Genomic DNA, 56,429 nt, shown 5'->3' with positions numbered 1-56,429 from the left:
CAACCACCACGACGCCATGATCCACTACGGAGCAAGCGAGTGCCGTTGCAGTACTAGCAGAGTGCCACAACCACCACGGACGCCAACGTCGACCTGCGATCTTATCCCCACCCAACCGGAAAATCCTCCAGGCGATCACCGACGCCACAGGCAACACGAAGGCCACCTACGGCTACACCGCCTACGGCAAGGACGACAGCAGTCAGGACACCGGGGTCGACAAGAACACCGGCAACGGGGCGTCGGGGTCGACCCCGGCGCCAACCGGTTCCTCACCCGGGATATGTACGAGGGTGCCTTCGCCGACACCCGCATGACCACCGACCCCTATACGGGCAACCGCTACGCCTTCGCCGGGGGTAACCCGCTGTCCAACATCGAACTCGACGCTCGGTGGCCGACTGTTTCTCGAGTTCCGTTCTTTCCCTGTGCGGCGGCGATCTCGACGAGATGTTCGGTCGCCGCAAAGCGGTGCTGCGCCGGGGTGGCACGTTTCGCAACGAGCGCGCTCGTGCCCGGTTCGCGTCGCGACCGGGGACGAGGTACGTCAGTGAGGACATCTTCGGCTGGGGAGACGCGCGCCCGTTGTCCACTTTGGTCACGGCGGCGGAGGACGCCGGATTCTCCATCATCTCCGTGGACGACCTCACCGGGCTTCGCGTGCTGGCTCGCTACCAAGAGGAGTCCGGCATCGCCGATGCCGACAAGTTCCGGGAGCTTGCCGCGGAGGGTCAGAAGGCGATCCGCGAGGTGGTCGCGCTCCCGCGCAGGCAGCTTGGCTAAGGCGGGTGGCGGTTTCGTGTTGTTAACCTCTCCGGGTGGGAAGGTCGGCCCCTGACGGACAGCGCGCCGCGCATTGGCGGGACATCGCCGCCCGCGCCCACCTCACCTTGGACTCGTTGGATCGCGTCGTCGGCGGGGTGGGCACCGCGGTGCTCGCCGCGAGCGTGGTGTTGTATCTGCTGGTCGTCGTGGCACTGTGTGTCGTCGGTGTCGGGGTCCTGCTGGCGCCAGGCGCGTTGCGGATAGTGCGGACCCTTGCCGACCGGGAGCGCGCGCGCCTGTCCCGGTGGAAGCCGGAAATCCTCACCCCGGAGCCGGTACCGGCCCACATCGGTGCCGCGTTGCGGGATTCGCCCGTCCGGCGGGAACTTTCCTGGGTGGTCTGGCACGGGACCGGAGGGCTGCTGATCGGTCTGATCGCCTTGACCTTACCGCTCGACGTGGTACACGACGTTTCGCTTCCGTTGTGGTGGAAGGTGGTACCCGCCAACCTCGCCGGTCCGTCGCTCGGATTCTGGATGGTGCACGACTGGGCGGGTGCCCTGACCGTCTGTCTGTCGGGTCTGGCGGCGGCCGTGGTCGCCGTGCTCATCCTGCCTGGCATGGCTTGGTTGCAGGCGTGGCCGGGAACCGCGTTGTTGCCACCGGCCCGCGGCACGGATCTCGCGCTGCGCGTCGCGGAGTTGACCGCGACTCGTGCGGCCGCGCTCGACGCGCACGCCACGGAACTGCGGCGGATCGAGCGGTCGTTGCACGACGGAACGCAGAACCGGCTCGTCGCCGTCACTATCCTGCTCGGCGCGGCGCAACGCGCGCTGGAGCGGAATCCGGTCGGCGTCGGGGAATTCCTCGGGCATGCCCAGGAAGCGGCCGAGGAGGCGCTGATCGAACTGCGCCGGGTCGTGCGGAGTATCCTGCCGCCGGTGTTGACTGAGCGCAGCCTTCCCGATGCGCTCGCCGCGCTGGCCGTGTCCTGTCCGGTGAGTTGCCGCATTGATGCCAACCTGTCCGACCGGTACGCTGCCTCCCTCGAAGCGGTCGCCTATTTCGTGGTGGCCGAAGCGCTTACCAACGTCGCCAAACACAGCAACGCCGATGAGGTCACCGTGCGGCTCCGCAATCGTGGCGACAGGTTGTTCGTCGACATCACCGACAACGGGGACGGCGGAGCGAACGAGCACGGCGGGTCCGGGATCACCGGTATCCGTCAGCGTATCGAAGCGCACGACGGGACGTTCACTATGTCCAGCCCCGTTGGTGGACCGACCGTTTTGAGTGTGAGCCTGCCATGCGGATTGTGATCGCCGAGGACGACTCACTGCTGCGCGTGGGTCTCACGCTGCTGCTGCGCGCCGAATCCCTTGACGTGGTGGCCGCTGTGGGCAACGCCGACGATTTCCTCGCAGCGGTGAGCGACCACGCGCCTGATGTGGCCATCGTGGATGTTCGGATGCCGCCGACCCACACCGACGAAGGGATCGTGGCGGCCGTCGAGGCTCGGCGCCGTCGGCCCGAACTTGCCGTGCTCGTGCTGTCAGCCTACGTCGAGCAGGCGTTCGCCACCGAGTTGTTCATCCACGGCGGCACTCGGCTCGGCTACCTGCTCAAGGACCGCGTCGGGCAGGTCGAGGAATTCCTGGACGCGCTGCACCGGGTGGCGGCCGGTGGCACGGCCATCGACCCGGAAGTCGTTGCGCAGATGCTGGTCCATACCAGACCCGACACCTGCCTGGGACGGCTTAGCGCACGGGAACGCGAGGTGTTGACGCTGATGGCCGAAGGCCTGGGCAACGGCGCCATAGCCGAACGGCTCGTCGTCACCGACGGCGCCGTCCACAAGCACATCCGCAGTATCTTCGCCAAGCTCGACCTGCCACCGACCGATCGGACGGACCGACGCGTGGCCGCCGTCCTCCACTACCTCAAAAACGCGAACAACCTCGACCACTGACCGGTTTTCCCGTGAAGGAACACTGGTCAGGGGTCGAGACCCGGCACAGCGGGATGGTTCAGACCGTCGCGATGGTCTCGGTCGGTTGTCGGTCGACCGGCCGGTAGCCGAGGCGGCCACGGGTCATGATGAGCAGCACGCTCGCCACGATGCTAGCGCTGATCAGGAACACGTGCGTGGTGTCCCGGTCGGTCAGGGTCGGGAAAAGCCCGGAGAACGCGATCGAGAAGAAGTTGTTGACGCTGGTGTGCAGCAGGATCGCCACCGGCAGGCTCTCCCTCGTCCGGTTGAACACCCAGGTCATGACCAGGCTGAACGCGATGCAGACGGCGGTGAATTCGACGAAGGTCAACCAGTCCACCGCCGGGCCACCCCAGTCGCTGAAGAACAGCGGAAAGTGCCAGACCGCCCACAGCAGGCCCAGAATCGAACTGCCGACGACCGGGCCGAACCGACGCTGCATGCGCGGCAGGGCGAAGTCACGCCAGCCGGGCTCCTCCGAGAGTCCGGTCGTGAACATCTGCATGATCAACGCGGGAACGTAGGCAACCAGTGCCTCGGTCGGCAGGCTTCCGATATGGTCGTCGGACAACGGAATCGCGGTGAAGAACAGAGCTGCCGGAACACCGACCACAACCGCGACATACCAGCGCCAGTTGACCCGCCACTTGACCAACCGCCCGCCCCATACACGCAGCCCCGGCCTGCCGTCCGCCGCCGCGGTCACCAGGAGCGCCGACAGGATCGGCCCCACGAAAGCGCCTGGCAACACACCGGCCAGCTGCGAGGTACCGCCGACCATGGGAAACTTGAAGTGCAGAATCCCCAGACCGTTCTCAGACAGTACATACGGTGCCCACGCCGTCCAGCTCAGCACATACGCCAACACAAAGAACGACACCAGCGGATACCGGCCGATAACGCCGCGGATCCCGCCCGGAGTGGGGGGTGATCTGTACTCAACTTCCCTGACAGTGACATCACTTTGTCCTTTGAGACTGGTCCTGGCTTGCTGCTACAAGCACACCAGTGATGCCGGCTGAGATCATTCCCCTGGGCACCCGAACAGGGGGTACAGCAGGCTATACCCCGCCCTGGGAGCGTGCTCACCCTTGGGGTGTCGGAATCCCCGCGCGAAACCGACCGAGACGACCGCTTCTGCTTCTGCCAAGCGCTCGGTATAGCGGATGGCTCGATATTCCCCGGATTCAACCGGTCGTCGCGACAACCGGCTTAGAAACGCTGCCGCTCGTCACGTCGGCTGATCGGCGGTCGCCCTGGAGACAACGGCGGTCGACCAACCGCGATCGCAGCCCGCGCCCTTTCCTTGTGCCACGACACACTCCCAATTCCACAATGGAGGTGTTGCGACATCGCGAGTCCGGCAGCGGCCGATGCGCAGCACCCCTCGCCGCACTCACTGGCCTCGACAGCAGCCGTGCGGGGTGATGGCCGTCGAAGGTGATCCGCTCGTCAGCGAAAGACGAAGGTGACCTCTCGCGCCGCGATCATGCCAGTACAAAGACTCGCATCACCGCAGGCCAGAGGTCACCTCGCGCGCCTTCCCGACTTCAGAGACGCTCACAAACCTGAACATTCGCCTCACAGCGAGGCTCAATACTCCACCCACAGTTCGACACGGCGAGGGAAGGTATTGGCGTTAGGGATGTCGCGGCATTGAAAGTTGTGGCCAGAGTAGCTCTGCTGCGCCGTCACGGCGCAGCGCAAGTGCGCCGCACTGTTTTCCGTCGGCGTGGTTGCCGACCACCACTGGACGTATACCCAGCGTCCCTCCGCCTGTGCCGCTGCCGGGGCCAGCAAGGCGGCACCGGTGAAAGCCGACATCGCCAGACCGACGCTGGCAATGACTTTTCGCAACATTCGGATCCTTCGATAGATGGTTGACGTCAACGGATTTGGGGGAATTCTACCGGAATCGCGGCCCCCGAGGTCGCGGTCGGGCAACGTTGGTACATACGGTCGTCCTCGCTGCCCAAATGTCCGATCGAAGCTTCAGTGCCCGCGGCGAACTCGGCCAGCGGACCGCCGATGCCGTCCGTGGTCGCCGCCTCCACCGACGAAGTGCTCGAAGCCTGTGCCGCGGTCGACACATCCGGAGAACAGCCGAGCATGGGACCACGTATCAGCGCCGCCCCGCCACCACGGGTTCAACGCCATCCGGACCACCGCGACCGGATGAGCGACGGCTGAGCCCAATCCTTTGGCGCACCCTCAGACGAGGACGTGGGCCTGTTGGCGACGGCGTCGTGGAATCAGTGGACAGCGGCCGCCAACGATCGACGGTTGGTGCATCCCGCCCCTTGCCGATCCGGTGGCGTCGCTCGAACGAGCCGGTGGCAGGCCCGGTGTCGGCCGCCGGCTACGCCCGGTTCGATCCGCTCCCCGGACTGACCGTCCCCGCGCGGCTAAGCCTGGTCGAACGGCACAAGCTCGGGCACTGACGGCGCTCGGACTGCGACCGTTCTCGCGACGTCGAGGCCTTGTGCGTGCGGACCGGTCACTGGGGCCACCCGTCGCGGCACACACTGGTACGGATCCTTTCGAAGCGCCGTCAAGGTGCACAGCGGGGCGCTGGTCCCTGGTACCCCTTGCGGGAGGAGTCGTCGATCCCGACTTCGCAGCGGATGGACGGGTCGAGCTTGTTGTTCATAACGTGTGCGTTGGTGGAATGGTTCTGCAGGCCGATGGCGTGGTCCGGTCCGGCCGCCCAGGTGTTTCCGCTGAGGGTCACGTATTGCACGTCGTCGATCATCACCGTCTGCGACGCCTGTCGGGTCTGACAGTAGTTGTCGCGGAAGGTCCAGTCCCGAGAGACACCTCTGCCGCTGCCGTCACCCGCTTCGGAGTTCGGGCCTTCCGCCATCAGGCACATGTTGTCGATCCGCTCGCACCGGTTACCGTCGATCAGGATGTGCTGGCTGGCAACGTCCTCGTCGTCGGTGGCGAAGGTCTGCATGCAGTCGGCATGCGCGCCGGTGCTGTTATCGGTATCGGTGATGGTGTTGCGCAGGATCCTGATGTCATTACCGAAGAAGCGCAGCCCGTCGCCGTCTCCGCCCTGCGGCGCGGTGACCGTGCTGTTTTCGACGGTGACATTGTTTCCGTGGATCTCGATCCCGGGCGCCGCCGGCCGGTTCATCGTGTAGTCGTCCACGACGACGTTGTCGGCGTGGACATCGATGCCCGCGACCTGCTGCCCGTGGCCGGCGTAGATCAGTGGTCGGTCGGCCGTGCCCCCTTTGGTGATCTCCAACCGCCGGGTTCCCGCGACGGTTTCGATGCAGACGATGTCACCGGGTTCGACCGCCACCTGCCGGGTGCAGGCGGGACTGCCGTCTCGGCGAGGATTCGCCGACAAGGCCGCTGACGCCGCGGCCGGGGTGAGCAAGGCGGTGATCACCGCGATGCCAAGCAGTGTCCTGGTCATAATGCCCTTTCTCAGCACGCCGTTATTGCCGGATCCCGTTCCACGGACACCGGTCGCTCCGGCGCCAACGAGCTCACGATGGCATGCTCCTGCCGGGACCCCTCCCCGCACGGTTTCCGGAGCGCGACCGTGTCGGCGCGCGAACCGCCGCGGTCCCACGTCCGGGCTGCATGACGGAGTTTCAGCCGTAAATGTCCGGTCAAGGCTCTAGAGTGGTGCCGTGCGCCCGGGGGAGTTGGTTGCCGGCCGGTACCGGCTGGACGAGGAGGTCGATGCCGGCGGGAACGGTGTGGTGTGGCGCGCTCATGACCAGGATCTGGATCGGGTGGTGGCGCTCAAGCACGCGCTCTTGCCTGGGAGCGGCGGCGCCGACCGGATGCGGTTGCTCCGCCGTGAGGCCAGGATCCTGGCGAAGCTCAACCACCCGAACGTCGTCACCGTGTTCGACACGGTGTCCGAGAACGGCGAGTGGTGGCTGGTGATGGAGTACACGTCGGCGCCGAACCTCGCCCGGCACGGAAAGCTGCCGCCCGACCGCGTCGCGCGCTACGGCGCCCAACTGGCCGGTGCGCTCGCGGCGGTACACGCCGTCGGCGTCGTGCATCGCGACATCAAGCCCGCGAACATCCTCGTCACCGCCGATGACCGGGTCAAGCTGAGCGATTTCGGTATCTCCCGCCTCATGCACGCGGACGTGACGGTCACCGGCAGCGCCCTGATCGCCGGCACCCCGGGGTACATCGCCCCGGAGGTCGCGCGGGGACACGAGGCGACCCCAGCCGGCGACCTGTTTTCCTTTGGCGCCACGCTGTACGCCCTCACGGAGGGCGTGTCACCGTTCGGCCCCACCGACAACCAGGGCGCGGTCTGGCGGCGCACGATCGCCGCCGACGTGGCCGCCCCGGACCCCCACTCACCGCTGGCTCCCGTGTTGTCCCGCCTGATGCGGGTCGACCCGGCGAAAAGGCCCACGGCGGCCGAAGCCCAGCGTTTGCTGCGACAGGCGGCAGACAGCGTCCGCCCAGCCCGGCGCTGGCCGAAGCTGGTGCCGGTGTCGGGCGCAATGATCGTCGCGGCGGCGACAGCGGCGTGGTTCATGGTCAACCCGGCGACCAGTTCCGGCGGCAGCACCGCGAATCCGTTGCCTGGCCCCGAAAGCAGCAGTCGCCAGGCTGTGCCGGCCCTCGGAGATCCGCGCACGGCGGACCCGTGCGCGCTGACCGACGCGTCCGCGCTGGCACGATTCGGCGAAGCCGAGCGGGATCCCGAGTACGGCAACTTCGACCGCTGCGACGTCGTCGTCAGTTCGGGTAACAGCAAGGTCGATGTCAAGACCGAGCTGGACGCGGCCGGCTCCGACGATGCCCCGGCCGGTGTGGACCAGGTCGGAGGAATCGGCATCGTGCGCGAGCCCCTCGACGGTGAGGAATGCGACCGCACCCTGCTGCTCGCGGGCGGCAACCGCGTCGCGATCGCCGCCCGGCAGAACGGGACCGGCCCAGCGGATCTTTGCGCGATGGCTGACACCGCGACGAACACTGCCGTCACGGCGCTCTCTCGTGGCGAGATCGCACGCCGCGCCCCGGCCGATCCCGCGTCCCTGATCAACGTCGATGCCTGCGCACTGCTCGACGCGGACGCGCTGTCGCGCTTTCCCGGTGTCGACGCGGTGGACCCGGAGATCGGGTTTGGGCACTGGTCGTGCCGCTGGCACAGCACGACAAGCCGGGCGAACCTGCTGATCCGCTTCGACCGCAACGAGCCGCTGACCGCGGACGACGGGCAGCCGACCTGGATCGCGGGCCGGCGGGCGTTCGTCGAGCAGGTCAGCGAGGACAAGGCGTGCCATGTGCAGGTGGTGTACCGCCGCTACACCGACGCCGCCTCCTCGGCCAAGGTCGAGTTGCTGCTGGTCGTGCTCACCGGTCCGCAACCGCTCGACCAACTCTGCGGCCTGGCCACCGCCATCGCCCAGCCGGCCTCCGCCAAGCTGCCGAAGACGTGAGCCGGGGACCCGTCCCGGCGCGGCGCGGCATGCTGGCGGGCACGAATCCACCTGGAGATCATGATGGACAAGACAGTGCCGCCGGCAGGCGGTGAATACCTTGCCGCCGGGCACGAAAGCCTCGCCCTCGGCGTCCCGGCATCGACGCCCGGCACGATCTACGTGCTCAGTGTGATCGGCGGGGTCAGCTTCGGCCCTCGTGATGGCCGGACCATCCTCTTCGGACGAAACCGGCCGGAGGTCCACGTATGCGTCGGAGAGAACGACCGTAGTGTCAGCCGATGCCACGGCCGACTGATCCACCGCGAACATCAGTGGTGGCTCAGCACCGCCGGACGGCTGCCGGTCCGGTTGCCCGGTTCGCGCGTGCTCTTCCCGCAGGACGAGCCGATTCCCCTCGCCGAGGGATACACACCGCTGTTCGTACCAGGCTCCGGTGAGCGCGAGCACCTGTTGGAAGTGTTCGTCACCGGACCGGACCACGAGCGTCCGGTGCCCCGGCACAGCGACCCCACGGCGCCGCCCCGAATCTGGCACCTCTCGGAGACCGAACGGCTCGCCCTCATCGTGCTCGGGCAGCGGTACCTGCGGCACGAGGCCTACCCCCAACCGCTGACCTGGAAGCAGACCGCCGAGCAACTCGCCGAACTGCAGCCGCGCGCCAGGTGGAGCGCCAAGAAGGTGGAACACGCCATTGTGGACACTCGCACCCGGCTGTCCAAAGACGGCGTCGCGGGCCTCACCCGGGAGGAGGTCGGCGAACCGCTGGGCAACGCCCTCAACGACAACCTCATCCGCCACCTCATGAAAAGCACCACCCTCATCCCGCCGGACCTGCGGCAACTCGACGTCATCGCCGACTGAGCATCCGTGGAATACCCACAAACAAGGTCCGGCAGAAGACCTTGGCGCACGGAGGCTGCGTGGGCCGAACAACGCACGAACCCGGGCAAGCAACGGGCGCCCGGCAAGCCCACGCCGGAGCGCACGGACCGCCGCCCACGCCTCTCGGACCGTCTCGTCATTCGCCCCGAAACCGGACCACAGGGCGATATCCACCAAGCGCGCCAACGACAGCAAACCCTCTACAACGGACTGATCTGACACGGCGCCACGTTCCCGTGCGCCACCATCAGCCCGATCGAGCCGACCCCGCACACCAGCGCCACCGGCAGGGGAGCCCGCCGTCGCACCGTCAGCGGAAGAGCGGACACCGCGGCGAAAGCTCGCGGGGTTCGACCGACGCCGTCATCGTCGACGACCGGATCGACCGGCTGGCCGACGCGGTCGAAATCGCGCGGCGGCCCCGCGCGCTCGCTGTGGAAAGCGCGGGCATCGGCACGGTGCTGTCGCTGCTGGCGATGGGGGCGGCGGCTCCATTTCTCCCAAGAGGAAGAGGCATACTTCACTCTTCCCCCGGGTTCGTGAACACCTTCTGTCTATTGGCCGAACATGCTTCCCTGTTCCCGTGTTCGCCAGGAGGTACTTTTGTGCAGAGTGGGCTCCCTGCCGGTGCAGCCGCGCGGGAATCGTGTTGTCCTCCGGGTAAAGGCGATCTTAGAGTCGAGCGGTCGAGTCCATCGGCGGATAGCTGGAAGCCGTGGAAGTTGCACTGGGACAAGGGGATTCAATGATGAAAAAACTGGCCGTCGCCGCCCTTCTCGCGGGCGCCGTGCTCGCCGTGGCCGCACCGGCCGCTTCGGCCGTCACCGGCACGCCGCAGAACCAGCTGCATCGGCCGGTTCGGCCCAGCGCGGTGGCCGCGAGCGACGTGGAGTGGATCCAGGTGGCCCCGGTCGGCACGGTGCATCGGCCGATCCGGCCCAATGCGGTGGTCTGAGGCATCCTTTTCGGGGCCGCGTGCGGAGTCTGTCCGCACGCGGCCCCGAGTCGTTTACGGGGTACCGGTGTCCGTTCTTGGATCCGATTCGGACTGTGGATTTCCGGAAAAGATCTTGTCCATCAAGGGTCGGCGGACCGGTGGGTACTTTTGTGCGGAGCAGTAAGTCGCACACAACAGCGCAATGCAACGAGGTTCAGGCCTGGCGGATCGCGACACTGGCGACAGACGTCACTCCGCCGGGGTGGTGGGCATACCCTCGGTTTCGCTGGTGACGTCTCGTCAAAGTCGACAGTGTCGGCGTTCATGAAATTCCACAGGTCAGGGCCCCACGCGACATCGACAGCGACCTTTGGCGGCGATCGATCGTGATGCGAAAAGGTCCTTGGCCCAGGCCAGCAGGGTGCCGATGTATCCGGAGTCAGTGCTGGTCGCTCTCCGACGCGCCGGTTGTCGTCGCGAGGTCGGCGAGGGTGATGCCGCGGTGGCGACGCAGCGCGCGAAGTCGCGGCCCTACCGCGTCGAGCACCTCGTCCGTTTCGCGATCCATACGACCATCTTGCCAGAACCGCAAGTTTCCGTGCCAGATCAGTGCGCGTCTGGTGAGACTGGGCGCATACCGACGAAAGGGGGTCCTGATGAGCGCTATTGACGCGGTCACGTTCTGGGACGAAGTGTATGTGTCTCGACTGGCGGCCACCGGCCCACGGCCGAATGCTCGGCTCGCCGAGACGGTTGCCGGTCTGTCGCCTGGCGACGCGTTGGACCTCGGATGCGGCGACGGTGGCGACGCGCTGTGGCTCGCGGGTCAAGGGTGGCAGGTCATGGCCGTCGACATCTCGGGGGTGGCGGTCAAGCGGCTCGTGGCCCTCGCCGGCGCACACGGCCTTGGCGACCGGGTCACCGCCGTGCGCCACGACCTGGACACGTCGTTTCCGCACGGCGAGTTCGACCTGGTCTGCGCCCACTACCTGCACACCCCCTTCGACCTGGACAGGGCGGCCGTCCTGCGTTCGGCCGCGCACGGGTTGCGCCTGGGCGGGCGGCTGCTGGTCGTCGACCACGGCTCGGCCGCGCCGTGGTCGTGGAATCAGGACCCCGACGTCCGGTACCCGAGTCCGCAGGAGGTCGCCTCGGGCATCGCCCTGGACGCGGCGACGTGGACGGTCGAGCGGGCGGACACACCCCGCAGGGTCGCGACCGGACCGGACGGGCGCACCGCCGAGGTCACCGACCACGTCCTGCTCATCCGCCGCACCGCCTGATCCCGCCGCGCCGGTCCCTCGACCGCGGCCGGGACGCCCCGCTCCCAGCGTCCGCTGGGCGCTCACTCACATGATCGAGGAGACCGGCCGGCACGCGGGCCACGCCGACATCCTCCGTGAGCTGATCGACGGCGCGATCGGCCGCTGACCCCACCAGCTTCTCCACAGGACAGGAACACATGATCACCGCAACCCGGCCTTTGGCAGGCCGCTTCCTCCGCTCCGCGCGCACGGTGGCGACCCTCGCACTCACCCTCCTGCTCACGATCGGCGTTGCGGCCTGCTCCACGCCGACCACCGGCGGCGTCGCCCCCTACGCCGTCGCCACCCAGAACGACCCGGCGTTCCAGGGCACCTTCCGGCACGAGTTCGCCGACGTCGACGGTGTCCGCGTGCACTACGTGACCGGCGGCAGCGGCACACCGGTGGTGTTGATCCACGGCTGGCCCCAGACCTGGTACGGCTGGTGGCCGATCATGCCGGCACTCGCCGAACACCACACCGTCTACGCGGTCGACCTTCCCGGGCTGGGGGACAGCACCGGCTCACCGACCGGCTACGACAAAGCCACCCTGGCGCGGTACGTGCACACGCTGATCGCCGGCAGGCTCAACGTCCGGGACGCCGCCGTCGTCGGACACGATTTCGGCGCCGCGGTGGCCTTCGAGTACGCCAGCCAGTTCCCCGACGACACCACGCGCCTCGGCTACCTCGACCTGCCGCTACCCGGACCCGCGATCGACGCGGCCACCTACCGCACGCTGAGCTGGCACATCGCCTTCCACTCGCAGCGACAGGTCCCCGAGGCGGTCGTGAGCGACGACGTCCGCGAGTACCTGGCACTGTTCTATCCCCAGGTCTCGTTCGGCGGAAAGGCGTTCGGCGGCACCTCGGATCGGTCCCCGTTCACCGACGCCGAGATCAACGAGTACGCACGGACCTACAGCCGGCCCGAGGCCCTGTCGGGTGGCTTCGAGCTCTACCGCGCTCTCGACAAGGACGTCCGCGACACCGTGGCAGCGGCACCGGTGCGTGTCCCGACCCTGCTCATGACCGCCCAAGGGCAACTCGACGGGATCCGATCCACAGCGGCCCCACGCATGACCAACATCGTGCGTGCGGTGGACGTGCCACACGCAGGGCACTGGCTCATGGAAGAGAACCCCCCGTTCGTCACCGCGGAGCTGATGCGTTTCCTCGACGGATGACCGTGCCACCACGGCGACGCGAGAGTTCGCCTCCGTCGCAGCGTGGTGTGTCGCCCGGCCAACTCGTCCCGAAAGAAGCGACGGAGAACGACCCAGCAGGGGACGATGCCGGGGCAGGTTTCCGTGACCCTATTTCGAGAAAGGTCACCACTGCCCCAAAAAGAGCCCCCGTTACTGAACGATAACGTGGTGTCAGTCCACAATAGACTAATATTCGGCACATCAAAAAAGACGCCGGGGACCGCGGTCCCCGGCGATCTTGCGAACTGTGGGCCTAATGTCGGCATACGAACCACGACGTGCTGGCCGAAGGACCCGAAGCCACGATTCGCCCAATCGCTATCCGGCGGTCGGCGGCGGATCATGCCCGATGCTCGGCGACACGATCGTCGGGTGACCGGCTCCATCGCTCTGGCCACCACCACCGGGCTCGGCGACCTCTCCACCGAGGTCCGGCCCCGGCGCGGTGTGGCGACTGACCGGATAGTCGGGCTGGCCGGGTGGTATTACGGTGAAAGACGTGGTGTCCGGTCGGGTTACGGTTGGGTATCCGGTGGAGTTGACCGGGTTTGTCGGTCGTGCGCAGGCGGCGGCCGAAGTCCAACACGCGCTTCGATCGTCCCGGTTGGTGACGTTGACCGGGGTAGGGGGAACGGGCAAGACACGGTTGGCCGTGCATGTCGCGCGGAAGGTGCGTCGGGCGTTCACTGACGGTGTGTGGCTGGTGGAGTTGGCGGATTTGCGCGATCCGGCGTTGTTGGGGGAGACGGTCGCCTCGACGTTGGGTTTGTCCGATGTGTCGAACCGTGATCCCGAGAGGATGCTGGCCGACTACGTGGCGGACAAGCAATTGCTGCTGGTGTTGGACAACTGCGAGCATTTGGTGATTGCCTGTGCGCGCCTGGTGGCCGTCCTGTTGGTGAATGCGCCGGGGCTGCGGGTATTGGTCACGAGCCGGGCACCGCTGGAGGTAGGTGGTGAGCGCGTGTGGCCCGTCGAGCCGCTGTCGCTGCCCCCGGAAGGCCGGGCACCGGGTGATGACCAACCGTATGAGGCGTTGACGCTCTTCGAGCAGCGGGCCGCGGACGTGGTGCCAGGATTCGCGGTCACCGACGGTAACAAGGCGGCGGTGACCCGGTTGTGCCGACGGCTGGACGGGTTGCCGTTGGCGATCGAATTGGCCGCGGCTCGGCTGCGGATCCTCGATGTCGACGATCTCCTGGCCCGGGTGGAAGATCGCTTTCAGTTGCTCACGCACGGTGGCCGGGCCGCGCCGGCCCGGCATCAGACGCTGCGCGCGGCGATCGAGTGGAGTTTCGAGTTGTGCACGGAACTCGAGCGCGTGGTGTGGGCCAGGTTGTCGGTGTTCCCGGGCGAGTTCGACCTGGCCGCCGCGGAGGAGGTGTGCGCCTGCGATGGCGTAGTGGCCGAGGACGTGTTCACCGGGATTGCCGGTCTGGTCGGCAAATCCCTGTTGACCAAACGTGACGAGGGCAGTGTCGCCCGGTATCGGATGTTGGACACCATCCGCGAGTACGGGAGCGAGCAACTCGGGGAAGAGAAGAAAAAGCTTTTCCGCCGACGGCACCGGGACTTCTATTTGCGCCTGGCCGAACGAGCGGAGGCGGCCTGGTTCGGTCCCTGTCAGGCGCAGTGGCTGGAGCGGTTTTACGCCGAGCGTCCCAACGTGCGGGTGGCGTTGGAGTTCTGCCGTACCGAACCCGGCGAGGCTCGCACGGGGCTGCGGATGGCAGGCGCGCTGTATTGGTATTGGGGCGTGCGGGCCGTCCGGGATGGCCGGTGGTCGCTGGACAAGGCGCTGGCCTCCGACACCGCACCCAGCCCCGAACGAGCCACCGCACTGTGGGCTCTCGGCTGGATCACCGCCGCGCAAGGCGACATCGCCCGCGCTCTGGCCGTCCTGTCCGACTCCTGCGACCTGGCGCGGGAATTCGGCGACGAAACCACCCAGGGACACGCACAGCTGTTCATCGGTTTGGCCAGGTGGTTCGCCAGCGACCTGCAGGGGGCGGCCGACGCGCACGAGCGGGCGGTGGTGCATTACCGAAACGCTGGCGCGGAGGGTCCGCTGCCGATCATGGCGTTGGGTGACCTCGGTGCGTGCGTGGGCATGCTGGGTGGTATCGAACGGGGGGTCAGGCTGTGCCAGGAATGCATCGCCGAATGCCAGACCCGGGGCGAACGATGGGCGCGGTCGTGGGCGCTTTTTCATCTGTCCCTGTTCTGCTGGCTTCAGCGTGATCTGCCCCAGGCGACCGCGCGTGCGCGGGAAGCCCTCCGGCTCAAATACCCCTTCCACGACCAGGCAGGAATAGCCTGGTGTGTGCAGGTTCTGGGTTGGGTGGCCGCGGCCGAGCAGGACGTCCGGCGGGCCGTCGTCCTGTTCGGCATCGCCGAAACCTTGTGGGAACACGTCGGCGGATGGTTCGGCGGGTGGGACACCGCGGGTGAGTGGAGCAGTCAGTACCAGGCCGAGGCCCGCAGCACCCTCGGCGGCCCCGCCTACGAAGCCGGTTTCCGGCAAGGCGCAAGCTTCACATTCGACGAAGCCGTGACCTACGCGCTGGGCGAACACCTCCCCACGGAACCCGTCGCTCCTGCCCCCGCCCCCCGTGAGACACCGCTGACCCGGCGTGAACACGAGGTCGCCGCACTGGTCGCCCAGGGCTTGTCCAACAAGGACATCGCCACCGCCCTCGTGGTCGCCCGACGCACCGTCGAATCCCACGTCGACCACATCCTCAATAAACTCGGCTACACCTCACGCGCCCAGATCGCGGCCTGGATCACCGAGCAGCGGTAGAGCTGCGTGTATGCCGTCGAGGGGCTGTCGTGCTCGCTCCACGACGCGGCTGGTTCGACACGCAGCGGAAGCGCTACGAATCCTGAGGTGTTCTGCGTGAACGGCCCACGTCAGGATTGTTGCCGCAGTACGCTGCGGATCGCGTCCCGGGTTCGGTCCATGACCGCGGTGGGCGGGCCGAGTATCACGTTCGCGGCCGCACTTTCCACGCCGGGGTGTGGATGGGTGGGTGCGATCGCTTCGGCTGCGCGTACGGTGTCCGCCATCGCGCGCAGGCGGTTTTCGTCGACGGTCTTGCGTAGGAGCGGAAACTCCTCTCGTTCCTCGTGTTCGGCGTGTGCCAGGACGTCGTCGCGCAGTTCCCGGAGCAGTGTGTCGAATCCTTCGGCATCCGGTCCGATCTTATCCAATGTGGACAGCAACTCCTTGGCGTGGTGTTCTTCTTTGATGCGTGCGTTCGCCACCCGTTTGCCGCCCTGCCGGCGGTGCACTTCCGGGTGGACGAGTTCTTCCTCCGCGGTCTCGTGTACTGAGAGCCTGTCCTTGATGCCGGTGATGGGCGTCGGGGAACAAAGCGTGCCATCGCCAAGTGTCGCAGTATTCGGTATAGGATCCAAAAAACCGAACATCGCTTTGTGTCGTCCGTACAAGAAAAGTCCCGCAACGGGATACAACTGGCGGTCGGCAAGTTTCCTCAAGTGGTCGAGGAGGGCCGGTGACGACGGTAGAGGCGGACGTGCCATATTTCTCTCAGTGGGAATCACCTGAGTTGGTCGGGCCGATCATCCGCGGTGAACTCGCCGCCGAGGACGACCCCCGGTGGGCCGAGTCAGGCGCCGCTACCCGCGCGGATTATGCCTTTTGGAGCTGGCGTGCGTGTGGCATGGCCTGTTTGCGCACGGTGCTGGCGAGTTGGCGTTCAGTCTCGGCAACGACGGTGGGCCTTGGCGAGGAGGTGCTCGAAGCCGGTGGTTACCGTCGCCGCCCGGACGGGCTTGACGGCCTCATCTACGCGCCGTTCGTCGATTACGTGCGGGCGCGATGGGGCATTATGGCCCGTGCGGAGCCGCGGCTGGAGATTCTCGCGTTGCAAGAATTGGTCCGAGCGGGGCACTGGGCGATGGTCTCCGTCATGCGCGTTGCCGTGATCGTCGGTGGACGATCGGACGAATCCACCGTCACCCGGATCTCCGGCGAGAACGTTTGCCGCGCGAACTCGGCCACCAGTCGGTGGTCGTGGAGACGAGTCCGCGGGCGTGGACTGCGCAGGGGGAACCGATCACACTGGAACCCGGGCGCGGGTTGGCCTCCTGCCAGGTGGCCTTCCCCCTTGTCGCTCACTTGCAGGGTCTCCTCGAAACACTTGACATCCCGTACACCGGGCCCGCCGCCTTCGCCGCGCATCTGACCAGACACAAGATCATCTGCAAGGACCTCCTGGGTGTCCGCGGGTTCCCCCAAGTTCCAACGCCCAGAGGCGGGCGTGGCGACTGTCTCTTGCTCTTGCGCACGCGAGCGTGGCCTCCTATCCGCCCCTGAGCTTCGCGGTAAGCCGAGCGAGTTCGTCGAGCACCGCGTGTGCCGCGGTGTCGCGGTCGGGGTTCGGCACGACTTGGCCATCGTGGCCGAGTTCCCGCGGCGCGAAAGGGACGGTGACTGCCTCGAAAATCGGCACCATGCGCAGGGTGGTGACGACCTGCTTGAGCTGCTGGATGGCCCGCGTGCCGGCTCCCACGCCGCCGTAACCCAGGAAAGCGACCGGCTTGTCCACCCATTCCCGATGCAGGTAGTCGAGTGCGTTCTTCAGTACGGGGCTGTAGCCGTAGTTGTATTCAGGGGTGACTAGGACGAACGCATCGGTGGCATCGACGATCCGGCTCCAGCGCCGGGTGTGCTCGTGCAGGTAGATGCCGGTTTTGGGGTGGTTCGGTTCGTCGTGAAAGGGGAGCCCGATCTCGGCGAGGTCGACCGTGGTGACGTCGAAGGCGTTGTGGCGCGTCGCCACCTCGGTGAACCAGGTGGCGAACGCGGGGCCGATGCGTCCGGGGCGCACACTTCCGATGATGACGGCCAACACGGGTCTGGTCTGATCAGGCTCCATACCTGTACTCCTCGGCTCAGGCGCGCTTGGAGAGGGTCGGTGAGGGCGTCGGCTCGTTCTCGGCAGCACGACGATCGAAGCCGGCGACCGCGGGATAGCGGTAGGGCCCCAGGAACATCGCGAGCAGTGCGCACCCGGCGAGTGCGGCGCCGAGCCACGGCATGATGCCTTCGTAGCTGCCGACCTGGTCCCGCCCCGCGCTGACGATGGCGGGGCCGAAGGCGACGGAGAAGAGCACAACGCAATGCATCGCGCCGACCAGCGTTCCGAACCGGCGCAGGCCGAGATAGCGGGAGACCAGGAAACTCATCAAGTCGACCTCGACGCCGAACGCGAGCCCGATGAGTGCCATCCCGGCGACGGCGGCGGAGAACGTCGGCCGCAACAGGAACAGCCCGCCGACAGGGCAGAGCAGGATGACCGGGACCAGCAGCCGAGCCGGGATCCGATCGAGCAGCGGCCCACCGAGGAGCCGCCCGGCGGTGGCTGTGATGCCGTACACGGTGAGCAGGAGGGCCGCCTGGCTCAGGGGCATCCCCGCGTCGGTGAGCATCGGCACGGCGTTGACCTGAATCCCGAATACGGCCATTCCCGCCACACAAAGAATCACGGTGATGAACCAGAACTGTCGTGCGGCCAGCGCCTCTCGCACGGTGAGACCGGGCAGTTCGAGGCTGACATCTCGTGCCGGGGTGTCGCGCGCCTGCCGTCCCCGGACGCTCTGCTCGCCGCGAACCCGCACGAAAGGAACGATTGTCACGAGGGAGACGGCCAGGGTGGCTACTCCAAGAAATAGGTAGGCCCAGCGCCAGCCGAGGGACCTGATCATCATCGTGGCCAGCGGCGGAAGCACTGTCGAACCCAGTGCGGCGAGCACGGCCATCACGGCGAGCGCGAGCCCGCGCCGGTTGTCGAACCAGCTCACGATGGCTTTCGTCATCGGGATGAAGGTGCCGCCGGCGAAGAGCCCGGTCAGAAAGTAGGGGAGGACAAGCCACGGGTGCGCCAGCGGCGCGGCCGCGATGGCGGCCACACCCGCGGCGTAGAGAACCCACGCCGGAATGACGACGACGCGAAGCGCGAAAACGTCGAGCAGTCGGCCGGCCACGAGAGTCCCCAAAGCCATGCCGACCGCCGCCGCCGTGAAGGCGAGAGTGATCGAGGTGCGGCTCAGCCCGCTCTCGTGCGATATCGGTATGACGAACAAACCGAAGGTCCCGAGGACGAGCGGCCCGAGGCCGAACATATTGGACAGTCCGGCGCCCAGGACCACCAGCCACGGATTCCGGCGCCAACCGGTTGTGCTCATTGGTTTCCTCCCGCGGTGACGGTCAGATGGGGGGCGACGGCCCTAGTGCGGTGGAGCACACGTCCGATCGCGGCCCGGATCGAGAATTCCGGATCGTCGGTGAGGTCGAGCGTTCGCCAGGCGACGTGCCCGTCGGGTCGTATCAGCACGGCACCGTGCCGGCCCAGTTCATAGAGGTCGAGGAACCGGCCATCCGGATCGACGAAATCGGCGGTCGCGAGGTCCTCGGCGGAACCGACCCGGCCCGCATCGATCGGCGCGTTCACGTCGCCGGCCACACGGCGAGCCGCGTCGGCCCATGTCGAACTCGCTGACAACAAAACGAAGCGGGCGTCGGAGAGATCGATGGTGGAGACCTTTTCCCCGCGGTGGGTCAGCCATGTGTGCGGGGCCCGGGCACCCGGCGCGGCGGTGGGGACATAGGTACCGACACCGGATTCAGGCACGACCGTGCCGTCCGGCACGACGGCCGTCGAGTCGTAGACATAGCCGAAACTCAGGCCATCGAAGGAGAAATGGTCGAGTTGCCCGGGCACGGCGCGGGCCAGTCGCTCGCGGAGGGCCGATCCGCCGGGTGTCTCGATCGCCGCGAAGCCCTCCGGATCATGGACGAGGATGCCGGACAGTCCACTTTCGACCATCGCACGGGCGTTGGCAACGCTGTTGCCGGTGTTGCGCACCCCGACGGGATGCCGTTCGGTGTCATAGGTATCGAGCAGTTCCGGTTCCGCGATCCCCCGCAGGACGGCGTGAAGCTTCCAGGCCAGGTTGTGTGCGTCACCGATGCCTGTGTTCATGCCCATACCGCCCGTCGGCGGCATGGTGTGCGCGGCGTCGCCGGCCAGGAACACCCGGCCCGCTCGGAACCGCTCGGCCACCGCCGCACGCATCTGCCACGGCAGCACGCTGCGGATCTCGATGGGGATGTCCTCGCGGCCGACGAGCGCGCGGACAATGGCTTCACACCGCTCCGGCGGATAGTCCTCGACGGACTCGCGCTGGGCGTCGTAGGCGAAGAGCAGGTGCCACCGGCGGGCGCCGTCGAGGGAGATCACGACGCCCTGCACTTCGGGGTTGTAGAGCCAGTAGAGGGCGTTCGGCCGCGTGGCGGCAAGCCATGGGAGATCGGCGTGGAAATAGATTCCGAGCTGTGAACCCAGGGCACCGGGGCCGTCGACCTGGATTCCCAGTGCCTCGCGGACCGCGCTGCGAGGACCGTCCGCCGCGATCACATACGCCGCGTCGATCGTCTCCACCTCGCCTGCCGGTCCGTGGAGGGTGGCCGTGACGGCCTCCGGGCCGTTCACGAGATCGCGGACCTCCCAGTTGAAGCGGCTGGTCACCGACGGGCACCGCTGGGCACGTTCGAGGAGGATCGGTTCGAGGCGATCCTGTGGCGTGGAGGACAACGCCGCGGGGCCCTGGCCGTCCGGGCCCATCAGCCACTCGGAGTCCTCCCGGAACCGGAGGGAACCGAGCTCGATACCGCTCAGGCGTGTCATGAAGGTGACTCCGCCGAGGAATGCTCGAGGCAGGCCTTCGTCGCGCACCTGTTCGTCGATTCCCCACAACCGGAAGATTTCCATGGTGCGGCCGTTCTCGACATGACCTCGGGGATGGGTTGAGGTCGTGCCCCGGCGTTCGACGAGCGTCGTCGAGACCCCTAGTCGACCCAGCGCGATCGTGGCCGCGAGACCGGTGGGTCCACCTCCGACAATGAGTACTTCCGTGGAGTGGTGGGCCATCACGAGGCCGCCTTTCCGACCAAGCGATGCCGCAAGCGTCCGATGCCCTCGCACCATGTGGTCAGTTCGTCCCCCTCGGCGAGAAAGCGGGGTGGGTCCTGGCCCACGCCGACACCGGCTGGGGTTCCGGTGAACATGACGTCGCCGGGCAGCAGGGTCACCACCTCGGACAGCTTCGCCACGAGCGCCGGAACGGAGAACACCATCTGGCCGGTGCGGGATTTCTGCACGGTCTGGGCGTTGACGGCGCAGCCGATTTCCAGGTCGTCGGGGTCGTGTCCTGCGGCGCGCAGTTCGTCCACGGTGACCAGTGCGGGACCGACGGGGGCGAAGCCGGGGTAGGACTTGCCCATGCCGAACTGCGGGGGAGCTACCGCGAATTGGGTAACACGGTCGGAGAGGTCCTGACCGACGGTCAATCCGGCCACGTGGTCCCAGCCGTCGGCCTCCTGGATGCGGTGTCCGCCGATCCCGATGACGGCGACGAGTTCGACCTCCCAGTCGACGTCGCCGGGGGAGAGCGCGATCTCACCGTAAGGACCGGTGAACGCCGAGGCGTACTTGGTGAACACCAGTGGCTCGTCGGGTATTGCCATGCCCGACTCGGTGGCGTGGTCGCGGTAGTTGAGTCCCACCGCGAACACTTGCGGCGGACGCGGTGCCACCGGACCCAGCGACATCGGGTCGATCAACTGCGGCTTGATCTCGCCGGCACTGGGGTTCGTTTCCGCGACCCAGGCACGGAACTCCGCCCACCGGGCGTAGACCCCCTGCGGTGAGGAGTCGAAACGACCCGCGCTCAGCTCCGCCACATCCCAGCCGAACAGGCGGTCCGAAGCCATGCCGTCCAGCTCCGTTTTCCCATCGGGGGACAGCAGGGTCAGCCGGCCCGCTGCCGTGACAAGACGCATGGTGTGGCTCCTCATCGTCGAGGTGGATTCCCGTCGACCGACGGGCGGCTTACAAAATCTAGGAAACAACTTATAACTTGTCAACGCATCATTGCGCGTCGCGAAGCGCCGCGACGGGTCACACGGCTGGTGCCGCGAGGGTCACGCGGTGGCGCCGCGGTACTGGTCGCCAGCCTCGTCCGAGGCGGCAACGCCGACACGGGTCATCGCGGCAAGGATGGTCTGCAGGTTGTTTTCCAGGTGTGCAAGGACGGCGGCGCGAACCCTTACCGGGTCGCGTGAGCGGGCGGCGTCGACGAGTTCCTCATGCGCGTGGCTGCGGTGGGCAGCGAATACCTCCGGCGCTTCGACCGGGTCGAAAACCAGCCGGGAATAGCGCTCCGAAGCGTCCCAGAGGGGGGTCAGAATCCTGCGATCCCAGACGCTGGCGGCCGGTTCGAGCAGGGCGGCGTGGAAGGCGCGGTGCGGCTCCCAAAACGCTTCGCCGAGCACCTGGTCAAACGTGGTGCGAACCAGCTCGGCAAGACTGTCGAGCTCGGTGTCGGTCCGGTGGGGGGCCGCCAGTGCGGCGAGTTCGGGCTCCAGGATCATCCTGGCCCGGTAGATCGACCGGAGGTCGGCGGGGTCCAGTGGTGTCACGATCGCGCTGCGAGAGGGGCTCAGTACCACCAGGCCTTGAGCCTCGAGTTGTCGCAGTGCCTCGCGGACAGGGACATGGCTGACTCCGAGCTGTTCGGTAAGGGCGGGGACCGTGAACGGTTGCCCTGGGGGCAGGTCGCCGTTGAGGATCGAGCGTCGGATCTCGTGGAGGACCAGGTCGACCGCCGATGCCTTCTTGGAGGCGACCGACCGCACTCCTTGTTGCCTGTCCACCGCAACCCCCTGCCTGTCGTCATGTAGCGCCACGAGGACATGTTATGCCATGTTGACATCTTATAATCTAGCGCCTAATGTCTTCGGCGTACGGCGCGACCGCTGGTCTCGACGTCTCTCTGTGGCTCATGCCATCTGCTGTCGATTCGGCCGAGTAGGTAGGGCAGGACTTGCTGCCTCTCTCGTTGCCGCCGCTCATGGAGGTAGTCATGCCCCGCGATCACCGCGATCACCGCGACACTCCGATCATCGCGCCGAAGCTGCACCACACAACGTTTCTCACCCTGAAGCTGGATGAGATGGTCGAGTGGTATCGAACGGTGGCGGGCTTGGTCCCCGTCCACTATGCCGAGTCCGCCGCCTGGCTGACCAACGACGAGGCCAACCATCGCATCGCGCTGATCGCTCACCCGGGCATCAGCCGCCCGGTGAACAAGTCGACCAGCGCCGGCCTGCACCACACCGCGTTCGAGTACCCGACCTTCGAGGTGTGGCTGGACAACTACATCCGGTTGCGCGACCGTGGGATCACCCCGTTCATGTGCCTCGACCACGGCATCACCATGTCGATGTACTACGCCGACCCGGAGGGCAACGGCGTCGAGATCCAGTTCGACACCTTTGGGGACTGGGCGGTTTCCAAGGAGTGGATGTGGGCGGCCGGCGAATTCGCCGAGAACCCGATCGGCGAGTGGTTCGACCCGGAGAAACTCGTCGAAGCCCGCGCGCAGGGCCTGCCGCAGAGCGAAATCCACGAAGGAGCTAGGGCCGGCAAGTACCGACCGGAGCACCCGCCGGCCGACGTGCTCCTGCCCGAGATTTACTGACCGGCCAACCGCACCATCGCGCAACCCCACATCGACGGAAAGGCCGAGGACATGACGCAGCAAAAAGTCCGCCCCACCCGTGCGGGCATCGACCACATCGGGATGACCGTGCCGGATATCCCCGCCGCCATTGAGTTCTTCGAGAAAGTCTTCGGGGTGGAGACCACGTTCGACATCATGACTCCGGAGGCCAAGGCGATCATCGATGCCGAAGACCTGTCGGTGGCGCTCGGCGTGCCAGAAGGAGCGAAGATCACCGCTCTGGTGAAGATCGCACTCGACGGCGGCCCCATGATCGAACTCTTCGAGTGGAAGGTGGACGATCAGCGAGAGCCGGTCGTCGCCTCCGACCTCGGCTTCCACCACGCGGCCATCTACGTCGACGACATCTATGCGGCAGCGGAGCGCATCGAGGCCGCGGGCGGCAAGGCCCTGCCCGGGGGCCCGGTGGAGATGTTCGGTTATGAGGCCGGCGCGGGCAACAAGGCCTGGTACACCCAGACACCGTGGGGCTCGACGATCGAGCTGATCTGCTATCCGACCGTCATGCCGTACGAGACGGAGTTCGGTCGCGTGGCGCCCGGCCGCCGTGAAAGCGCAACCGAATGACCGCGTCCACCATATCCGCCGCATCCACACTCGACGCTTCGGCCGTGGCCCAGATAGTGCTGCGTGAACGCCAGAGCAGCGACCGCGGATGGCACGACGCGATGGCGACCGCCTACTGGCCCGACTCGACGGTGCACGTCACCTGGTATGGCGGTGACGGCCCGGGTTACGTGGCCGCTTCCCGGGAGCGGTACCGGAGCAACAATCGAGCGCTGCACCGCACCTTCGCCCCGGCCGTCCGGGTTACCGGCGATCGCGCGCACACCGAAATGTCCACAGTGAACACATCGCCGGTGATGGTCGAGGGCGTCCAGGCCGACCTCACGTCCTTCATGCGCCTGAACTACCGGCTCGAACGTCGTTCCGGTGAGTGGCGCATCCTCTCACTCGACGTCATCTACGAGACTTCCCGGTTAACGCCGTCGGTTCCCGGTGAGACTGTCCGAGTACCGGCGGCCGAACTGGCGCCGTACCGCCCCGCGTACGCTCTGCTCGCCTGGCGTCTCGCACAGACCGGCGTCACGGTCTCCGACTCCGAACTCGGCGAGGACCGTCCCCAGGAGGTCGCCGCGTTCTACGAGCGAGTCGGGCATTGGCTGGAGGGCCATGATGAGTAACGCGACGACCGGGCCGAAGCTTTCCCTCCAGGCCCCCGCCGGGTTCCACCCCTTCACGGTCGGGCGGCTCAGCTGTCTGACCATCAGCGACGGCTTCGTTGCGACCCAGGTCGAGACGCTCGGTTTCGCGGTCGAGGCGGACGACATCGCCGACCACCTACGCCGGCGCGGTCACGACGTCACGGAGATGCGGAGTCAGATCTCGTGTCTGCTCGTGGCCGACCCCGAGCATGGACGGACAACGCTGATCGACACCGGAATCGGTTCGATGCCCGGACCGACAGGCGCGCCTTTGCGCACGGCCGGGAAGCTGGTCGAGAACCTGTTCGCCGCCGGGATCGATCCGGGAGAGGTCGATACGGTGCTGCTGTCGCACCTGCATCCCGACCACATCGGCGGGGCGTTCGACCCCGCTGGACAGCCGACGTTCCCACAAGCCCGCTTGTTCGCCCCCGAGGAGGAGGTCGCCTTCTGGTCGGCCGACACCCCGGACCTGAGCCGTCTCCTGGTGCCCCCTGAGGCGGCGGCGGACCTGGTTCGGTCCGCCCGGAAGTTCATCGACAGGGCCGGGAACCGGCTGCACACGTTCCCGGCCGGGAGCGCGCCCGCGCCCGGCATCACCGCCGTCGGTTTCCCCGGCCACACGCCAGGCCAAGTCGGATACCTCGTCGAGAGCGACGGCGCCGATCTTCTCTACACCGCCGACGCTTTCGGACATGCCGTCCTCTCGGTCGAACACCCTGAATGGCCGTTCGCGCTCGACAGCGACCCCGAGACCGCCGTGCGTACGCGGCAGCGGCTGATCGTGGATCTCGGCGCCCGGCGAGGCCGGTTCTTCACCCCGCACTTCCCGTGGCCCAACCTGGGCCGGATCGGTACCGTCGGCACCCAAGCGGTGTGGACGGCCGAGCCCTACGACTGGCCAGGACAGTAAGGGCTGGCATCAACGGCCCGGCGGCACCAGAGGCGGCCGTCGGGCACCGCCGCGCAGGGAACTCGACGTCAATCGTCGTTCTTATCCGTGCCGGGCCTTGCGCGTCAGCCGGCGGCGGACCAGACGAGCGGGTCGAGGGCATTGCGTCCGTCGACCGACCGCGTCGCTTTTAAACGCCGAAGAGAATACCGCGCTGGCGGGGGGAGCAGGCCGACTGAGGTCGGTTCCTCCCTGTGTGCCTGGTCGTGTCTGGTCGAAAGGCTCGAAGGTGGCGCGAGGTTATGTCCTCCCGCGGTTTCGTTGGGCGGGTTCTGGTTTTTATGGGCTTGAGGTTGCGAGGACGTCAAACGGAGTAAACCCAGATGCCCTCATGAACTTTGCAATTGATAAACGTGCGGTAACGTGGCGTGATCCAATGAGATGAATGGTTTTACGGCAGCGGAGTTTCGATACGTATGCACTAATGCCGCCGCTCGGTCGGCCACCACCTTCTACAATGGTGCCGCACCCTGTTGACAGGAACTCACGGCCTGCGCAAGAGGTTTTGGCTGTGCACTGTGAAGCAACGTGTTTGCCTTCTTGCGCCGGACTTTCGGATTTCGGCCTGGTAGTGATTGTCTTTCGGCTCTGGCTACTTGCTAGGCGGTATGCTGTGCATATGGAGCAGGGGCATTGGTCGGCACTCGGGGTGGGGACCCATCGACGGATGTGGGTGGAAGCATGGCCGAGTCGTTGGATCGTACTGGGAATCGTGGGTGAGTGTCGCGAGGACGCGAGATGCTCGGCGCGCCGAGGTCTCCTCTGCAACCGAACCGCCAATCCTCGCCGAATTGATGGAAGCGAGTCGTCGCACTGCACTTTGTCGACTGTTTCGTTCATGAGCCACAGTGCTCTGTGTTTCAGCACTGCAGCATGGCGGGGCGGTGCGATCGCACCTGCTTATGTTGTACTGAGTCGCGAGCACGGATACGTCGTCTACGAAGGCGATCCGTATCAGGCGGGGGCAACGATGGTGCGCGACACGCGCAATGCTGCGGAGGCGGCGGCTGAGGTTGAGCGACTACTGGCCGGGTGGCGTGAGGATAAGAGGTAACTGGCAGTGAGGGGGTCAGGGGTTCGAGTCCCCTTGGCTCCACAGACTGATTTTGGACACGCGATATCGAATTGAATCGGATTTGTTATATACACTGATTCGTTCGATCATGTCGTGAGCCGGGCGACCGAACGTCTTGGTCCGCCGGATTACGACGTCGGCCACAGCCGTCTACGTACGCCAGGACCGCGGAGGCGTGTTTGTTCGTGTGGATGGGCAGAACTGTCCCGCGACGGTCCACGCGGCGCCGTTGGTCACTGGCTGGCGGGCTGGAGGTCACCGGGATCGCGGCTGTCGCTCGTCGGCGTCGAGCCGGGCCCTGGTCGTGCATGGCCGGGACGCAGAACGCCATGTCGGCCAGGACGCAGGCCTCGGCGGGAAGGCGGACCGTGTCGATCGAGGTGGTGCCGGCGAGTTCCGGCACGACTTCGACGACACGTAGTTCCGCCTCGTAGGCGACCTTGGCGGCCCAGGCAACCGATCCGGGGCCCAGTACCTCGCGTCCGGCGCCCACGGTGGCCGCCGGGCAGGATCCGGGGCTCGGTGGGCTCGGGTCGCAGGTCCAGCACCCACCATGCCGTCACGGCTGCTCCTCCGTGTGTCGGCGGAGCCTACCGGCAGCAGCAAGATGGAAGACGCGCCTTCACGAGAAGTTGCTTGCCGGCCAGGATCAGACGCGGCTGGACGCGCCAGGAACGCGCAGACCTGTCTCGTCAAGAGAAGGGCACTGCGCTTCTCACCGGGCGGTCAGGAGCCCGTTGAGGATGATGTCGATGCCGGCGAGGAATTCCTCGCGGTCGTCGTGCACGCGCAGGCGGCCGGCGACGCGTGTGACGAAGGGGTGCTCGGCCGGGTCCAGGCTTTCCCAGCGTTCGGCGACGGCGTCGAGAAATTCGTTCCGGCTGCCGTGTCCGGTGAGGGCTTGGGTGTTCGTGGCGTTTTGGCTTCCGACGCCCACGATGTAGCTCACCAGAGTGGACACTGCCGTGAACTGAGCGCTGTCGGGAACTCCGAGGTCTTCGAGGGGCCGTCCGATCTGCTCCCAGAGCTTGACCATTGCCGGTTGCCAGGGCACGGCGAAGAGCTGGGGACCGAGCCAGGGGTGGGCGTCGATCGCGTCGAAGACGCCGAGAGCAACGGTGTGGATGACGTGTCGTGGCGGCATCCCTGGCACGGGCGAGGCCAGGGCGCGCGTGAGGGCGCCGACCGTGGCCGCGGTCAGAAGCTCGGCTTTGTTCGTCACGTGCCATTGGATGGCGCCGTGGCCGGTCTCCAGTTTGAGCGCGAGGGCGCGGAAGGTGAGCCCGCTCTGACCGTGAGCATCGAGGAGTTCGATCGCGGCCTCGGCGATCCGATCACGGGTGAGCGCAGCAGGGCGCGCACCGGGAGAACGATTCGTCTTCGCCACGGCCTCAGTTTGACACGCCTGGTACGGCGTACCAAACTAACTGGTACGCCATACCAGGCGCGTATCGAGTGGGGAGCAATCATCGTGACGACGCCAGCGACGATCATCGGGGCAGGCCTGGGTGGCCTGACCCTGGCCAGGGTTCTGCACCTGAACGGGGTTCCCGCGACCGTCTACGAGCTGGACCCGTCGGCCGAGGCGCGCACCCAGGGCGGCCAGCTCGACATCCACGAGCACACGGGACAGGCGGCGCTGGAAGCGGCGGGGCTGACCGCGCAGTTCCGGGCGCTCATCCATGAAGGAGCGGAGGCGACCCGGGTTCTGAGCCCGCGGGGCGCGCTTTTGTTCGAGGAGCCCGACGACGGAACGGGCGGGCGCCCCGAGGTGCTGCGCGGGGATCTTCGCTGGCTCCTGCTTGACTCCCTTCCGGAAGGGACGGTTCAGTGGGACCGCAAGCTCACCAGCGTGACCGCGCTGGGCGAGGGGCGTCACGAGCTGAACTTCGCGGACGGGTCCACCGTGACGACCGGCCTGCTCGTCGGCGCGGACGGAGCCTGGTCGAAGGTGCGTCCGCTGCTGTCTGACGCCGCACCCGTGTACGCCGGAGCCACATTCGTCGAGACGTACCTGTACGACGTCGACGAGCGCCACCAGGCGACGGCGGCAGCGGTGGGCGCGGGGGTGATGTACGCGCTGACCCCGGGCAAGGGCATCACCGCGCACCGCGAGGCGGGCGGCGTGATCCACACCTACGTCGAGCTCGCCCGGTCCGAGGAGTGGTTCGCCGCCATCGACTTCGCTGATCCCGCTGCCGCGACGGCGCGGATCGCGGCGGAGTTCGAGGGCTGGGCGGCCGAGCTTCTCGCTCTCATCACCGACGGGGAGAGGCCACCGGTCGCGCGGATGATCCACGCACTGCCCGATGACCACCACTGGCGACGGGTGCCCGGGGTCACCCTGATCGGGGATGCCGCGCACCTGATGCCGCCCTCCGGGGAGGGCGCGAACCTTGCCATGCTCGACGGTGCCGAGCTCGCCCAGGCGATCGCCGCCAACCCCGGCGACATCGAGGCGGCTCTGGCCGGCTTCGAGGAGAAGATGTTCGCGCGCAGCAGCGCCGAGGCCGCGGACGCGCATGCGATCCAGGAGCTGTGCCTGGGCGAGCGGGCTCCGTATGCGTTCATCGAATTCATCGGCGGGCACGGGCTGGACTGGGTCCCGGCGTGGGGCCAGGCCGTCTCGGATCACCGCGGCGAGGATGACGAGCCCGACTTCGACGACGTCACCGTGCGGATGACCGTGCCCGCCAGCATCGGCGGCAGTCACGTCCGTGTAGAGCTCAGCAACCGCTACGCAGACGGCCCCGTCCGCATCGGACGTGCCGCGATCGGCGTCGGCGACCGCTTCGTCGAGGCTACGTTCAACGGGCAATCCACGATCGAGATTCCTGCCGGCGAATCCCGGTGGACCGACCCGATCGAGCTGACCGTCCGACACGCCGACGACGTCCTCGTCGACATCTATCTGCCCGAGCCCACCCCGTATGCGACGGCCGCCGGGTTCCGCTTCGACCGTTCCCTACCCGGAGACTTCGCCGGAGCGCGTCCGTTCCCTGTTGAGGGCTCGGCGCTGAAGCCCGGCATTGCATTGCGGCCAGCCTCCCACGAGCCGGACGGGGCGGACTGGTCGCTGCCTGCCGGCGGCCCGTTCCTGTGCACCGTCGAGGTCGCCGGAGCCGAGCCGCGCGCTGTCATCGTGGCCTTCGGCGCGTCCAGCACCGCGATGGGCTGGCCGCAATACGCCGCCGGGCTCCTGCCCGACGGCTCCCGCATCGCAATCGTCAATCGCGGCATCCCCGGGAACCGCGTTCACCTCGACGCCCCAGCCAAGACCCCGTCCTGGGGCCTGGCCGGACTGACCCGGTTCGACGACGACGTGCTCGGCACCGCGGGCGCCACGCATCTCGTCATCGCCTACAACAGCAACGACTGGGGCTTGCCAGGGCGCGTCACCTCGATCGAGGAGATGCCCACCCTCGGCCAGCTCATCGACGGCTACCAGCAACTCATCCGCCGCGCCGAAGCGGCCGGGATCACCGTGGCACTCGCCACGATCACCCCGCTCGGCCCGGAGCTGCGTGGCGACGAGGCTCGCGAGGAACTCCGTCAAGGACTGAACGAGTGGATTCGGTCCTCGGATCACACCTGTGTCGACTTCGACGCGGCGATCCGCTCGCAGACCGATCCGACCCGTCTCCACTCCGAATACGCTGCCCCCGACGACACCCACCCCAGCATCAACGGCTCCAAGCGCCTCGCCCAAACCATGATCGACGCCCTTGCCCAACTGCTCCCCTGACGCGCGACCGCTCCCCGGGCGCCCGCCCGGGGACGGCCCGGAGGTCATGGTCGTGACCGGCCGCCGCATCCTTGCCCTCATGCTCGGCCGGGTGCTCGGCGGCACCCGCTCGGGGCTGTTCGGCGTCGGCGGCGGGCACCTCACCCTGGTCCCGCTGTGTGATGTGGTCCGGAAGCCATTCGCTGAGCTTGCGGGCGTCGTGCCTGCAGCCGCGCAACCTCTTCCAGTTGCGGTTGACCGGACCGGGTTTCGCGTTGTTCGTTGATGTCGGGTTTCTCGACCGTGGCGGTAAGTTCGAGATTACCGCGGTGTGCTGGCCGCCGTACTGTCACCGGCCGGCGGGAGCGGTGGTGCGCAGGGGTTCGGTCGGCGAGGGTGAGGATGGTGAGGGCGAGGCTGACGCCGATCATGATCCAGCCGATGAGGTGGATGCTGTGATCGCTGACCTGGTGGTGGAAGATCATGACGGTGATGGCGGAGGAGGCGATCGAGCCGACGTAGCCGAACGTGCGCAGCAGGCCGGAGGCGGTGCCGAGTTGTTCTGGTGGGGCGTGGGTGTAGAGGGCGGTTTGGTAGCCGGCGACGGCGAAGCCGGTCGAGGCGCCGAACAGGAACGTGCCGTGCTCGGGTCAGTGCCGGTCGTCCACGAGAGCGATCGCGCGCGCCTCGGGAACTCCCAGTAGCAGCAGGCTCGTGATCGTCGCCGCGCGGGCGCCGAGGGTCCCGTGGGACCAGCCGAGGTTGTAGAGGTGGATGGCGTCGTCGACCTGCTCGGGCGTGAGGCCGCGGCGGCGCATTGGCACGCGGTGCCGGTGGAGGATGTTGCTGACCGTCCGCCGTTCGATGCCGAACCGGTCACCGAGTTCGTACACCGTCGCGCCGGACTGGTAATCGGCGATCAGCTGCTCGACTTGATCGGCAGCGAGTTGCCGGACCCGGCGAGGTCGGTCGCGCTTGACCAAGGTCGGCTCTGGGGTATCGAGGCTGGGAAGTTTCTCGCGGAGCTCTTCCAGGGCCCTGAACTGGTCTTTTATGTTCGAGTAAGCTTCCCTAACCTCCACAGTTTTCAAGATCGCCCGGCACTGCGGTTTCCGCGGGTCGGGCGTTGTTTTTTGGTAGACCGAATTTTAGTCCATTGTGGACTGTTGTCGAGTTACTGTTCATTAACTGGGCGTGGTAACCATTTCGGGCCAGTCCCCGGGCTCCTGCTCCACATGGCAATACGGAGATCGGCGCTGGGGTGAAGTTGCCGGACGTGGCGTGCGCTCGCTCAGGTGACCCGTGCGGCTACCAGGGTCTCGAAGGTGTAGGGCCGCAGGCCGTCGGTGCGGTCGGCGAAGTATCGCTGCTGGAGGTCTGCACGTGTGGGGTGGTCCACGACCTTGAGCCCGCACCGGTTGACCAGTCTCTCGATCTCGGCTACCGGCCAGCCGGGCTGAAGAGGCTCGCCGACAGAGGCCGCGATCGGTGTGTAGATGCGGGCGAATTCCGTCCCCACGTCGTCGAGCGCAGCGTCCTCGGCCCGGTAGGAGAACACCACCTCAGATCCGGGAGCGGCCGCCGCGATCGTGCGCAACGTCGACTCGATCGCGTGTGCGGTCAGGTAGGGGGCGACGCCTGTCCAGCAGAACATCGCCGGTTGCGCCCAGTCGAACCCGGCCGGGCCCAGAGCATCCTGAACCGGTCCGGCCTCGAAATCAGCCGGCACGAATACCTGCGCGTCGCTGAGCGGCAGGCCGAGTTCTCTGGCCCGCTCGAGCTTCCAGGTCTGGGAGTCAGGGTGATCAACCTCGAACACCGTGAGCGAGCCGAGCAGATCCGGCCGCCGCCACGCGAACGAGTCAAGCCCTGCGCCAAGAATCACGTACTGCGTGAAGGCGCCAGCCGCCAGCCGGTCCTCGGCGTACCGGCTGCGGGTGCAGACGGCCGCGCGGGATTCGCGACGGACCGGGCCGGGGAACAGTGGATCGAACTGGTCTCGCAGCTGCTGCCATACCGGGCCGACAAGCACCAGGGCCAGCACATCGTCCAGTACCCACGGCGACGCCGTCTCCAGGCGAAACAATCCACGCGACACGGCCGCGAACATCGCCGTCCTGCTCGGCGCGCTTTCCATGCCTTCCTCCTCGCCGGCCAGGACCCAGCATGCCGACCACGCTCGCCCACTCCGCGCACTTCACAGGATGTGCCTGAAGCGCCCTCACGGCCATAACCAGATCACCTGGCCGCCACGATCTCCCCACACCATCGGGATACTCCAAAACGGCCATGCACGCCAGCGTCACAGCCGCCTGCACGCCACCACGCCCGGGACGCCACGCTTTGTCCTCGTGAATGCCGTCAGGTCTCACCAACAACCGCGGTTACATCACGGGCGAAACCAGCCGCCAACCCTCGGCTGCACAATGGGCCCGATTCAGGGGAAATGAGCTTGACCCCGTTCGCCGGACACGTTGGCGTCTCCACCGGAAATGTCCTGACAGGTCAAGTGGTATGCCTGAAAGGGCACCGGTGTGACACCTCGCCTACCCAGCGATCCGGCAGAAGACATTCATGGGCTCCGGGCTGGCACGCGCTAATCGAAGGCAATCGGTCGTGGCCAGGTAGTCCGTGACGGCCCCGCGAGGATGTCAGACCTGGCCGTATCCGCCGTCGACCTGGTAGTCGGCGCCGTTGACGTGGGAGGCCGCGTCCGAGGCGACGAAGGCGATGACGGCGGCGACTTCTTCCGCGGTACCGGCCCGGGTCATCGGGGTCCCGGTACCCATCGTGGCGAAGAGCGCCTCGCGTTCCTCGGCGGTGGCGGCCAGTTGTGCGATACCGGGCGTGTCCGTCGGGCCCGGGCTCACCACGTTCACCCTGATCCCGCGTGGGGTCAGCTCAAGGGCCCAGGTGCGGGCGAGGGCGCGGACACCGGCCTTGGAGGCCGCGTAAAGACTTCGCCCACGCGACGCCTTGTGTGCGGCCATCGATCCAGTGAGGACGATGACGCCACCGTCCGCCAGCAGCGGCAGCGCCTTCTGGACGGTCATGATCGTGCCGGTGATGTTGACGTCGAAGACCGTTCTGATGATGTCCTCGGTGATGGTTCCCAGCGGTGCGGTCGCGATCGCCGCCGCGTTGACGACCAGCACGTCCACCCGACCGCTGCGCCGCTCCACCTGCGCGAAGAGCCGGTCAAGGTCGTCGGCCGAGCGCGAGTCGGCCCGCACCCCGATGACATCACCCGGTATGTCCGCGGCCGCCGCCGTCAGGGCGTCCTGGTCCCGGCCCGTGATGTAGACAGTGCCGCTTCCCTCGGCGATCTTCTGTGCGGTGACGTGGCCGATACCGGCACTCCCGCCCGTCACGACCGCGATCTTGTTGTGAAATGCGTTGCTCACGGAACTCGTCGTCCATTCATCTGGGTAGTCGTCCTGAGGAATACAGGCGGTACGAGCCTGCGCCTTGTGTAGACACCGGTTCCAAGATCCTGCTGACACTGGTACTGGCAGCACCAGGCCGGCGCCTCCCGGCTCTGGCACAGTGGGCATGTGCAGACGACCGCGAACCGGACCGAACTGCGGGAGTTCCTGCGCTCACGACGCGCGCGGGTCTCACCCGAGGATGTCGGCATACCTCCGGGAGTCCGTCGGCGCACCCCTGGACTGCGCCGCGAGGAGGTCGCCCAGCTGGCCGGTGTCGGCATCACCTGGTACACGTGGCTGGAGCAGGGGCGGCCGATCAACGTCAGCTCCCAGGTGCTCGACGCGGTGGCCCGCACGCTGTTTTTGGATGCCGCCGAGCGCGACCACCTCTACCGTCTGGCCCAGATCCCCCAGCCTCCGGTCACCAGCGATCCGCCGACCGAGATTCCCGGTGACCTCGACACCGTCCTGGGAGCCCTGGACCCGTTGCCCGCCATGCTGGTCAACGCCCGCACCGACGTGCTGCGCTGGAACCGTGCATACGCGGCCCTGCACCCCGCTTTGGTCAGTGCTCCGGCGGGCCAGCGCAACACCCTCTGGCACCTCTTCGCGGCGCCGGACGGGCAGCACCGCATCGTCAACCGCGATGAGCAGGCGCCCGAGGCCGTGGCAGGTTTCCGCTATCGCTACAGCCAGAACGTGGGCGACCCGCAATGGCAGGATTTCGTCACCCGTCTGCGCGCCGCCAGCCCGCTGTTCTCCCGGCTCTGGGCCAGGCACGACGTTGCTCCACCGCATCTGTGTGACAAGCGCTACGACATTCCGGGGATCGGCGATGTGAGCCTGCGTGCCACCGGAATGGAACTGACCGACCACCCCGGCGTCCGCCTCGTCGTCCACACCCCCACCGACAGGCGCAGCCGCGAGAACATCGACCGCCTGCTACGCCGGGCGACGCACCTGTGACGAGCACGATCCGGCCGGTCGCAGGACCCGGGAACTCGCGTAACGGCACGCGTTCCGAGACCGTGCTCACTGATGTGGGCGCGGTGCAGGTCGAGGTGCCCGGGGCTCCGTCAACATCTGGGCCGTCGGACTCGCCGTCGAACGCCGCGACGGCACCGAAGCCGTCAAACGCGCCCAAAGCGTCCACTTCGCCCCGACCACCTGTGCAGCTAAAGAACGCACATGTGGACCATCGGACACAACTCCCGCCAAGTCTGCGGGAGCAAGTCGAAGAAGAAGGGTAAAATTGATCTATCGGCCCATGCTTGGTCCGATCGAACTTGCGGATTGCGACAAGTTCTCGGCCGGGTGTGAGGCAGTCCCATGACGAGGTGCGGAAGGGACTCGCCTCCTTCGGTGGCTGACCTCCGGATATTCCTGGCGTGGCCAAGCTGCCTTTGCCAAGACGACGCGAGCTGCGCCACCTGGCCTTCCCCGTCACTGAGTAAGGGCAGCGCCCGCATCGCCGTAGGTTGCCAGCGAGTCAGTCAGATCTTCGAGCGCGGAGAAGTCGACCGTTAACCCAGGCACACTCACCCACGAGTGTACGTCCGTTTTCGCTACGACACTCCAAGCGTATGTGGACCGGAAACTCCCGGCGCTACTTTCCTTCCCCGTTCGAGAATGGTCAACCGGCTGCTCGGCTTGCGCACGACACCCAGAGGTTGACGAAAGGACAGACTCCGGCTGGCCAGGTGATGATCGCCCTACGCTCAATGGGGTGAGGCGGTCAACGGCAGATCAAGCGGGTACCGACCGGCCGGATCGTGAGTTCGGACCCTTCGACCAGCACGTCGCGGTTCGTATGCCGACACGTTAGGCCACTTGTGGCTGTGACCTGCGGTTTCGTTCGGCTCGTTGTGTCGTTGTGTCGTTGTGCGAACCGCAGGTCCTCTAACCGGGGGTATGTCCGTGTCCGACTGTTGCCCGCCGCTACTTGCGGACCAGCTTCTCGAACCGCGCTTGGTCCGTTCCGACAAGCAGACCGGCGCCAGACCCGCGCTGGCTGTCGTGAGGCGAGCAGCCTTGGTTGGACGTGGTCGTCGACCTTGATCATGACCACGATCACGCATGTGGTTTCTACCGGGTTGTCGCCCCGTTGGCCGCGTCGACGTGAACGGACGACCATCCAAGATGTTTTCTTGCGGCTATTTAGTGATAGATCGTAGCTTTGCTGCGGCTTCGCGGGCGTGTACACGCAGTGTTTCTTGTTCTCTGGAACGGTCGTCGTCGGAGGCGTCGGGAAAGACGAAGTATTCGTCGACGTAGAAGAATAGTTCGTCGATGACGCCGAACGCAGGTTCACCGTGAATGACTTCGTCGTTCTTGACCAGTTGCAGGTATTCGGTCTCGAACTGCTCGGCATCGATCTCTCGGTCGACGAATCGATCGATCAGTGCGACGTAGTCGACCAGGTCGCTGCGGACTGGCCCTGTGCTCATGTCATCCTCCACCTAGTGAACCCCGTTCGATCACGTTCCTGAGTTGCTCCGGGCCGAGCTTCCAGCCTGTCCAGTATGTGCCGTCGGGTCGGAGGACCTCGCAGACCCTCGTGGATTGATTGTAGATCAGGATCGCGGGCTCGCCGTGATATTTTCCGGCGGTGTTGATGGTGTTGGCCGGGTCGTCCGCGAACTTCCTGAGGGCGTCTTCGTAGGCCTTGGCGCTTTCGTTGCTCCAGTTCTGGTCGATGCCGAAGTCTTTCGCGTGTTTGTAGTGGCTCTGCAGTTGTTTTTTGGGGTATTTGAGTGCGGGTAGTCCGCGGTCGGTGAGTTCGTCGCTGATCTTGGTCGCGTCGGCGCTTTCGATGTTGGGGTTGGGTGTACTGCTCATTGCGGCCTGGATGGCGGGCTCGATGCCCTTGGCGATCGCGACGGCGCCTCCGGCGGCGACCAGCCCGGTGGCTGCGGTGGCGGCTACTTCCGCGATGGGTGCGGCCAGTGCACCTGAGGCGTCGATGCCGACGAAGTCGAGTGCTTCGACGACGGCGGCGATGATCGCGTCCAAGCCGCCGTCGGTGAGCACGCTACCGATGCCCAGGAGCACTCCGACGGCTCCGAGGCTCTCGATCACGTTCTTGATTTTGTCTTTGATCGCCTCCTGGGTGTGGTCGTTCCAGACGCGAAAGTCGACGAGACTGCTCGCCACGTCCTCCAGAGCCTGGGGCAGCCCGGTCAGGACCGACTGTGATCCGGCGGCCCGTTGCCAGAACTGGTCCAACTCGTCGAGGTCGGCTGAGCTGTTGTTGCTGAGCAGCCCCTGCAGGCTGGCATGCAGGTTGGCGCCGAGTTCGCGGAGCGCGGCGGACGCCGCGCGGCAGGCACCGGCGGCATCGTCGAGCCGACTGGTGTCGGCGGTAGGGATGTAGCGCTCCAGGAAGCCGGGCATCCACCACGGTGAAGCACCGGTCAGCACCGCGAAGTCGGTGTTGGATGGCCAGGGGTTGGGTGTTACGGGGGACCAGGGCTGTTGGCCACCGCTGGTTTGGCCGGGGATGCTGGTGTGGTCGGCGTTCCAGTGGTTGAGGGCGGATACGTCGATGCCCTGGCCGATCGCGCCCAGTAGGTCGAAGGCGGAGTGGAAGCCGTCGTTGAGGATGCTGTCCATGGCGGCGGCCCAGCCGTCCTGGTACTGGTGCGCGCCGTCGCACGCGCCGGCCGCGCCCTGGGCGGCATCCAGTTTGGTGAGCAGGTCACCGCGGATGTGGGTGAGGTCGGTTTGCGCGTCGATGAAGTGCTGGGCCACGACATGGAAATCGTCGGGCACGATCTTCACCGGCACCAACGGTCCGCCGTCAGGTCCGCGTCCCATGCTCACACGCGCCAGATTCCGGCGTTGGTCCGTACCGCCTGAGCGTGGTTACCGTGCGCCGTGACCACGAAGTCCCGGATCGTCCGCACCTCGTCGTGCAGGTCACGAACCGATGATCGCCACTCGGCGAACGCCTCCTGAAACGCCGCTCGCGCCGCGCCCGACCACGACGACTCCAGTCGCGTGACATGGCCTTCCACATCGCCGAGCAGGGCCGCCGCCGCGTCGACATAGGCGGCAAGCGAGTCAGCCAGGGCTTCGAGCGCGGAGAAGTCGACCGTCAACTCAGCCACACTCACCCCCGAGTACACGTCCGCTTACGCTGCGACACAGTCAGCCTACGCGCTAGGAAACCACCTCGTGAACCGATCGCGTCAACTATGTGGCGAGCACGTGCAACGGGAAACCAAACGAGCGCCCACCGCGCAGATCGTGATCTCAGGCCCCTCGACCAGCATGTCGTGGTTCGTATGCCGACACGTTGGGCCCACCTTAAGAGTTCAACTGCGCTGACCTGCGGTTTTAACGCAACGTGTTGTTGGCAACGTCGATCAGGGCCAGCCACGACAACGGACGAAGAATGGTCGCCGGCCTTTTGTGTTCGCGGGTCACGCGCTCACCAGCCGTGGTCGCGGTACGAGAAGAAGAATTCGACCACGCCACCGATGGCCAGTAATCCCGCGCGAGTCCCGGACGCGGGCGAGAGGGCGTCGTGCCAGCGGGTGGGCGATTTCGCCCAAATCGTACGCGCGTCCAGCGCGGTGGTTGAGCGCCGTGGAACTCGCGCTGATCATCGGTACCGTTCCGTGATGCTGCCGCGTAACGCGTTCGGGTGATTTGCCGACAAGATCTTCGCAAGTGGCGCAACTGTGGCGTCCGTGTGCGACGGTTGGAGGGGCACAGTTGTTCATCCGGTCTTGTCGTGCTGTCCGGATTCTGTTGCTCACAGCAGTTATGGTCGTGGTTGGCCTGATCGCGCCGCCCGCGCTCGCCGATGACGCGACGGCGGCGAACACGACACTGCGCACGGGCTGGGATGACAACGAATCCGGTTTGGTGCCCTCGCAGGTTGGTGCGACCGATTTCGGTCAGTTGTTCGCTGCGGCGGTCGATGGTCAGGTCTCGGCGCAGCCCGTGGTGGGCGGCGGGGTGGTCGTGGTCGCGACGGAGAACAACAAGGTTTACGGTCTTGACCCGGTTAGTGGCGCGCAGAGGTGGATTCGCGATCTGGGTCCGGCGTGGCCGGCGTCTACGGTGAGCTGCGGTGACCTGGTGCCGAACATCGGTGTGACGTCGACGCCGGTGTATGACGCGGGCACGGGCACGGTGTATTTGACGTCGAAGGTCAATGATGGTCCGGACGCGCAGCACCCGCACTGGTATGTGCACGCTATGGACGTCAAGACCGGCGCGGAGAGGGCGGGTTTCCCGACGACGATCAAGGGTGCGCCGACGAACAACCCGAGTGTGCCGTTCGACCCGATGACCGCGATGCAGCGGCCGGGTCTGTTGCTTTTGGACGGTGTGGTCTATGCGGGCTTCGGGAGCCACTGTGACTACACGCCCTATGTCGGCTACGTCGTGGGGGTAAACGCCTCCAGCGGGGTTCAGACGACCATCTGGTCGACCGAGGCCGGGGTGTCCGATGAGGGCGGGATTTGGCAGGCCGGGTCGGGGCTGGTCTCCGACGGATCGGGTCGTATTCTTGTCGCCACCGGCAATGGTGTGGCTCCGGCGCCGGGTCCGGGTGATACGCCGTCGGCGACGTTGGGTGAGTCGGTGGTGCGGCTTGCGGTCAACGCCGATGGCTCGCTGAGCGCGGCGAGTTTCTTCAGCCCGCATGACAACACGAAGCTCAACCAGGATGACGCCGATCTCGGTTCGGGCGGCCCGATAGCGTTGCCGTCGGCTTTCGGCACGAGCGCGCATCCGCATCTGGTGGTGCAGGTCGGTAAGGACGGCCGCATTTATCTGCTGGACGCCGACCACCTTGGGGGCGCGGGGCAGGGCACTGGGGGCGGGGATGCGGTGGTCGGCGTGACCGGTCCGTTTCAGGGGGTGTGGGGTCGGCCTGGTTTCTGGGGCGGCGACGGTGGCTACGTGTACGTGGTCGGCAATAGCGGCCCGTTGCGCGCGCTGCGGTATTCGGCGTCGGGGCCCTCGTTGACGTCGGTGGGCACGACGAGCGACGACTTCGGTTACACATCCGGGTCGCCGGTGGTCACGTCGACGGGCACGACGTCGGGTTCGGCGTTGGTGTGGGTGGTCTACAGCACCGGCCCGACAGGGGCGAACGCCCAGTTGCGGGCCTACGACCCGGTGCCGGTCAACGGTGTTCTGCGGTTGCGGTACTCGGCACCGATCGGCACCGCCGTCAAGTTCGCGGTACCGGCGACCGACAACGGCCGCGTCTACGTCGGAACGCGTGACGGCAAGGTCTATGGCTTCGGCAGGCCCACAACCTCGCCGCTGACCACCAAGCCGTACGACTTCGGCTCGGCGGCGGTCGGCGGCACCGAGAACGCGACCGTCACGGTCACGGCCACCCAGGACCTGACCGTGAGCGGGGCGTCCGCTGACACTCCGTTCGCTACCACGCTGGCCACACCGGCCACGCTGACCGCGGGGCAGAGCCTGGCGGTGCCGGTCAGCTACACGCCGACGACGTGGGGTGCCTCGACCGGCAGCCTGACGTTCACCACGAGCGCCGGCACGGTCGCGATGGATCTGCATGGACAGGGCACGCAGCCAGGCTTGGGCGCGACACCGTCGTCATTGGACTTCGGCCAGGTGCGCACCGGCGTGGCCAAGGAACTCGGCGTCAACATCCTCAACACCGGTACCGGCAGCGAGACGATCACCGGCGTGACCGCGCCGACCGGCTCGTTCAGCGCAACCAGCCTGCCCGCTGCCGGCACGGTGCTCGCGGCCGGTGCGTCACTCACGATCCCGGTCACCTACACCCCGACCGCCGGTACCGATGCCGGGATCAGCGAGAGCTCGCAGCTGAGGGTGTCCAGCGACCAGGGCTCGGTGTCAGTGCCGATGACCGGCACCGCGCTGTCGGGGCAGCCGCACCTGACCCTGGATCCGACGCTCCTGGACTTCCACACTGTCGCGGTTGGACAGTCGGTGACGCAGACCTTCACCGTGGCCAACACCGGCACCGTGCCGCTGACGATCACCAAGGCCAAGGCCCCCGCCGGGGTCTTCACCAGTGCGAGCCCGCTGGCGGAGGGGCAGGTGATCGCGCCGGGCGACTCGTTGCAGCAGTCGGTGACTTTCACGCCGACCGATGCGTTGCCGGCGACCGCGACGTATGAGATCACCGGTGACGACGGGCAGAGCGCGCGATACGTGACGCTGCAAGGCAACACCGACCCGATCACCGACTACTACAACCAACTCGGCGGCGCCCGGGGTTCCTACCTGAGTGACCCGGTGTCGGCCGAGTATCCGACCGCGGGCGGAGGTGAGGCGCAGGACTTCCGTGGCGGCAGCGTCTACTGGTCGCCGGCGACCGGGGCGCACGCCGTGCACGGCGCGATTCTCGACCACTACAAGGCGCTCGGTGGCCCGGCCGGTTCGCTGGGCTACCCGGTCACCGACGAGCAGGGCACACCGGACGGGACCGGCCGCTACAACCACTTCAACGGTTCGGGTGGCGCGTCGATCTACTGGACACCGAACACCGGCGCGTGGTCGATCCAGGGTGCGATCCGCGCGAAATGGGCGTCGATGGGCTGGGAGGCCGGCCCCCAGGGCTATCCGATCACCGATGAACTGAGCACCACGGACGGGATCGGCAAGTTCAACCACTTCTCTCGCCCGGACGGTGCCTCGATCTACTTCACGGCCGGGACCGGGGCGTGGTCGATCCAGGGTGCGATCCGCGCGAAATGGGCGTCGATGGGCTGGGAGACCGGCCCGCTGGGCTACCCCATCACCGACGAGCAGGGCACGCCGGACGGTGTCGGCCGCTACAACCACTTCAGCAAGGCCGCCTCGGTCTACTGGACTCCGTCGACGGGCGCGCACGGCGTGTACGGCGCCATCCGGGACCGCTGGGCCGCTATGGGCTGGGAAGCCGGACCGCTGGGCTACCCGGCCACTGACGAGCTGGGCACGCCGGACGGTGTCGGCCGCTACAACCACTTCAGCAACGCGGCGTCCATCTACTGGACCCCCTCCACCGGGGCAGACGGCGTGTACGGCGCCATCCGCGCTACGTGGGCATCGATGGGCTGGGAAACCAGCAGGCTGGGCTACCCCACCTCCGACGAATACGGCATCGACGGCGGACGGCGCAACGACTTCGTCGGTGGCTGGCTCACGTTCTGGTTCTCCAACGGCGCAGTGGCGGCAACCTACCGGTAGGACTTCGGGGCGGAGCCCGCAGGCAGTCGGTTCGGTCCGCTATCGGGGTTGTCGCCGGCGAGTGTGGGAAGACATCGTCGGCAACGTCGTGGGGTCGTTGATCGGGGCGCCTTCGGAAGCGCGTGATCCGGGCGTGCGGCAGGCGCGTATGGCGTCGCGGCCGCTGCGTGCCATCAACCCTCCACAGGGAATGACCAAAACCAATAGGGCGACAAGAAAATGAGAAAGCCGCTAAACGCGGGCACGAATGACGCTCACCGGTACGGCGGCGCGCTGCGTGGGCGCGGGCAGCAGACAGGATCAATGCGCGATGACATGTGCCCGTGTCGGCTCCTCCCAGTGCCCAACAGTCGTCCGGGGCCCAGACTTCTGCCAGCTCGTCGACAGGCATCCCCCGCGCTCGCGACGAAGGTACTCAACCGGGTCCGTCCCCGCCCGTACAGCACGAATCGATATCTATGGCGTTCCTCACGGGGTGCCATGGCTTCGCCGAAGCCAAATCCGGATCTATAGAACAAAAAGACGTGCCGCAGTGGTGAGCGTCGCTGCCCCACTGCACGGCGGTGCAGCGCGCGGAGGCGAGTGCACGCATGGCCAGACCTCTGGTGTGGGCCTGGTCCCTGTGTCAGACTCCTCCCGGGTCTTGGGCCCTTTTCCTGTTTCTGAGGGGTTTCGGTGAAATTTGGTGGATGGGCGGTGTTGAGCGCTGCGCTGCTCGTAGGCGTTGTCGGCATGGTGGCGCAGGGTGCGCAGGCGGCCACCGGCAGCGCGACCGCCGGGTCCACGTACCCGCCCATCGTCCCCGTGCGCGTGCTCGATACGCGCAGTTCAGGCATGATTTCCGCACGGAGCGGAATCGGGGTCGACCTGACAAGCGCTCACCTGCCGACCGATGCCACGGCGGTCGTGCTGAACGTGACCGGTTTGGACGCGTCGGCGGCGACTTATCTGACGGTCGCGCCCGGGAGCTACCCGTCGGTGTCCACTGTGAACTTCGGTGCGGGCGACATCCGAGCCACTCCGCAGTCGTTCCGTACTATTCGCGATCCACTCTGTCATCAGGTGAAGGGGTGTCATCGGTGAGGCTCGCGCCACGCCTTATGCGTAAATTCGGTCGAAGCACGCTTGTTGCTGGTGTCGCGGTTGCCCTCCTGGCTACCGGTGCCCCGGTTGCGAGTGGTGCGACCAGCGGAGAGCAGCGGGTCAGCTATCTCGGCCTCGACTTCACCGTGCCGGCCGACTGGCCGGTGATCTCCTTGACTGACAACGCCGCCGCCTGCGTGCGGTTCGACCGGCACGCGGTGTATCTCGGCACCCCAAGCCACCAGCAGGACTGTCCCGCAAACCTGATCGGCCGCACCGAGGCGCTACTCGTGGCACCCGCCGCCGCATCCACGGCTACCAGTACGGACAACCCGATCGCGCACCAGATCACCGCAACCAGCCCGGGTGTGTCGATCACGGTCGTCTATGGCAGCGACCGGGCACTGGCCGCTGGAATCGTGACCAGCGCCGGTCTTCCGGCCCCGACCGTTCAGGCGACGGCTCCTCCCACGCCGCGGTCCGGGACGTTCACCCCGAATACGACCGCCAGCACGCTGCCCGCGAGCGTCACCAACGGCTCCGGGGAAGGCTTCGACACCTGCACCGCGCCCAGCAGCGCCACGATGAGCGCCTGGCTCGGTACTTACACCAACGTCGGGATCTACCTCGGCGGCTCTGACATGGCCTGCGCACAGCCGAACCTCACCACGAGCTGGGTATCCAGCCAGGCAGCCGCGGGCTGGCATTTCGAGCCGCTGTACGTGGGCCCGCAGGCCGCGTTCAACGAACTGACCGCACCGTCCAGTCAGGGTGTCGCCGCGGCGGATGACGCGGTGACACAGGCGAGCAACCTCGGGTTCGGCCTCGGCAACGTCCTCTACTACGACATGGAGGGCTACAGCCCAGAACAGTCCGGTGCTGCGTTAGCTTTCGAGGCGGCGTGGAACAGCGAACTGCACAAACTCGGTTACTGGGCCGGAATCTACGGTAGCGGCAGCTCGACACTTGCCGACCTGGTCGCCAACTACGGCAACTCGGCCACCCCCGATGTCGTCGTCGACGCCAAGTGGGACGGCACCGACGACACCACACTCCCGAGCCTGCCGAGCACCGCATGGTCCAATCACCAGCGCGTGCACCAGTACAGCGGCGGGGTCACCGATACACACGGCGGCTACAGCCTCAGCATCGACAAGAACGCGCTCGACGTGAGTCACGCCGGAACGGCCTCTACCCCAGTGACCAGCGGGTACACCCCAGACGGCCCGAGCAGGCTCCTGGACACCAGGGGTAACACCGCTCCGGGCGAGGCCACCCTCCAGCCGGGCGGGGTCGACGTGCTGCAGGTCAGCGGCACCGCCGGCGTGCCGGCGTCGGCAACCGCGGTGGTGCTGAATGTGACGGCGGTGGGCGCGAGCGGCCCCGGCTACCTGACCGTGTACCCGGACGGCGATGCGCGGCCGACGTCTTCCAACCTGAACTTCATCGCCGGTCAGGTGATCGCCAACCTGGTGACCGTGCCGATTACGGACGGCAAGGTCGACTTCTACAACTTCCAGGGGACCGTGGATGTGGTCGCGGATCTGTTCGGCTACTACACCAATGGTTCAGGCGATACGTTCACTCCGGCTGGTCCGACTCGGCTGCTGGACACTCGCACCAATGGCAGCACGCTCGGGCCTGGTGGCGTCTATAGCCTTCCGGTGGCGGGCACCGCGGGGGTCCCGGCGAACGTGACCGCCGTGGTGCTCAACGTGACGGCGGTTAACCCGAGCGGTCCCAGCTACCTGACCGTGTACCCGGACGCCCAGCCCCGGCCGAGCACCTCGAACATCAACTTCAGCACGCAACCGGCCACACCGAACCTCGTGCTCGTACCGGTGACCAACGGGACCGTGGACTTCTACAACTTCCAGGGGACCGTGGATGTGGTCGCGGATCTGTTCGGCTACTACACCAACGGTTCAGGCAATACGTTCACTCCGGCTGGTCCGGCTCGGCTGCTGGACACTCGCGCCAATGGCAGCACGCTCGGGCCGGGTGGCGTCTATAGCCTTCCGGTGGCGGGCACCGCGGGGGTCCCGGCGAACGTGACCGCCGTGGTGCTCAACGTGACGGTCACCAACTCGACCACGGACAGCTACCTGACGGTGTACCCGGACGGCGGGCCGGGGGTACCGACCGCGTCGAACCTCAACTTCGTCGCCGGGCAGACCGTGCCCAACCTGGCGATCGTGCCGGTCACCGACGGCAAGGTCGACTTCTACAACTTCCATGGCAGCGTGGACGTGATCGCCGACCTGTTCGGATATTTCACCGGATGACGATCGCCAGACGGGGCGCGCCGCGGCGTCCTCGATATCGGCGCGCTCGGGGTGACTATCGCGCGTTTCCTGCGCCTGTCCAAACAGGCGACGGTCCGGACGCGGCTTCGCTCAGGGTCCAAATTGGACAGTTGTGCCGATCGGGAGTTTGTCCGGGAGTGGGCGTGGTAGTGCGGCCGCCCACGAGGTGTCGGACCCGTCGCGGTCGAAGTCATGAGCCAGCGCTTCGAGCACCCGCGCGAGATTTGGGCGGGCCGGACGGGAGTCCAAGCTGGAGGATCCGGTTTCCGGATGGTCGAGCGGTACCAGGCTCGAAGTTACGGCGTGAGGTGGCTCCTGGTGTCCATCCCAGGGCTGAGCCCGGCGGCGGCATACGCCTGCTGGATCAAGTCGTCGAGGGCCGGCGGGTCGTCGTCACGTGTCCAGCTTTGGAACGCCGTACGGAAAAGCGCCAGGGCGACCTCGACTTGGGCGTGTGTCGCGAGTTTGTCCCCGTCGCGTTCGAGGAGCACCCGCATGAGTGCGCGCGACCAGGTGCGCAGCTTCCATAGTTCACGTTCGGCGAGATCGGGAACGGACTCGACGACGCGCGCACGTCTGACGAGGTCGGCCCGGCGCGGCTGGAAGTCCCGCGCGAGCGCGCTCAAGGCCGCTCGTAAGGCGTCCGTGGTCGAGCCCGTGGTCGCGGTGACGGCCTCGACCAGCACTTGCTCGAGCCGCCCCTCATCGCCGAACAGCACCTCGCTCTTGTCCTTGAAGTGACGGTAGAAGGTTCGGTCGGTAACCCCGGCCCGCTCGGCGATGGCCGCGGTGGTCGTCGCCGCGTAGCCCTGTGCCAGGAACAGGTCGAGGGCGGCGGCTTGCAGGCGCGCGCGGCTTCCTGGTTCCCAACGGCTCATGCTCTCATTCTAGGCATGATGTCAGATTATGACATTGGTGCTATCGTCGTCGATGTCATAATCTGACATCGCCTGAAAGTGGTAGCCATGCCTCGTCCCGAAGTCCGAGCTCTCCTGTCGTACCTCGCCACCAGTGATCTGCCCAGCTTGGAGACCCAGACCCCTCAGCAGGCACGTGCCGGCCTGCGTGAATCCGTCAAGGCCGCGGATCTGCCGGTCGGGGAGATCGCGGTTCAGCTGCCGCTGACCATCCCGACCCGGTCCGGCGAGATCGCCGGCCTGTTGCTCGACTCGCGAGCGACTCGTGAACCCGGGCCCGTCGTCGTCTGGTATCACGGTGGCGGGTTCGTCACCGGGGATCTGGAGACCCACCGCGCGTTCGTCGCGGAGATCGCCCGATTGCTGGATCTCCCGGTGGTGCTCGTCGACTACCGGCTCGCCCCGGAGGCGCCCTATCCCGCCGCGGTCGAGGATGCCGAAGACGCCGCCCGCTGGGTCGCCGGGTGCCCCGCCGAACTTGGTCGCGAAGCCGACGCACTGGTTCTGGGCGGGGACAGCGCAGGGGGAACGCTCACGATCGTCACGGCGATGGCCTTGCGCGACGACGAGGCCAAGCTTCCGGTCCTCGCGCAGATGGTCATCTACCCAGGCACCGACTTGTCGCGCACCTATCCTTCGCAGCGGGAGTTCGCCACCGGACGATTACTGACCGAGGCTGGGCGGCGCTGGTACTACGGCCATTACGATGCCGACGCCCACGATTGGCACGGCTCCCCGATGCTGGGGGAGTTCACCGGCCTGCCGCCGGCCGTCGTGCTCACCGCAGGCGAGGACCCGGTCCGGGACGAGGGCCGCGCCTATGCGGCGGCGCTGGTGACCGCCGGCGTGCCAACGACATTCCTGGAGGCCGCCGGGAACATCCACGGCTTCGTCCTGATGCGCCGCGTCATCGCGTCGTCCCAAGACGACCTGGCCCGCGCCTTCGCCGCCCTGGCCGCCACTGTGCGCGCCGAACGCCCCGCGGCCGCGACAACCGCCGCAAGCACGGACTGACGGCCATGTCCGCTCCCGGCGAGTACACCGTTGCCAGCCTGCAACGGCTCTACCAGCGCGGCGAGGTCACGGTCACCGAGGTCGTCGCTGAGCACCTCGACCGCATCCGGTTCATCGACCCCAGCCTCAATGCCGTAGTCACCCTCAATCCGGCAGCCATCGACGACGCCAGGCGGCTCGAGGCCACCTCGACGCCGCACGGCGCGCTCCACGGCGTCCCCATTTTGGTCAAGGACAACATAGAGACGGCGGGAATCGCGACAGCGTTCGGTTCGGCGGCGCTCGCCGGGCACATTCCGACCACCGACGCGAATCTGGTGACGCTGCTACGGAAGGCCGGTGCGGTGATCCTGGGCAAGACGACCATGCCCGACTTTGCCATGTCCTGGCACGGGCACTCCTCGCGCTCGGGAATCACCGGCAATCCTTACGATCTGTCTCGGGATCCCGGTGGTTCCAGTAGTGGGACCGCCGCGGCCGTCTCGGCCGGCCTGGCCGTTGCCGGCGTCGGCAGCGACACCGGTGGGTCGATCCGCATTCCGGCATCGTTCTGCGGCCTGGTCGGCATTCGTCCGTCCGTCGGCTTGGTCAGCCGCCACGGTGTCGCCGCACTGGTTCGCGAGCAGGACACTCCCGGGCCGCTGGCGCGTTCGGTCGCCGACGTCGCTGTCCTCCTCGATGCCATGGCCGGCCGGGATCACCGCGACCCGGCTACCGCCATGGTGGGCCGGCCCGGTACCTTGCGCGACCAGCTGGTGCCAGGAGCTCTGGCCGGTGCCAGGATCGGCGTGCCGTATGCGTTGTGCGACACCGGATCCGGGGATGACCCTGAGATCGCGCGGATTGTCGAGGACTCCCTGACGTCGATGCGCGAGGCCGGCGCGATCCTCATCGACGTAGAACTGCGTGGGCTCGCGGATCTCCTGCGCGGAACGTTCATGTACTTCCTTCAGTCCCGCCGCGACCTCAACCACTGGCTGACCGCGGCCGGAGCGCCGTTCACCGATGTCGCCGATATCGTCGCCTCGGGACATTACTGCCGGGCGATCGCGTTGCTTCCGGGCGTCGCCGCCAGCCACCGCGAACCCGACGATGACCCTGGACTGCACCGGGCACTCGAACTGCGCGGGCAACTCCAGCAGCTCATCGCCGCCGCCTTCGCCCAGCACGGACTCAGCGCCCTGACCTACCCCACCGCGCGGATCGCGGCACCCTCGCGCGCCGACATCGATGGCGGTGCCTTCGAAGATTCCGCGCCGGAGGTGCGCAATCCCGAATCGAGAACCTTCCCGACCAACACGCTCGTCGCCGCGCAGGCCGCGTTCCCCGCGATTACCGTCCCCACGGGCACCACCAGCAGCGGGCTGCCCGTCGGCCTGGAGTTCCTCGGCCTACCCAATCGGGACGCGGACTTGCTCGCCCTCGCGTTCGACCTGGAACGTATCCGTCCACCACGCACCGCTCCCGCGCTTACCGCCACTCATCCCGGAGGCTCCCTATGACCCGTCCCGCATCGGCCTTGATCGACATTCACGCGCATTTCTCGCTACCTTCCACGCCGGCGGCTCGTCACGCGGCCTGGGAAGCGTCACGGCGCCGCCAGCATTTCCTCGCACCGGAGCCCTACGAATGGCGTCTCGACGGGACACTGGCATACATGGACGAGACGGGCACTGCCATGCAGATGCTCAGTACCGTCCCGAACAACCTGGAGAGCCTGCGCGCATCCAACGATTACGGCGTCCAGATCGTCGCTACGCACCCCACCAGGTTCGGCCTGCTCGCTGCCCTGCCGACCGACGACCCCCAGGCTTCATTGGCGGAGATCCAGCGCGTCGGCGGACTCGACGGTGTCGATGGCTGGGCGGTCAGCACTGTCTACAATGGCCAATCACTGGCCGCCGACGCGCTCGACCCACTGTGGCAACAACTCGACGACCGGCACGCCGTGGTGTTCGTCCACCCCAACGCCTATGCTCCCGCCGTCGCCGACCTGCCCACCCCACTGGTCGAAGTCGCGTTCGACACCGGCAGGACGGTCGTTTCGATGCTCTACGCGGGCGTTTTCGCGCGTTTTCCGAACATCACCTTCGTGATCGCACATGCCGGCGGCGCCGTGCCCCTGCTGGCCGGACGGCTCGGGCTGATCGGCACCGAGCCGTGGGTACCCAACCCGCACAACCTCGGCACCAGTGAGATCGAGACGACGCTTCGACGACTGTGGGTCGATACCGCCGCGTCAGCCAGCGACCAGCAACTGACCGCCGCCGCGGCCACGTTTGGTGAGGACCACCTCGTGTTCGGCTCTGATTGGGGCGTGCCCTGCACCGACAAGGCCTCCGCCCTGCGCAACATCCGTGCGCTGTTATGCACCGAGGCAATCGGCCGAACCGCCCGCGCGGCGGTCCCGGACCGCGCCCACGTCCTTTTTCCGCAGGCCGCTCGTCGCGCACAAAGCGGGTAGACGCTTCGGATGACAGGAGTTCTCCTGGAGGCGGCAGTGGTCAGTTCTTCCGGGGATCTCACCGTTGTGGATGTGCCGGAACCGGTTCCCGGTCCCGGTCAGGTGCGATCCGCGGCAGCCCTTCCGTGGCGCCGAGCATGGTGAAGCGCAGCAGTTCCTCGATCGCGCGCGAGGGTCGTGTCGTCCTCAGGGGTGCTCTCGGTGAGGATCGAGCGGCGTAACTCCAGGCCGTGGTCGGGCCGGGTCAACAGCAGGGAGGCGATGTTGCTGATCTGGTTCATCGTCGTCTCGTGCCCGGCCCCAATGAACTTGTGGAGCCGGGCCGTCCCCGCCATCCCCTCAGGCAGCCGCGCCCGCTTGAGGACCTTCCCGTCCCTTCATGGCGGCGTACATGTCCGCAGCCGAACCGATTCCGTCGCTCTCCACGTACATCTGACCGAAACTGGCATAAACCAGGTCGTCGACCAGGATTCGCTAGGCGCGCATGGTCCCGCACGACTCGACGAAACGACTCCGTCGTGCCGACGGGCCGACGACTATGTCTGCAGGACCTGCTGATCGCGGGCGGCCGTCGCGACCTCGCGCAGCACGCCGATCGGGTCCTCGCCCGCGGCGTGCAGGCCGACGTGACTGGCGCCGGCCGCCAGTTCCGCGCGAACGCCGGCCGCGATGGCGGCGGCGTCGCCGTGCAGCATGAGCGCGTCGATCAGCCGGTCGCTGAACGGGTCGGCGAGGTCCTCGTCGGTGTAGCCGATGCGCCGAAGGTTGTTGGCATAGTTGGCGACGCCCAGCATGGGCCGCACCCCGGCCCGGCCGGTCGCACGGGCCCGCTCGACATCGGTGTCCAGCAGCACCCCGTGTCCGGGCACCACCAGCTTGTCCGCACCGAGGATCTCCCTGGCGCGGCGGGTGTGTTCGGGCGTCACCTGGAGCGTGACCGTGCCGGCGACGCGGTCGGCGGCCAGCCGCAGCATCTTGGGTCCGAGTGCGGCCAGCAGCAACCGGTCGGCGGGCACCCCGGCCGCGGTCAGGGTGTCCAGGTAGGCCGTGATCTTCGCGACGGGCGAGCTGTATCCGGCGTCCTGTTCCCGGTGGCCGGCGCCGATGCCGATGATGAGCCGGTCGGAGTGCCGGGCCGCGATCCGGTAGTACGACTCGGCGACGGTGTTCGCGTCGGACTGCCACACGTTGATCACGCTGGTGCCGACCACGATCCGGCTCGTGGCGTCGAGCAGCCGCTCCGCCTGCCGCAGGTCAGCGGCCGGCGAAGCAGCCAGCCACACCGCGCCGTAGCCGGCCTCCTCCAGCGCGACGGCCTGCGCCGCGGTCGCCTCGGCGGCGGTCAGATAGGCGCCCAGCAGTCCCAGTTCCATAACCATGGCCACACTTCAGCACCGGGCGGCGAGGTGAACCAGCGTCAACCGCCATGTGCTGCGATAAGCTCGCCTTATCGTCGAGATCCGACCAGGCGGGGAACGATGGAGCTGCGGGCACTGCGGTATTTCGTCACGGTGGCCGACGAACTGCACTTCGGCCGGGCGGCCGAGCGGCTGCATATCGCGCAGCCGGCCGTCAGCCAGCAGATCGCCCGGCTGGAACGGGAACTCGGGGTCCGGCTGCTCGACCGGTCGCCCCGGCGGGTCCGGCTCACCGCGGCCGGGTACCGGGTGCTCGACGCGGCCCGCCGGACACTCGCCGCGGCCGACCAGGTCCGGGCGGCGGCCGAGCAGGTCATGACCACGGTGCGCATCGGCACCGCCGCCGGCCTGACCGCCCGACTGGAACGGGGTATCGACTCCCTCCGTGAGCGCGCGCCCGAGTTCGACGTGGTGCTGGTCGACCTGCCGGTCGACGCCCGGCTCAACGCTCTCCGACAGGGTGAGCTCGACCTGGCGCTGGTTCGGGGAGTGCGGTCCGCGCCCGGCCTCACGGTGCTGCCGACCTGGACCGAGCGCCTGTTCGCCGTGGTGTCCCAGCACCATCCGGCCGCGGACCGCGGCGCCGTCGCCCTCACCGAACTGGCCGACGACACGCTGCGCCTGCCGGCCCGCAAGCACGACCCGCCGCTGCACGACGCCGTGGGCCTGGCGCTGCACGACACCGGGCTGTGCCCGAGGGCGGGCCGGCCGACCGGCACGCTGCAGGACACCATCGTCGAGGTTGGCTCGGATCCGCGGAGCTGGACGGTGCTGGGCGCCGACCAGGTCGCCGAGATTCGCTCCACCCGGGTCCGGTGCATCCCGCTCAAGCCGGGGGTCACGATCGCCGGCAGTGTCGTGGTCGCCACGGACAACGCGAACAGTGCGGCCGAGTGTGCGGTGGCAGCCTTTCGTGACGACGACACGTCGTGACGGCCGCAGCCAATGACGCGTCTGGCGAACGCAAGGCGTAGGTCGTGCGGATGACGCAGGCTTCCGGCGAAACCGGTCGCTAGCTGCTGCTGGTCGGCTTCGGCTTCGCGCGGAACGCCGCGACCAGTGGGGTGCGGCCCGAGGAGTCCGGGGTGGTCGGCGATGGTGAACACCGCCCAGCAGATCGGCGGGTCCGTCGGGCCGAACTGGACCTCGATCGTCGAACCTGCCGGTGACTCGGAAACGACATGGCTGGCCGAGCGTGATACGGCCGTGCCGCAAGCGGCGTACTGGGATGCCATGTTGCAACAGGCGCGTGACGGCGAAGCACGGGTTCAGAACTCCCACTGACAGAGGTTTCCTGCCGATATCAACCGAATTTGGCGACCGGTGTGCCAGCCGTTGGGGTGAACCAGAAGGGGAAACAGAGCGAATAACAGACTCGTGCGGGGAAAGTCTCGGTATCGCGTCTGCGACTCAAAATTCCCTCTTCGGTCATCTTTTTCAATGTCCGCGCCAGACTTCGCCGATGGAATACGAGCTGATCGTGGAAGTATCTCTTTATGGCGCATGGAGGCCGCCCGCGAGCGCGACCACGATCGCCGGTGCCCACTTGTCCCCGAAAAGGTACTTCAGGTCGTACAACGACCGGAGGAACCGCTCGTCCCCCACCGGCATAGTGCCCCCTTGTGCTTGGCACGGCCCCTCACCGTGCTTCGTACTCACATCGCCCGAGCGGTCCTCCGTGCCCGTTATGGCGCCGGCAGCACGGACCTCCTCCGAACCGCACTGCCGACGATCAGGACGCTACGCGACGCGGACGATCGCGTCCTGCGTAGTTCTACTCAAAAGCAGTCCGCAATACCCCTCATGCGGCGGTCGCGGTCGCGCGCCTCCGCACCCAGCGGAGTTCCTCGGTTGTCTCACGAAGACGTCAGCAAGATCAGTCTCAGTGCGGCGGCATTTCCAGCCGGAAGATGAGTCACGAGACATCCTTTAGTCCAGCACCCGCCCGAGGAAGCCACGCAGGTAACCCACGACGACGTCCAGGTGGCTCTCCAGCAGGAAGTGACCGCCGTTGATCAGGTGCACCTCCGCGTCCTTGGCGTCGCGGGCGAAGGCCCGCGCGCCGGCCGGGCCGAAGATTTCGTCGTTGCGACCCCACACGGCGAGCACCGGGACCCCGCTGGTGCGCAGGAATTCGTGCAGCAGCGGGCCCAGAAGATCAAGGCGGCCATAGCGGCCAACGACCAGTCTCGCGCCGATGGCACAAGTACCATCCACGTGCCAAGATCACTGAGAAAGTGCCATCGATTTCGAGACCCTACGACACCTCTGTAGGGTCTCGTCACGCGTGACATGTTGATCTTGTATCATCTGCGGTTTCTCGTCTGTTTCACGGGGATGTCGACTTGATTGGTCTCAAGCTGGTGGCATTTCCTCGGTTATGGGTCACAGGCGTCCTCGGAAGCTGGTGACCATGGAGCTGACCCTGCTCTTTGGTGCACAGATTTGTCCCGAAAAGCTCCATGTTGTCGCCTGGTGCTATCGTCCGCAAGCGGTTGTGGCTATAGAGGGCCTATGAGTGTGCGAGTCCCTGTGGTGGCGGCCGAGTGGCGCGTGTTCCTGCGTGATTACAGTTCGAAGTTCCTGGACAACTCGCGTTGGTTGCGCCAGTGGGAGGAGAACGGGTGTGGAGAGGACATCAGGAGCCATGTCCAACGTGAGGGTTGGATCGGCTATGAGCCGGCCAGTGCGGACGCTGTCGTGGCCGCTGAAGAGCGGCTCGGCACTCGACTGCCACCGACGTACCGGAATTTCCTGTTGGCCAGCAACGGCTTTGGCTATGTCGACGATGTCGATCTGTTCAACGTGGACGAGATCGGGTGGCTTTCCGAACGCGACCCGGACCTCGTGGAAGCTTGGAGCTTCGCTGTTAACGACGATGAGCGCCAGATGCTCGAGCGGGGCTTGTTGATCGCACGAGACGATGGCGGGCCCGGCGTCTGCTGGGTGCTGCATCCCGGCGACGCGGCAGAAGACGGTGAGTGGGCCGCGTACGAGTGGTTTACCGGTGACGGCAGCCTCCCCGGTGATTTTCGTTACGACAGCTTTGGTGCGCTGATGTTGCAGGCGACTCAGCGTTTGGACACCGATTCTGCCTGAGTAGACACAAAACGGCTGGCCCCCACTCGCGGATCGTGGCGTCAAGTGGCCCAACCGGGCTCGTGCCCACCCGAGATGCCACCGTTCCAACAGGTCAGCGATCGCGATCTTGGCGTGGGGGTGGGTGTACTTCGCCGCGGCGAGCTTGCGGGCGAACGCCAGCGCGTCCTCGCTCAGCGGCATGTCCAGCGTCGCGGCGTGCTCTCGGCGCAGCGCGTGCCACCGACACGTTTCCGGTCACGGAAGTAGACGAGGGTGATTACCGGCCGCCGGGCAGTGACGCCTTTGCATGGCAAAGGTCGAGGGATTCGCAACACAGCGGCTACGCATTCCCCACTCCGAGGGGGCAATGTTCACCACCCGCGAAGTCGCCGACCCGTACGGCTTATGCCGGAAGGGCGTCGCCGGGGAAACCGAGGCAGGAGTGGACCTCGCACGTCATCATCCCGGCCCGGACGCAGGGGTCGCTATCCATGATCTTTTGGGCCTCGTCGGCAGGCACGGTCATGATCGCCACGCCGGCGATCGTGTCGGCTTGCACCGGGCAGAGGATCGCGATCACCCCTTCGGCGCGCATCGACACCATGCGGCGTTGGTGCTCGAGCTCGATCGCGTCGGCGCCTTCCCTGTGTCGCTGCGGTCCCCAGCGCAGGACCGCCATGCTGTACGGCTTCGCCGTGGCTGCCAGGTCACGGATCTGTTGGTCGGTCACGGTCGTGTTCATGATGCTTCCTCGATTTGGGTCTGTCAGCGGAGGCCGACGCGCTGGTGGTCGATCTCGATGAGGCCGACGACGCGTTCCTGGTCGCGGCCGTAGGGCTGGCCGGTGTACTTGATCGCGATCTTGTCGACGGCCGCCCAGCCCTCGTCGCCGTCGAGCCACTCGACGACATGGCCGCGAAGCATAACGGGAGGGAAGGGTGCGTCGGGCGGGGTGAGTGAGATCGCCACGCGCGGGTCGTGCCGGAGGTTGCGGGCCTTGCGGGAGTCGGGGCCGGTGAGGAAGGCGACGTGGTCACCGCGAGTGCCGATCCACAGTGGGACTGAGTGAGGCGAGCCGTCCGAGAGGAGGGTTGCCAGGTGGGCGACGGGGGTGCCATCGAGGAGCGCGCGTACGTCGGGGTTCAGCATGGGCCTGTTCCTCACTTCTCGATCCGGTAGTGCAGGTGTGTGACGCCGGCGGCGGGCACGGCCTCAACGAGACTGAGCCCGACATGGGCGGGCAGGTCGTGGAAGAGGGGGCGTCCGCCGCCGAGCAGGACCGGAACCTGGTGAATGACCACCTCGTCGACCAGCCCCGCTGTGAGCGCCGCGGTGAGCGTGACACCGCCCTGGATGGCGACGTCCTTCCCGTCAGCGAGCTTGCGGGCACGCTCCACGGCTGTCTCTATCGAGTCGGCGAAGGACTGCCGGCCGGAGGCGGCGTGCTCCTCGGGCTGGGCTCGGTGGCTGAGGACAACCATCGGTGCCCTCGGGTGCGGACTCCCACCCTCGAACGCCTCAGAATCGTCGTATGTGGTGCGGCCTGTGACGACCGCGCCCACGCGGTCGCTGAGCGCCTGATAGTACGACGAGTTCCGCGGGTCGCCATACCAGTCGAAGAGAACCCCACCGGTCCCGAGCCCCTGGCCGGGACGAGGGCCGCGGCCGGTGATGTAGCCGTCGGCCGAGGTAGCCAACGCACTGAAGACCTTGCTCATGATCGCGGTACTCCTAAGTTCCTTGAAGAGACCCAACGGGAGGAACTCTAGCAAGCTACAGTCTCCTTAGGGAACCCCATTTGCTAGATTGGTCTCATGCAACGGACGCGGTTCAGTGAGATGGCGTGCTCGATCGCGCGCACGATGGACGTGATTGGGGAGCCTTGGTCGCCTCTCGTGCTGCGCGATGTCTTCGCGGGGGTGCATCGCTTCGACCAGATCCAGGCCGACCTCGGGATCTCGCGCAAGGTGCTCACCGAGCGGCTCAATCACCTCGTCGAGCAGGACGTGCTGGAGCGCCGGGCCTACGATGCTCGCCCGCGCTTCGAATACCATCTCACCGACAAGGGTGTCGAGCTCGTGGACCTGTTGATGGTGATGGTCCGGTGGGGAGACCGCTGGCTCGCAGGCGAGGCCGGGCCGCCCGTGCTCTACCGCCACCACGCCTGCGGAGAGGTCAGCCGGGTCGACCTTCGCTGCACGCGCTGCGGCGAGCCGATGCACGCCGGTGATGTCGACCTGCTCCCGGGGCCGGGCTCGGCGGGCTGACAAACGCCCCGGGTGGCCGATTCGTGTGGCTCCCCGACGGATGTCCGTGGCGGTCGCCTCTGCCTCACGGCGATTTCACTCACGATCGGTATCAATGCCGTGGCATTTCCTCGGCGGTTCTGCGGATTTCTGACGCAGTCATGGCGAAGTCGTCGTCGCCGGTTCGGCGA

General features: G+C 66.9%; 50 protein-coding genes and 3 pseudogenes. 28 read left to right on the top strand and 25 right to left on the bottom strand.

Going from position 1 to position 56,429, the window contains the following annotated elements:
• Positions 1 to 393 precede the first annotated feature (393 nt).
• The 3 genes from ACFSXZ_RS00430 to ACFSXZ_RS00420 are packed head-to-tail and all read left to right on the top strand — an operon-like array spanning position 394 to position 2,734.
• Entirely contained in the window at positions 394 to 783 is a 390-nt protein-coding gene (locus ACFSXZ_RS00430) for a hypothetical protein (protein WP_378259994.1), read from the top strand.
• Positions 784 to 818: 35 nt separating this feature from the next.
• Positions 819 to 2,084 carry a sensor histidine kinase gene (locus tag ACFSXZ_RS00425; protein WP_378259992.1) on the top strand — a complete coding sequence of 422 codons (1,266 nt, stop codon included), beginning with the start codon at positions 819 to 821 and terminating at the stop codon, positions 2,082 to 2,084.
• Positions 2,072 to 2,734 (top strand): response regulator, encoded by a 663-nt coding sequence (locus ACFSXZ_RS00420; protein WP_378259990.1) that lies wholly within the window; start codon positions 2,072 to 2,074, stop codon positions 2,732 to 2,734. Before ACFSXZ_RS00425 ends, ACFSXZ_RS00420 begins: the two co-directional genes overlap by 13 nt.
• Positions 2,735 to 2,792: 58 nt before the next feature.
• Here the strand turns inward: ACFSXZ_RS00420 and ACFSXZ_RS00415 are convergent, their stop codons facing one another.
• Positions 2,793 to 3,635: a CPBP family glutamic-type intramembrane protease gene (locus tag ACFSXZ_RS00415; protein WP_378259988.1), complete on the bottom strand. Its 843-nt coding sequence runs from the start codon at positions 3,633 to 3,635 to the stop codon at positions 2,793 to 2,795.
• 713 nt (positions 3,636 to 4,348) lie between these two features.
• Positions 4,349 to 4,615: a hypothetical protein gene (locus ACFSXZ_RS00410; protein ID WP_378259986.1), complete on the bottom strand. Its 267-nt coding sequence runs from the start codon at positions 4,613 to 4,615 to the stop codon at positions 4,349 to 4,351.
• Positions 4,616 to 4,783: 168 nt separating this feature from the next.
• On the opposite strand from ACFSXZ_RS00410, the gene ACFSXZ_RS00405 reads away from it, so the two are divergent.
• On the top strand, positions 4,784 to 4,945 hold the full coding sequence (locus ACFSXZ_RS00405) for a hypothetical protein (RefSeq protein WP_378259984.1): 162 nt from the start codon (positions 4,784 to 4,786) through the stop codon (positions 4,943 to 4,945).
• A gap of 361 nt (positions 4,946 to 5,306) precedes the next feature.
• Here the strand turns inward: ACFSXZ_RS00405 and ACFSXZ_RS00400 are convergent, their stop codons facing one another.
• Complete coding sequence (locus ACFSXZ_RS00400; protein ID WP_378259982.1) at positions 5,307 to 6,008, bottom strand: hypothetical protein; 702 nt, start codon at positions 6,006 to 6,008, stop codon at positions 5,307 to 5,309.
• A 394-nt stretch (positions 6,009 to 6,402) separates the two neighbouring features.
• Between ACFSXZ_RS00400 and ACFSXZ_RS00395 the strand changes: the two genes are divergently transcribed.
• On the top strand, positions 6,403 to 8,187 hold the full coding sequence (locus ACFSXZ_RS00395; protein ID WP_378259980.1) for a serine/threonine-protein kinase: 1,785 nt from the start codon (positions 6,403 to 6,405) through the stop codon (positions 8,185 to 8,187).
• 60 nt (positions 8,188 to 8,247) lie between these two features.
• Complete coding sequence (locus ACFSXZ_RS00390) at positions 8,248 to 9,051, top strand: FHA domain-containing protein (RefSeq protein WP_378259978.1); 804 nt, start codon at positions 8,248 to 8,250, stop codon at positions 9,049 to 9,051.
• Positions 9,052 to 9,272: 221 nt separating this feature from the next.
• Here ACFSXZ_RS00390 and ACFSXZ_RS00385 read toward each other — a convergent pair whose 3' ends face one another.
• Positions 9,273 to 9,596 (bottom strand): hypothetical protein, encoded by a 324-nt coding sequence (locus tag ACFSXZ_RS00385; protein ID WP_378260004.1) that lies wholly within the window; start codon positions 9,594 to 9,596, stop codon positions 9,273 to 9,275.
• A 221-nt stretch (positions 9,597 to 9,817) separates the two neighbouring features.
• Between ACFSXZ_RS00385 and ACFSXZ_RS00380 the strand changes: the two genes are divergently transcribed.
• Positions 9,818 to 10,027: a hypothetical protein gene (locus ACFSXZ_RS00380; RefSeq protein ID WP_378259977.1), complete on the top strand. Its 210-nt coding sequence runs from the start codon at positions 9,818 to 9,820 to the stop codon at positions 10,025 to 10,027.
• Positions 10,028 to 10,460: 433 nt separating this feature from the next.
• On the opposite strand, the pseudogene ACFSXZ_RS00375 reads toward ACFSXZ_RS00380, so the two are convergent.
• Positions 10,461 to 10,577, bottom strand: a pseudogene (locus ACFSXZ_RS00375) (XRE family transcriptional regulator); the annotation flags it as partial.
• 88 nt (positions 10,578 to 10,665) lie between these two features.
• Between ACFSXZ_RS00375 and ACFSXZ_RS00370 the strand changes: the two are divergent.
• The 4 genes and pseudogenes from ACFSXZ_RS00370 to ACFSXZ_RS00355 all read left to right on the top strand — a co-directional run bounded on the left by ACFSXZ_RS00370 (position 10,666) and on the right by ACFSXZ_RS00355 (position 15,324).
• On the top strand, positions 10,666 to 11,292 hold the full coding sequence (locus ACFSXZ_RS00370) for a class I SAM-dependent methyltransferase (protein ID WP_378259975.1): 627 nt from the start codon (positions 10,666 to 10,668) through the stop codon (positions 11,290 to 11,292).
• Between the two features lie 16 nt (positions 11,293 to 11,308).
• Positions 11,309 to 11,440 (top strand): annotated as a pseudogene (locus ACFSXZ_RS00365) (mycothiol transferase); the annotation flags it as partial.
• A gap of 31 nt (positions 11,441 to 11,471) precedes the next feature.
• Positions 11,472 to 12,500: an alpha/beta fold hydrolase gene (locus tag ACFSXZ_RS00360; protein WP_378259973.1), complete on the top strand. Its 1,029-nt coding sequence runs from the start codon at positions 11,472 to 11,474 to the stop codon at positions 12,498 to 12,500.
• A gap of 628 nt (positions 12,501 to 13,128) precedes the next feature.
• Entirely contained in the window at positions 13,129 to 15,324 is a 2,196-nt protein-coding gene (locus ACFSXZ_RS00355; RefSeq protein ID WP_378259971.1) for an ATP-binding protein, read from the top strand.
• 110 nt (positions 15,325 to 15,434) lie between these two features.
• Here the strand turns inward: ACFSXZ_RS00355 and ACFSXZ_RS00350 are convergent, their stop codons facing one another.
• The 6 genes from ACFSXZ_RS00350 to ACFSXZ_RS00325 all read right to left on the bottom strand — a co-directional run bounded on the left by ACFSXZ_RS00350 (position 15,435) and on the right by ACFSXZ_RS00325 (position 22,296).
• Positions 15,435 to 16,088: a hemerythrin domain-containing protein gene (locus tag ACFSXZ_RS00350; RefSeq protein ID WP_378259969.1), complete on the bottom strand. Its 654-nt coding sequence runs from the start codon at positions 16,086 to 16,088 to the stop codon at positions 15,435 to 15,437.
• 761 nt (positions 16,089 to 16,849) lie between these two features.
• Positions 16,850 to 17,425: an NADPH-dependent FMN reductase gene (locus ACFSXZ_RS00345; RefSeq protein WP_378259967.1), complete on the bottom strand. Its 576-nt coding sequence runs from the start codon at positions 17,423 to 17,425 to the stop codon at positions 16,850 to 16,852.
• A 16-nt stretch (positions 17,426 to 17,441) separates the two neighbouring features.
• Complete coding sequence (locus ACFSXZ_RS00340; RefSeq protein WP_378259965.1) at positions 17,442 to 18,734, bottom strand: MFS transporter; 1,293 nt, start codon at positions 18,732 to 18,734, stop codon at positions 17,442 to 17,444.
• Positions 18,731 to 20,479, bottom strand: coding sequence for an FAD-dependent monooxygenase (locus tag ACFSXZ_RS00335; RefSeq protein WP_378259963.1), 1,749 nt, complete (start codon positions 20,477 to 20,479; stop codon positions 18,731 to 18,733). The genes ACFSXZ_RS00340 and ACFSXZ_RS00335 overlap by 4 nt, the downstream gene beginning before the upstream one ends.
• On the bottom strand, positions 20,479 to 21,390 hold the full coding sequence (locus tag ACFSXZ_RS00330; protein ID WP_378259961.1) for a fumarylacetoacetate hydrolase family protein: 912 nt from the start codon (positions 21,388 to 21,390) through the stop codon (positions 20,479 to 20,481). The genes ACFSXZ_RS00335 and ACFSXZ_RS00330 overlap by 1 nt, the downstream gene beginning before the upstream one ends.
• Before the next feature lie 141 nt (positions 21,391 to 21,531).
• On the bottom strand, positions 21,532 to 22,296 hold the full coding sequence (locus ACFSXZ_RS00325; RefSeq protein WP_378259959.1) for a GntR family transcriptional regulator: 765 nt from the start codon (positions 22,294 to 22,296) through the stop codon (positions 21,532 to 21,534).
• Between the two features lie 176 nt (positions 22,297 to 22,472).
• Between ACFSXZ_RS00325 and ACFSXZ_RS00320 the strand changes: the two genes are divergently transcribed.
• From ACFSXZ_RS00320 to ACFSXZ_RS00305, 4 genes are read left to right on the top strand one after another with little or no spacing between them, the layout of a single operon-like run.
• Positions 22,473 to 23,090, top strand: a complete 618-nt coding sequence (locus tag ACFSXZ_RS00320) for a VOC family protein (RefSeq protein ID WP_378259957.1) — start codon at positions 22,473 to 22,475, stop codon at positions 23,088 to 23,090.
• 51 nt (positions 23,091 to 23,141) lie between these two features.
• Positions 23,142 to 23,699 carry a VOC family protein gene (locus ACFSXZ_RS00315; RefSeq protein ID WP_378259955.1) on the top strand — a complete coding sequence of 186 codons (558 nt, stop codon included), beginning with the start codon at positions 23,142 to 23,144 and terminating at the stop codon, positions 23,697 to 23,699.
• Positions 23,696 to 24,316, top strand: coding sequence for a nuclear transport factor 2 family protein (locus tag ACFSXZ_RS00310; protein WP_378259953.1), 621 nt, complete (start codon positions 23,696 to 23,698; stop codon positions 24,314 to 24,316). The genes ACFSXZ_RS00315 and ACFSXZ_RS00310 overlap by 4 nt, the downstream gene beginning before the upstream one ends.
• Complete coding sequence (locus ACFSXZ_RS00305; RefSeq protein ID WP_378259951.1) at positions 24,306 to 25,250, top strand: MBL fold metallo-hydrolase; 945 nt, start codon at positions 24,306 to 24,308, stop codon at positions 25,248 to 25,250. Before ACFSXZ_RS00310 ends, ACFSXZ_RS00305 begins: the two co-directional genes overlap by 11 nt.
• Positions 25,251 to 27,079: 1,829 nt before the next feature.
• On the opposite strand, the gene ACFSXZ_RS00300 is transcribed toward ACFSXZ_RS00305, so the two are convergent.
• Positions 27,080 to 27,751: a TetR/AcrR family transcriptional regulator gene (locus ACFSXZ_RS00300; protein WP_378259949.1), complete on the bottom strand. Its 672-nt coding sequence runs from the start codon at positions 27,749 to 27,751 to the stop codon at positions 27,080 to 27,082.
• 84 nt (positions 27,752 to 27,835) lie between these two features.
• Between ACFSXZ_RS00300 and ACFSXZ_RS00295 the strand changes: the two genes are divergently transcribed.
• Positions 27,836 to 30,109: an FAD-dependent monooxygenase gene (locus tag ACFSXZ_RS00295; RefSeq protein ID WP_378259947.1), complete on the top strand. Its 2,274-nt coding sequence runs from the start codon at positions 27,836 to 27,838 to the stop codon at positions 30,107 to 30,109.
• A 46-nt stretch (positions 30,110 to 30,155) separates the two neighbouring features.
• Positions 30,156 to 30,374, top strand: coding sequence for a hypothetical protein (locus ACFSXZ_RS00290; protein ID WP_378259945.1), 219 nt, complete (start codon positions 30,156 to 30,158; stop codon positions 30,372 to 30,374).
• 364 nt (positions 30,375 to 30,738) lie between these two features.
• Here ACFSXZ_RS00290 and ACFSXZ_RS00285 read toward each other — a convergent pair whose 3' ends face one another.
• The 3 genes from ACFSXZ_RS00285 to ACFSXZ_RS00275 form a co-directional block, all read right to left on the bottom strand.
• Positions 30,739 to 31,071 carry a helix-turn-helix domain containing protein gene (locus ACFSXZ_RS00285; protein WP_378259943.1) on the bottom strand — a complete coding sequence of 111 codons (333 nt, stop codon included), beginning with the start codon at positions 31,069 to 31,071 and terminating at the stop codon, positions 30,739 to 30,741.
• 308 nt (positions 31,072 to 31,379) lie between these two features.
• Complete coding sequence (locus tag ACFSXZ_RS00280; protein WP_378259941.1) at positions 31,380 to 32,225, bottom strand: class I SAM-dependent methyltransferase; 846 nt, start codon at positions 32,223 to 32,225, stop codon at positions 31,380 to 31,382.
• A 514-nt stretch (positions 32,226 to 32,739) separates the two neighbouring features.
• Positions 32,740 to 33,492 (bottom strand): SDR family NAD(P)-dependent oxidoreductase, encoded by a 753-nt coding sequence (locus ACFSXZ_RS00275; protein ID WP_378259939.1) that lies wholly within the window; start codon positions 33,490 to 33,492, stop codon positions 32,740 to 32,742.
• Between the two features lie 150 nt (positions 33,493 to 33,642).
• On the opposite strand from ACFSXZ_RS00275, the gene ACFSXZ_RS00270 reads away from it, so the two are divergent.
• Complete coding sequence (locus ACFSXZ_RS00270) at positions 33,643 to 34,482, top strand: helix-turn-helix transcriptional regulator (protein WP_378259937.1); 840 nt, start codon at positions 33,643 to 33,645, stop codon at positions 34,480 to 34,482.
• Between the two features lie 1,187 nt (positions 34,483 to 35,669).
• Here the strand turns inward: ACFSXZ_RS00270 and ACFSXZ_RS00265 are convergent.
• Genes ACFSXZ_RS00265 through ACFSXZ_RS00255 form a run of 3 tightly spaced genes read right to left on the bottom strand, consistent with a single transcriptional unit; the run spans position 35,670 to position 37,625 of the window.
• Positions 35,670 to 35,963: a colicin immunity domain-containing protein gene (locus tag ACFSXZ_RS00265; protein WP_378259935.1), complete on the bottom strand. Its 294-nt coding sequence runs from the start codon at positions 35,961 to 35,963 to the stop codon at positions 35,670 to 35,672.
• Between the two features lies 1 nt (position 35,964).
• On the bottom strand, positions 35,965 to 37,332 hold the full coding sequence (locus ACFSXZ_RS00260; protein WP_378260002.1) for a colicin D domain-containing protein: 1,368 nt from the start codon (positions 37,330 to 37,332) through the stop codon (positions 35,965 to 35,967).
• A 2-nt stretch (positions 37,333 to 37,334) separates the two neighbouring features.
• Entirely contained in the window at positions 37,335 to 37,625 is a 291-nt protein-coding gene (locus tag ACFSXZ_RS00255; protein WP_378259933.1) for a WXG100 family type VII secretion target, read from the bottom strand.
• Between the two features lie 661 nt (positions 37,626 to 38,286).
• Between ACFSXZ_RS00255 and ACFSXZ_RS00250 the strand changes: the two genes are divergently transcribed.
• The 3 genes from ACFSXZ_RS00250 to ACFSXZ_RS00240 all read left to right on the top strand — a co-directional run bounded on the left by ACFSXZ_RS00250 (position 38,287) and on the right by ACFSXZ_RS00240 (position 45,077).
• Positions 38,287 to 41,709 (top strand): choice-of-anchor D domain-containing protein, encoded by a 3,423-nt coding sequence (locus ACFSXZ_RS00250; RefSeq protein WP_378259931.1) that lies wholly within the window; start codon positions 38,287 to 38,289, stop codon positions 41,707 to 41,709.
• 696 nt (positions 41,710 to 42,405) lie between these two features.
• Positions 42,406 to 42,792, top strand: coding sequence for a hypothetical protein (locus tag ACFSXZ_RS00245; protein WP_378259929.1), 387 nt, complete (start codon positions 42,406 to 42,408; stop codon positions 42,790 to 42,792).
• Entirely contained in the window at positions 42,780 to 45,077 is a 2,298-nt protein-coding gene (locus tag ACFSXZ_RS00240) for a glycoside hydrolase domain-containing protein (protein ID WP_378259927.1), read from the top strand. The genes ACFSXZ_RS00245 and ACFSXZ_RS00240 overlap by 13 nt, the downstream gene beginning before the upstream one ends.
• Positions 45,078 to 45,394: 317 nt before the next feature.
• On the opposite strand, the gene ACFSXZ_RS00235 is transcribed toward ACFSXZ_RS00240, so the two are convergent.
• Positions 45,395 to 45,976: a TetR/AcrR family transcriptional regulator gene (locus ACFSXZ_RS00235; protein ID WP_378259925.1), complete on the bottom strand. Its 582-nt coding sequence runs from the start codon at positions 45,974 to 45,976 to the stop codon at positions 45,395 to 45,397.
• Between the two features lie 87 nt (positions 45,977 to 46,063).
• Between ACFSXZ_RS00235 and ACFSXZ_RS00230 the strand changes: the two genes are divergently transcribed.
• The 3 genes from ACFSXZ_RS00230 to ACFSXZ_RS00220 are packed head-to-tail and all read left to right on the top strand — an operon-like array spanning position 46,064 to position 49,493.
• Entirely contained in the window at positions 46,064 to 47,029 is a 966-nt protein-coding gene (locus ACFSXZ_RS00230; RefSeq protein WP_378259923.1) for an alpha/beta hydrolase, read from the top strand.
• 5 nt (positions 47,030 to 47,034) lie between these two features.
• Positions 47,035 to 48,531, top strand: a complete 1,497-nt coding sequence (locus ACFSXZ_RS00225; protein ID WP_378259921.1) for an amidase — start codon at positions 47,035 to 47,037, stop codon at positions 48,529 to 48,531.
• Entirely contained in the window at positions 48,528 to 49,493 is a 966-nt protein-coding gene (locus ACFSXZ_RS00220) for an amidohydrolase family protein (RefSeq protein ID WP_378259919.1), read from the top strand. The genes ACFSXZ_RS00225 and ACFSXZ_RS00220 overlap by 4 nt, the downstream gene beginning before the upstream one ends.
• Positions 49,494 to 49,591: 98 nt before the next feature.
• Here ACFSXZ_RS00220 and ACFSXZ_RS00215 read toward each other — a convergent pair whose 3' ends face one another.
• Positions 49,592 to 49,774, bottom strand: a complete 183-nt coding sequence (locus tag ACFSXZ_RS00215; protein WP_378259917.1) for a hypothetical protein — start codon at positions 49,772 to 49,774, stop codon at positions 49,592 to 49,594.
• A gap of 255 nt (positions 49,775 to 50,029) precedes the next feature.
• Positions 50,030 to 50,872, bottom strand: a complete 843-nt coding sequence (locus tag ACFSXZ_RS00210) for a TIGR03620 family F420-dependent LLM class oxidoreductase (RefSeq protein ID WP_378259915.1) — start codon at positions 50,870 to 50,872, stop codon at positions 50,030 to 50,032.
• A 99-nt stretch (positions 50,873 to 50,971) separates the two neighbouring features.
• Between ACFSXZ_RS00210 and ACFSXZ_RS00205 the strand changes: the two genes are divergently transcribed.
• Together ACFSXZ_RS00205 and ACFSXZ_RS00200 are read left to right on the top strand one after the other, a co-directional pair.
• Positions 50,972 to 51,844: a LysR family transcriptional regulator gene (locus ACFSXZ_RS00205; RefSeq protein ID WP_378259914.1), complete on the top strand. Its 873-nt coding sequence runs from the start codon at positions 50,972 to 50,974 to the stop codon at positions 51,842 to 51,844.
• A 162-nt stretch (positions 51,845 to 52,006) separates the two neighbouring features.
• On the top strand, positions 52,007 to 52,195 hold the full coding sequence (locus ACFSXZ_RS00200) for a hypothetical protein (RefSeq protein WP_378259912.1): 189 nt from the start codon (positions 52,007 to 52,009) through the stop codon (positions 52,193 to 52,195).
• A gap of 645 nt (positions 52,196 to 52,840) precedes the next feature.
• On the opposite strand, the pseudogene ACFSXZ_RS00195 reads toward ACFSXZ_RS00200, so the two are convergent.
• Positions 52,841 to 53,065, bottom strand: a pseudogene (locus tag ACFSXZ_RS00195) (alpha/beta fold hydrolase); the annotation flags it as partial.
• Between the two features lie 360 nt (positions 53,066 to 53,425).
• Between ACFSXZ_RS00195 and ACFSXZ_RS00190 the strand changes: the two are divergent.
• The gene (locus ACFSXZ_RS00190; RefSeq protein WP_378259910.1) at positions 53,426 to 54,010 is read left to right on the top strand and encodes an SMI1/KNR4 family protein; all 585 of its coding nucleotides are present in this window, start codon (positions 53,426 to 53,428) and stop codon (positions 54,008 to 54,010) included.
• A 385-nt stretch (positions 54,011 to 54,395) separates the two neighbouring features.
• On the opposite strand, the gene ACFSXZ_RS00185 is transcribed toward ACFSXZ_RS00190, so the two are convergent.
• The 3 genes from ACFSXZ_RS00185 to ACFSXZ_RS00175 are packed head-to-tail and all read right to left on the bottom strand — an operon-like array spanning position 54,396 to position 55,710.
• Positions 54,396 to 54,734: a hypothetical protein gene (locus ACFSXZ_RS00185; protein ID WP_378259908.1), complete on the bottom strand. Its 339-nt coding sequence runs from the start codon at positions 54,732 to 54,734 to the stop codon at positions 54,396 to 54,398.
• Positions 54,735 to 54,757: 23 nt separating this feature from the next.
• On the bottom strand, positions 54,758 to 55,141 hold the full coding sequence (locus tag ACFSXZ_RS00180; protein WP_378259906.1) for a PPOX class F420-dependent oxidoreductase: 384 nt from the start codon (positions 55,139 to 55,141) through the stop codon (positions 54,758 to 54,760).
• Positions 55,142 to 55,152: 11 nt separating this feature from the next.
• Positions 55,153 to 55,710 (bottom strand): dihydrofolate reductase family protein, encoded by a 558-nt coding sequence (locus ACFSXZ_RS00175; RefSeq protein ID WP_378259905.1) that lies wholly within the window; start codon positions 55,708 to 55,710, stop codon positions 55,153 to 55,155.
• Between the two features lie 96 nt (positions 55,711 to 55,806).
• On the opposite strand from ACFSXZ_RS00175, the gene ACFSXZ_RS00170 reads away from it, so the two are divergent.
• Positions 55,807 to 56,259 carry a winged helix-turn-helix transcriptional regulator gene (locus ACFSXZ_RS00170; RefSeq protein WP_378259904.1) on the top strand — a complete coding sequence of 151 codons (453 nt, stop codon included), beginning with the start codon at positions 55,807 to 55,809 and terminating at the stop codon, positions 56,257 to 56,259.
• The last annotated feature ends 170 nt before the right edge of the window (positions 56,260 to 56,429 follow it).

The organism is Amycolatopsis pigmentata, assembly GCF_042684065.1.
GTDB classification, from domain to species: domain Bacteria; phylum Actinomycetota; class Actinomycetes; order Mycobacteriales; family Pseudonocardiaceae; genus Amycolatopsis_E; species Amycolatopsis_E pigmentata.
Note: the sequence above shows the minus strand (reverse complement) of the source record. Positions and strands in the feature narration are given on the sequence as shown.

Bases quoted from the DNA above. Each gene is read 5' to 3' on its own strand.
- ACFSXZ_RS00420 (WP_378259990.1), top strand. From the start codon at position 2,072: ATGCGGATTGTGATCGCCGAGGACGACTCACTGCTGCGCGTGGGTCTC.
- ACFSXZ_RS00410 (WP_378259986.1), bottom strand. From the start codon at position 4,615: ATGTTGCGAAAAGTCATTGCCAGCGTCGGTCTGGCGATGTCGGCTTTC.
- ACFSXZ_RS00405 (WP_378259984.1), top strand. From the start codon at position 4,784: ATGCCGTCCGTGGTCGCCGCCTCCACCGACGAAGTGCTCGAAGCCTGT.
- ACFSXZ_RS00390 (WP_378259978.1), top strand. From the start codon at position 8,248: ATGATGGACAAGACAGTGCCGCCGGCAGGCGGTGAATACCTTGCCGCC.
- ACFSXZ_RS00380 (WP_378259977.1), top strand. From the start codon at position 9,818: ATGATGAAAAAACTGGCCGTCGCCGCCCTTCTCGCGGGCGCCGTGCTC.
- ACFSXZ_RS00370 (WP_378259975.1), top strand. From the start codon at position 10,666: ATGAGCGCTATTGACGCGGTCACGTTCTGGGACGAAGTGTATGTGTCT.
- ACFSXZ_RS00360 (WP_378259973.1), top strand. From the start codon at position 11,472: ATGATCACCGCAACCCGGCCTTTGGCAGGCCGCTTCCTCCGCTCCGCG.
- ACFSXZ_RS00345 (WP_378259967.1), bottom strand. From the start codon at position 17,425: ATGGAGCCTGATCAGACCAGACCCGTGTTGGCCGTCATCATCGGAAGT.
- ACFSXZ_RS00340 (WP_378259965.1), bottom strand. From the start codon at position 18,734: ATGAGCACAACCGGTTGGCGCCGGAATCCGTGGCTGGTGGTCCTGGGC.
- ACFSXZ_RS00335 (WP_378259963.1), bottom strand. From the start codon at position 20,479: ATGGCCCACCACTCCACGGAAGTACTCATTGTCGGAGGTGGACCCACC.
- ACFSXZ_RS00330 (WP_378259961.1), bottom strand. From the start codon at position 21,390: ATGCGTCTTGTCACGGCAGCGGGCCGGCTGACCCTGCTGTCCCCCGAT.
- ACFSXZ_RS00320 (WP_378259957.1), top strand. From the start codon at position 22,473: ATGCCCCGCGATCACCGCGATCACCGCGACACTCCGATCATCGCGCCG.
- ACFSXZ_RS00315 (WP_378259955.1), top strand. From the start codon at position 23,142: ATGACGCAGCAAAAAGTCCGCCCCACCCGTGCGGGCATCGACCACATC.
- ACFSXZ_RS00310 (WP_378259953.1), top strand. From the start codon at position 23,696: ATGACCGCGTCCACCATATCCGCCGCATCCACACTCGACGCTTCGGCC.
- ACFSXZ_RS00305 (WP_378259951.1), top strand. From the start codon at position 24,306: ATGATGAGTAACGCGACGACCGGGCCGAAGCTTTCCCTCCAGGCCCCC.
- ACFSXZ_RS00290 (WP_378259945.1), top strand. From the start codon at position 30,156: ATGGTCGTGACCGGCCGCCGCATCCTTGCCCTCATGCTCGGCCGGGTG.
- ACFSXZ_RS00280 (WP_378259941.1), bottom strand. From the start codon at position 32,225: ATGGAAAGCGCGCCGAGCAGGACGGCGATGTTCGCGGCCGTGTCGCGT.
- ACFSXZ_RS00265 (WP_378259935.1), bottom strand. From the start codon at position 35,963: ATGAGCACAGGGCCAGTCCGCAGCGACCTGGTCGACTACGTCGCACTG.
- ACFSXZ_RS00260 (WP_378260002.1), bottom strand. From the start codon at position 37,332: ATGGGACGCGGACCTGACGGCGGACCGTTGGTGCCGGTGAAGATCGTG.
- ACFSXZ_RS00250 (WP_378259931.1), top strand. From the start codon at position 38,287: ATGGTCGTGGTTGGCCTGATCGCGCCGCCCGCGCTCGCCGATGACGCG.
- ACFSXZ_RS00235 (WP_378259925.1), bottom strand. From the start codon at position 45,976: ATGAGCCGTTGGGAACCAGGAAGCCGCGCGCGCCTGCAAGCCGCCGCC.
- ACFSXZ_RS00230 (WP_378259923.1), top strand. From the start codon at position 46,064: ATGCCTCGTCCCGAAGTCCGAGCTCTCCTGTCGTACCTCGCCACCAGT.
- ACFSXZ_RS00225 (WP_378259921.1), top strand. From the start codon at position 47,035: ATGTCCGCTCCCGGCGAGTACACCGTTGCCAGCCTGCAACGGCTCTAC.
- ACFSXZ_RS00220 (WP_378259919.1), top strand. From the start codon at position 48,528: ATGACCCGTCCCGCATCGGCCTTGATCGACATTCACGCGCATTTCTCG.
- ACFSXZ_RS00215 (WP_378259917.1), bottom strand. From the start codon at position 49,774: ATGAACCAGATCAGCAACATCGCCTCCCTGCTGTTGACCCGGCCCGAC.
- ACFSXZ_RS00210 (WP_378259915.1), bottom strand. From the start codon at position 50,872: ATGGTTATGGAACTGGGACTGCTGGGCGCCTATCTGACCGCCGCCGAG.
- ACFSXZ_RS00205 (WP_378259914.1), top strand. From the start codon at position 50,972: ATGGAGCTGCGGGCACTGCGGTATTTCGTCACGGTGGCCGACGAACTG.
- ACFSXZ_RS00200 (WP_378259912.1), top strand. From the start codon at position 52,007: ATGGTGAACACCGCCCAGCAGATCGGCGGGTCCGTCGGGCCGAACTGG.
- ACFSXZ_RS00190 (WP_378259910.1), top strand. From the start codon at position 53,426: ATGAGTGTGCGAGTCCCTGTGGTGGCGGCCGAGTGGCGCGTGTTCCTG.
- ACFSXZ_RS00185 (WP_378259908.1), bottom strand. From the start codon at position 54,734: ATGAACACGACCGTGACCGACCAACAGATCCGTGACCTGGCAGCCACG.
- ACFSXZ_RS00180 (WP_378259906.1), bottom strand. From the start codon at position 55,141: ATGCTGAACCCCGACGTACGCGCGCTCCTCGATGGCACCCCCGTCGCC.
- ACFSXZ_RS00175 (WP_378259905.1), bottom strand. From the start codon at position 55,710: ATGAGCAAGGTCTTCAGTGCGTTGGCTACCTCGGCCGACGGCTACATC.
- ACFSXZ_RS00170 (WP_378259904.1), top strand. From the start codon at position 55,807: ATGCAACGGACGCGGTTCAGTGAGATGGCGTGCTCGATCGCGCGCACG.